This is a genomic window from Porphyromonas pasteri (genome assembly GCF_014647755.1).
Taxonomy (GTDB): Bacteria; Bacteroidota; Bacteroidia; order Bacteroidales; family Porphyromonadaceae; genus Porphyromonas; species Porphyromonas pasteri.
Window position 1 is genome coordinate 1 of record NZ_BMPU01000006.1, and the last position, 57,671, is coordinate 57,671.

Here is a 57,671-nt window from a genome sequence, read left to right on the forward strand (position 1 = left end):
TTCATTTCCCTAAACGTTTGTTACTACACTTCTGTTTGTCAATATCAATTATCTCAAAGATCTCTTAAAGTCAAACTTCCCGCGTCGCCGCAAGGCTGTTCGTTTCTTTTGCGAGTGCAAAGGTAAAGCAAAGTTTTCACTCCACCAAATCTTGAGCGAAACTTTTTCGTTACCACTCTCGATCTAAACCCTGTCATTCGCTGCTCGTCCGCCTGACTTGCGACTGCAAAGATACAGCAATTTCCGCCGAATATCCAAATCCAAGTGCAAGATTCTGCGCACTTTCTCAAGAGGAGGATCCTCTTCGCGCGCGTACATTATATATAGTAAGATGGAGGAAGTCACATCCCGAGGAGCATAAGTCTCGCTGATAAGGGGAGGGGACCTCTCACGAGAGGGGTGATATCAACCTATATAGATCGCTGGGCTAACCTATATTGAGACTGCAGGCGAGAGTCCTGTCCCTACTTATTATGCTAAGGCATCGCGCACTCAGCGCCCCGATATACCTCTCCGAAGCGATACGCAAGCTCTTCGCCTTATCGCGCGTATTTCTCTTATCCAGCGGAGGAAAAAGTGTCCTTCTCGTGAAGAAAAAAGCACCTTCACATAGTGGTTTTTCCGCATCTATGCACGTAGTCTTAAAGACCAGGCACGTCAATCCAAATATCCACGTACGTAGATTTATCGTCCACGCACGTAGCCCAAACTTATCTGCCACTCGTCCACAACTTTTATCCTTACGCGGAGCAACAGTTTCATATTGGTCGCAGCACGAACCTATATAGATTCGCACCACCCCACCATAGCGCTTGGATGAGGTCGCTTATATCAAGCTACATTTCAAGACGATACACTCACGCTCACCACAGGGAGGCATAAGGGTAGCATATCGGGGTGAGAATTGCAGTACCTTTGCTGGTAGAAGAATTGGTATAAGATTGCTTTGAAATAAGAACAGCAACTATGGCTACAATCAAATGTATAGGGGTACTGACCTCTGGCGGTGATGCGCCCGGCATGAATGCCGCCATCCGCTCGGTCACCCGCACAGCTATCTACCACGGCATCCGCGTCAAGGGGATCTACCGCGGCTACAAGGGACTGATCACTGGAGAGATCGAAGACTTCGAGACACAGCACGTGAGCAACATCGTCCAGCGCGGGGGTACGATCCTCAAGACTGCACGCTGCCCAGAGTTCTGCACGCCCGAAGGTCGCGCCTTGGCCTATGAGACGATGCGTACCCACGGGATCGATGCCCTCGTCGTCATCGGTGGCGACGGGTCGCTCTCCGGTGCACGTGAGTTCGCCGAAGAGTTCGATATCCCCATCGTTGGGCTTCCTGGCACGATTGACAACGACCTCTACGGCACCGACCTCACGATCGGCTACGACACGGCGCTGAACACCATCGTCTCCGCCGTGGACAAGATCCGCGACACCGCCTCCTCACATGATCGCCTCTTCTTCGTCGAAGTGATGGGGCGTGAAGCTGGCTTCCTTGCCCTCAACGGCGCTATCGCTTCGGGAGCAGAAGCTGCGATCATCCCCGAGTTTGCCTTCGAGAAAGACCAGCTCGCTGAGACGATCGAGAACGGCTTCCGCAAGACGAAGAATAGTAGCATCGTGCTCGTCTCCGAGAGCGAGAGCACGGGCGGGGCGATGAAGGTCGCCGAGCGCGTGGAGAAGGAGTACCCACAGTTCGACGTGCGTGTCGTGATCCTTGGGCACATCCAGCGCGGGGGCTCACCCAGCGCACAAGACCGCATCATAGCCAGCCGCATGGGTGTCGCCGCCATCGAAGCCCTCCTCGAGGGGCAGCGCAACGTGATGATCGGGATCGTCAATGATGCCCTCGTGTACGTGCCCTTCTCGAAGGCAATCAAGAAGAACAAGCCCATCGACACGGACCTCGTCGAGGCCCTGCGCATCCTCTCGATCTAAGGGAAGGCCTCCCCTACCCTCGCACGCTTCACCGAAGAAGCGGGAGAAACAAAAGCACGAGCGGTCGCAAAGCAATAGATGCTTTGCGACCGCTCGTGCTTTATGCGTAATGGGAGGGTGCGGGACTTACAGCTCGCGACGCAGACGCGCCACGGGGAGACGGAGCTGCTCACGGTACTTCGCCACGGTACGACGGGCGATAGGATAGCCCCGGGCAGCAAGGAGCTGGGTGAGCTGCTCATCGGAGAGTGGCTGACGCTTGTCCTCACCTGCGATGAGTTCGGCAAGGGCTTCGCGGACCTCACGGGTGGAGACGCTCTCACCTTCGTCATTCAGGATGCCTTCGCCGAAGAAGAACTTCAGCATATAGACTCCGTAGTCGGTCTGCACGGACTTGCTATTGCTCACACGTGAGATCGTACTGATATCGAGGCCTGTAGCCTCGGCGATATCTTTGAGGATCATCGGACGCAGGGCCGACACCTCTCCCGTGAGGAAGAAGGCACGCTGGTGCTCGACGATGGCGGTCATCGTCTTGCGCAGGGTCTCCTCACGCTGATGAATGGCATCAATGAACCAGCGGGCCTGCTCGACCTTGTGACGCAGGAAGGTCATCGCCTCACGGCTCTGACGCGAGCCATCACGCTGATCCTTGTGCTGCTCGAGCAGGGCAAGGTAGGTGGGACTTAGGCGCAAGGGGGGCAGATCTCGCTCACCGACAAGCGAAATCAAGAGCTCGCCATCACGCTCAGTGACGATGAAGTCGGGGGTGATGTGCATAAAGCGCCCTTCGCTATCATCGCCGTAGCCACCAGCTGGCTTGGGGCTGAGGTGCGAGATGAAGGCGTAGAGCTCGGAGAGGCGCTCCTCGCTCACACCGAGTGCCGCACATAGGCGGTCGAAGCGCTTATTGACGAAGTCGTCGTAGTGATGCTCGATCATACGCTGCGCCTCACGGTGCAGGGGGTCAGCTGGCAGGCGCTCGATCTGCAAGAGGAGTGACTCTCTGAGGTCGCGTGCACCGATACCAGCGGGATCCAGCGTCTTCACCAGACGGATGAGTTCGGCGATCTCTTCGGGCGTGACGGAGAGGCCTGCCTTGAAGAGCAGATCATCCTCGATCTCCTCGACAGAGCGTGTCAGATAGCCGTCGTCGTCAATATTCCCGATGATGTAGCGTGCGATCTCGCGGCGCGTCCCCTCCAGCGGAGTGACGAGCGCAAGCTGCTCCATCAGATACTCATCAAGCGAAGGGGCACCAGCTGCGAAGGGGATCTCTTCGCGGACCGACTGGCGCTCTTGTAGCTCACGGAGCTTGTAGTCGGGGATATCATCCTCGGTAGCGTATTCTCCGAGCTCCCAGTCTTGGTCGTCGCTATCGGAGGACGTCGGCTCTTCGTCGGAGCCATCTTGCTGGGGCACATCGTCGTTCTCTTCGAGTGCGGGGTTCTCCTCCAGTTCACGCTCGATACGTGCCTCCAGCTCCAGCCCTGTGAGCTCCAGCATCTTGATGGCTTGGATCTGTGCGGGCGTGAGCGAAAGCGATTGGTCGAGCTTCTGCTGCTGAGTGAGCTTATTCATCGGAGGTCGGGAGCGAAGAGGATGAGAGAAAAGGCAGGTAGAGATACGGGCTACAGGTCTTCGTGGTCGTAAGTCCAGACGATCTCCTCACCATTGATGCGGAAGACCTCCTTACGTGCCAGGGCGAAGAAGTAGTCACTCAGGCGATTGACGAAGCGCAGGACATTCACATCCAGCGGCGTCTCGCTATTGAGACGGTAGATGATGCGCTCGGCACGACGGCAGACGGTACGGCAGACGTGCGCAGCGGCCGTGATCGCTCCACCCGAGGGGAGGATGAAGGCCTTGATAGGTGGCACCATATCGTCAAGGCGGTCGATCTCACGCTCGACACGTGCCACGGCGCTCTCAGTGACGGAGGTCACGGTGTGCACATCGTCCTGCGTGGTGTCAGTAGCGAGGTAGCCACCGACGGAGAAGAGCTTGTGCTGTAGCCAGAAGAGGAACTTCTTATCCTCCTCCTCGAGCTCGTGTGCCAGCAACACGCCGACGAACGAATTCAGCTCATCGATCGTGCCATAGCTCTCCAGACGGATGTCGTACTTGGGCACGCGCTGCCCACCGACCAGGGAGGTGCGGCCCTTGTCGCCGCCCTTGGTATATAGCTTATACTTCTCTGTATCCATAGTGATAGGGGTAAGGCGGGGGTGATGTACCCGCTCTGTAGAGGTAACAGCGCTAAGGCTCTAAAAGATACATCGGCGAAGCAGTCGTGCGCTTCAGTGCCGTGAGCGAGAGGTCCTTGCCCACGCGAATGCCCTCGGCGAAGAGGCGCTGCTCGACGGTCTTCCAGCAGAGATCGGGGTGGTTGTTGTCCTTACTCAGGTGGCACAGCCAGACGTTCTTCATACCCGTGTGATAGACACGAGCGAGGAGTTCGGCCGCCTCATCATTGGAGAGGTGCCCCTGCGGCGAGGCGACACGCCCCTTGAGGAACTCAGGATAGCTCCCACTGCGTAGCATCTCGGGGTCGTAGTTCGCCTCGAGTACCACGTGGTCTGCACGGCCGATATAGTCGGCGATATCGTCAGTGACGTGGCCGACGTCGGTAGCGAGCGTGAAGCGGAAGTCGCCCTTCGTGATGTGGTAGCCCACGTTCTCCGCGCTGTCATGCGGCACGGGGAAGGGCTCGATAGTGAAGCCTGCTACGGTGAAGGGTTCGTAGATCTTGATCTCACGGCGCGAGGGGCCGATAGGGTCCTGCACGAAGCGGCTATTGGCTATGCTGTCGTGCACCAGCCGCGTGGCATAGACGGGCAGGTGATAGACGCCCCCGATGACCCCGACGGTACGGATATGGTCGGCGTGGTCATGCGTGACGATGACCCCGTGGATGGCTCCGCCGTCGAGGGGGATGCCTTCAGCCTTGAGGGTCTTGGTGATAGTGCGGATAGGGATCCCCGCATCGATGAGGAAGCCCCCCGCTTCGTCTCCTATGTAGTAGCAGTTCCCACTGCTCCCACTGGAGAGGCACATAAATCTTATCATTCGTGGATCTGGGTGTAGATACGTGTCGCCTCTATCGGCGATAGATGGAGATCTCGCGGGAGAAGCCCTCCATCTCCTGATCGAGGCTCATCTCTCCGCGCAGAGGGATGGCCATCAAGCGGCTGACCTCCTCGCTGCTGAAGCCCTGACCGAGGAGGTACATCAGCTTCGTCAGTGCGGCCTCGGTCGTGGCATCACGCCCGCTGACCAGCCCGATCTTCTCGAGGAGGACGCCCGTCTCGTAGCGCGTCATATCGACGTAGCCCGTGACGCACTGCGTGACATTCACGATGACGACACCGCGCGCCACAGCGGCACGGAGCGCATCGAGGAACCAAGGCATCATCGGCGCATTGCCACTGCCGAAGGTCTCCATCACCACCCCGCGCAGCGAAGGCACGGAGAGGACGGCTTCGACGACCTCGCGTGTGATACCAGGGAAGAGCTTCAAGACCGCCACATGAGGGTCGAAGTACGGGCGCACCGAAAGCGTACGCCCCACATGAGCGTTTGCGATGACGGCGTCGTGGTAGCGGATCTCGATACCGGCATAAGCCAGATGGGGATAGTTGTACGACTCGAAGGCGCTGAACTGATCGGCGCTGATCTTGCTCGTGCGGTTGCCACGCATCAGATAGTTCTCGAAGAAGAGCGATACCTCAGGCACACGTGGGCGGCCTGCTTCGTCACGCGCTGCAGCGATCTCGATAGCCGTGATGAGGTTCTCCTTCCCGTCCGTACGGAGCTTCCCCACGGGGAGCTGTGAGCCAGTGAAGACGATAGGCTTAGCGAGCCCCTCGAAGACGAAGCTCAGTGCCGAGGCGGTATAAGCCATCGTATCGGTGCCGTGGAGGATGACGAAGCCGTCGTACTTATCGTAGTTCTCCTCGATGACACGAGCCAGCTGCACCCAGTGCTCGGTAGTGATAGCCGAGGAGTCCAGCGGTGGCTGAAACTCCACGCTGGAGATATCGCAGCCCAAGAGGCGCAGCTCGGGGACGTTGTCCTGCAGGTAATTAAAGTCAAGGGGTTCGAGAGCACCCGTCTCAGGGTTCTCAAGCATCCCGATCGTCCCTCCGGTGTAGACCAAGAGGATAGATGCGCGTGGTGCAACCATGTTGTAGTGTAGTTGTAAGCACATTAGCGGGGCGAAGCAAAGCCTTTTCAAGCCCCGTCGCCCCTATGTTTATTCTCTACAGACAAAGATAACAATAATATACCGCCATTCGGCTTCTTAGCGGGGCTCTTCTTTGGGCTCGCAGGGGAGCGGAATATAGGATGGTGAAGAAAGCTATATAGCTTTGTGATCGATTCCTATATAGCTTTGTGAAGTGACCTCTATTAGGTTGTTGCTCCGTGTAGGGATAAAAGTTGTGGACGAGTGGCTGATAAGCTTGATCTACGTACGTGGATCTAATATCTACGTACGTGGATATTAGGACTGACGTGCCTGGTCTTTAAGACTACGTGCATAGACAGAGGAAAGCCACTACGTGAAGGCGCTTTTTTCTTCACGAGAAGGACACTTTTTCCTCCGCTGGATAAGAGGAATACGCGCGATAAGGCGAAGGGCTTGTGTATCACTTCGGAGAGGCGTATCGGGGAGCCGGGCGTGCAATACCACTCTAAATAGAGGGCAGGACTCGCGGCAACAGTCTCCGATGACGAGCCAATAGGAATAGGCCAGATACAGCATCCCCCGCTATGCACCCTACACGAGGGGCATAGCGGGGGACGGGGAGAGGAAGTGACAAGCAGCCTTAGAAGCGGTAAGTCGCTGAGAGGCTTAAGTTGCGTGGAGAGCCAGGGAAGGAGCGCAGACGGTCGTAGCCCGAGACGTAGTAGCGCTTATCCAGCAGGTTATTTGCGTTCAGCTGGAGCTGTACATCGCGCACCTTATAGTAGAGAGCTGCATCGAGGAGGACATAGCCAGGATAGGTGACTACATTGGCACGGCGGCCGACCTGCCCGAGGCGCTCACTCACACCATGCACACCGAAGCCGATACCAAGGCCTTCAAGTGCACCTTGAGGGATGACGAACTTCGTCCAGACGTTTGCCGAATGACGGGGCGTACCAGGACGCTGCAGGTTGAGGTCCTTCGTCCCATCAGCGGCCTTAGTGATCTCAGCGACATTGTAGCTGTAGCTGGCCATCACGCTCCAGTAGGGCAGGATCTTCCCAGTGACATCAAGCTCTACGCCTCGCGAGAGTTCTTCGCCGATGGGCACCATACGGTTGGGCTCACCCGTGATCCCCGCATTGTAGAGCGTATTGCGCTGGCGGAGGCTGAAGAGGCTGAGCGTCGCCGTGAGGCGGCTATTGAGGTAGTCGCCCTTCGCTCCGATCTCCCACAGCTCACTCTGGACGGGGTCAAAAGGACCACCCGAAGTGGGATCACTCTGTACAGAGACGGCCTGCGGCTCGAAGCCTCGTATCCATGTAGCGTAGACATTGGTAGAGGGCGTGATACCATAGACCAAGCCTACACGTGGAGTGAAGGCATGCTGGTGCGTGCGGGTCTTCACGCCCTTAGCATCCTGCACGACGTCGGTGAACCACTCTATGCGAGCACCGAGGAGGAGCTGCAGACGCTGCCATGAGAGCTGCTCCTGCAGATAGATCCCATTGGTGTACTGATCTGAGGGGCGTACGGCCTTCGACTCGTAGATGTACTTCGTGACGTCTTGATACTGATTGCCGACGGTGGAGTTGAGGTCGAAGGCAGGGACGTTCGTACGTGGGTTGCCGTCCTTATCCAGGAGGTACTTAGCGATATCCGCCTTCTTGAAGGTCTTCGCCGTACCACCGTTAGCTAAGAGGTAGCCGCCTGCCTCGATGTAGGACGAGCCTGGAGCCAGCTGCGTATTGAAGTGGTCATAGCCCAGGAGGAGCTTGTGCTGGACGGCTCCCGTAGCGACATTCCACGTCAAGTAGTTATTGAAGGCGTGATTGCGGAAGTTGCGGAAGCGCTTCGTGACACGCATCAGGACGAGGGCGGGGTCATCCGTGCCGTCCGCCTTTTTGACGAAGGCATTATCCTGCGAGTGCTCCATCATATCCTCACTATAGGAGGAGTAGAGGTAGGTGCTATTGAAGAGGAGCCCCTCGGCGATCTGATGCGAGAGAGCGAAGGTCAGGTTCAGCGTCTGCTCACGCAGATAGTCATTGGCTGCCGACTGCGTAGAAGAGATAGGGCGGGAGAAGAGATCCCCATCGCCAAAAATCGCGACACCACGGTCGAGCTTCCCCGCACTGCTGGTGTACACCAGGTCTACATTGAGGCGAGTACGATCTGAGGGCAGGTAGGTGATCGAGGGGGCTACGATCTGTGTCGTGAGCTTCTGCAGATCACGGAAGGTATCCGAATTCTCATAGCCGAGATTGAGGCGGTAGAGGAGTGTCTTGCGCTCATTGAGCGGGCCCGTGAAGTCGGCATAGGCGCGACTTGTATTGAAGCTCCCAGCCGTCAGCGATACCGAGCGACGGGCTATATTGAGGGGCTTCTTCGTCACACGATTGATGACACCACCTGGGGCAGCATTCCCGAAGAGGGCGGAGGCAGGGCCCTTGATAACCTCAACGCGCTCGATATTCGCCAGCGACGACTGGCGCCAGAGACTGGTCTGTGCGCGCATACCATTGAGGAGGTTGCCCGAATTGCGGTTCCCCGTAGCACGGAAGCCACGGATCGAGAAGTCATTGTAGAAGGAGTATTGGTTGATGCCGCTGATGTTCTTCACCACCTCGTTGACGGTGATGGCACCTTGGTCCAAGACAAGCTCCTTCGTGACGTAGCCAATGGACTGCGGGACGTCTCGCAGGAGCGTCGCTGTCTTGGTCCCAGCGAAAGAGAGCGCATTGCGATACGACTGCTCACGGCGACCGATGACGTCGACGGTAGGCAGTGCTTGCTCGCGCTCATCGAGGATGAAGTGTAGCTCTTCACCCGTCGTCCCAGCCTCTCCGAGGGAAAGGAAGCGGCGCTGTGTGATATAGCCCATCGCCTGGATGATGATCGGTTGGCGACCCGCAGGTAGGCCATCGAGGGCGAAGCGTCCCTCCTTATCGGCATGAGCAGTAAGGCGAAGCAGTGGATCCCCTACGGCGATGACCGCTCCTTCGACAGGAGCGCCATGGGAGTCGGTGACACGACCACGGAGCTGTGCTGCAGTAGGCGTCGCAGCCTTAGTAGAGAGGGTATCTGGGGTAGCTACGGGCAATAGCGTCTCGCCTCGAGCTGCAGTGCTCCACACGAGCAGCCCCAGGAGTATACATTTCTTCATTGACGGATATACAATTGGTGAAATTAGGGAACGGATGTAAATGCCATACAAAGGTATAGCGCACACGAAGTGAGCACAATACCTAAAAGTGAGTATTTCACGGCCCCCTATCTCCCCACTGCTGGGGTACTCCGTAGCACCGACATAAAGCACCGCCGCCCGGCCGTCTCCGTGAAGGGAGAGGGCCGGGCGGAGGTCTATTGGGGGGTATAGAGCGGAGGCGGAGCTTACTGCTTACCTTCGGTCTCTACTGCGGGAGCGATCTTCTTGACCAGCCCCTGAAGGACAGCACCAGGGCCTACTTCGACGAAGCGCGTAGCACCGTCAGCGACCATAGCCTGTACGCTCTCCGTCCAGCGTACGGGAGCCGTCAGCTGAGCGATGAGGTTCTTCTTGATGCCGTGCGTGCAGTTGACAGCGTGGGCTGGTACATTCTGATAGATGGGGCAGCGAGGTGAGTGGAACTCCGTAGCCTCGATAGCTTCGGCGAGCGCGACGCGAGCAGGCTCCATCAGAGGTGAGTGGAAGGCACCACCGACGTTGAGGCGCAGAGCACGCTTAGCACCAGCTTCCTTGAGGGCTTCGCAAGCGCGGTCGACAGCGTCGACATCACCCGAGATGACGAGCTGACCAGGGCAGTTGAAGTTGGCAGCGATGACTACCCCACCCTCGATGGTCTTGAGGATCTCGACGACCTTCTCATCGGGCAGACCGAGGATAGCAGCCATCGTACCAGGGTTAGCTTCGCAAGCCTCCTGCATAGCCAGAGCACGCTTGGAGACGAGACGCAGACCGTCTTCGAAGCTCAGCGCACCAGCAGCGACGAGTGCGGAGAACTCACCGAGAGAGTGACCAGCGACCATATCGGGCTGGAATTCGTCACCGAGGCAGAGCGCACGGATGACGGAGTGTAGGAAGACCGCGGGCTGCGTGACCTTCGTCTGCTTGAGCTCTTCATCCGTACCAGCGAACATAATGTCCGTGATGCGGAATCCGAGGATATCGTTGGCCTTCTCAAAGAGCTCCTTGGCTAAGGGATGATTCTCATAAAGCTCCTTCCCCATACCCACGAACTGGGCGCCTTGGCCAGGGAATACATAAGCTGTCTTACTCATTTACTAAATTCTTCTTGTGATGATATACTTAGGGTCTTGGTATGCGAATTAAATCAGCTCCAGCGCCTTGACGAGGACCTTCCAGGTGCGCTCGACAGAGGCGATGTGCACCTTCTCGTCAGGAGAGTGGGGCGAGCGAAGGTCAGGACCGATGGAGATCATATCCATATCAGGCATGACGCCCTGGATGATACCACACTCCAGCCCTGCATGGACGACAGTGATCTCGGGGGACTTACCCGTGACCTCTTCGTAAGCGCGGCGCATCGTCTTGAGGACGGCGGAGGCAGCATTGGGCGCCCAGCCGTTGTAGGCACCAGCGAACTCGACCTCAGCACCGGCCAGATTCATCGCACTCTCGATCTGAGAAGCGACGTATTCCTTGCGGCTCTCCGAGGAGCTACGCAGCATGAAGGTAGCGGTGAAGGTACCGTCGCCGACGAAGATCTTCGCCATATTCGTAGAGGACTCTACGATGCCAGGGAAGTCGGTGAGCATGCTCTGCACGCCATTGATGCACGCATCGAGGGCGCCGATGACGCCGTCCTGGATCTCTTCGGGGATGACCGTCTTCGGTAGATCCGTGCGCTCAAGGCTGAGGCTGATGCCGTCCTCGATATTCTTATACTCCGTCTGCAGAGTGTCGAGGAAGTCCGAAGCGAACTCCCACAGGCCGTCAGCCTCTGCTTCGGGGATGGTCACGAGCGCGAAGGCTTCGCGAGGGATCGCATTGCGAGCTGAGCCCCCTTCGAGGTGCACGAGGCGAGCGCCGTAGCTGGCGATAGCCTCCTTGAGGAAGCGTACGAGCTGCTTATTAGCGTTGGCACGGCCGAGGATGATATCCATACCCGAGTGACCTCCGCGCAGCCCCGTCAGGCTGATGCGCACAGCGATATCCCCTTCGGGCGTGGGCTCCTGATCCTTGTACTCGAGCTTGACGTTGACATCAAGGCCACCTGCACAGCCAGCGAAGAGAAGACCTTCGTCCTCGCTGTCGAGGTTGATGAGGATATCTCCCTTAGAGAAGCCAGGCTGTAGGCCGTTGGCACCGACCATACCGACCTCTTCGTCTACGGTGAAGAGGGCTTCGAGGGGGCCGTGCTTGAGGGTATCGTCGGAGAGAACGGCCATCATATAGGCTGCGCCGATACCATTGTCTGCGCCGAGCGTCGTATCACGCGCCGTCACCCACTCGCCATCGATGTAGGCATCGATGGGGTCCTTGGTGAAGTCATGCTCGATGTGGCTATTCTTCTGGGGCACCATGTCGATGTGGGCCTGCAGGGTCACCACGGGGCGTCCTTCGAGGCCAGGAGTAGCAGGCTTGCGGATGAGTATATTGCCCGTAGCATCATGCTGAGCCTCGAGGTTCAGACGCTTTGCCAGAGCAAGGAGGTACTCTTGGACCGCCTCAGTGTGGAACGTCGGGCGGGGGATCTGTGTGAGATCATAGAAGTAGCTCCACACGTGAGCAGGAGACAGGGTCTTGATTTCAGCAGCCATAGTCGATTCGTTCTTAAGATGAATAATGGATAGTTATGCTCAGCGCACGCTCGCAGCTGGTGCGGTGCGTCTGCGCGTGTAGTGTCTATTGATGATGGGAAGAGCGATGATCGCGATGAGGCCCACGAGCGTGATCCACAGCGTCTGCGCTGTGTGCACGATGAGGGCGAAGTCCTTCGCAGGCTGGGTAGCCATACCAAAGGTAGTGAAGGTAATGATGACCGCAGCATGCCACGCCCCCATACCCGCCTGGACGGGCACGATGACCGACATACTACTCATGGCGAAGGCGATGCTTGCCACGGAGAGGGGAAGGTCGCGCGTAGCCTCGAAGGCAAAGAGCGCGAAGTAGAAGTAGCAGAAGTACCCGATCCAGATGAGGAGCGTCAGGAGGAGGAAGCGCCCACGATGTGGCATATAGCGGATGCTCATCATCCCGTCCCAGATATGCAGGAAGAACTGTGCGATACGGCTCCCACGGCGGTAGCGCAGGAGCCAGATGAAGCCTCCGAGAGCGAGCAGCCCGAAGGCCACCAGCACCACCGACCACGGGGAGTAGATGAAGGCGCGGAGTGAGGCCTCCAGCTCGGGGTGGGAGGCGAAGTAACCGATGAAGAAGTCTGTCGAGCTGAGGATAATGCCGAGGAGGATCAGCCCCAGCATCGTCACGTCCGTCAGGCGGTCGACGATGAGTGTACCGAAGAGCCCAGCGAAGGGGATGTCCTCACGGCGCTCCATCTCTACGCAGCGCCATACCTCACCCGAGCGAGGTATCCCCATGTTCACCGTATAGGAGCCAAGCACCGTGCAGACGGCATTGATGCGCCGTGGAGGTGCTTCGCCAGCGGTGAGCGGGCGCACAAGGAGCTCCCAGCGCAAGCCTCGGCAGAGATTGCTCATGAGTCCAAAGAGGAGGCTGAAAAGGAGGATGGGATAGTTGACCCCCGTACGGAGGGTCTCCTGCAGCTCGTGCCAGTCGGTATCACGATAGAGGCCATAGAAGCCCAACCCACCGAGGAGCAGTGGGACTACAATCCAGAGGATGGACTTAAGGGTAGGATGGATCTTCATTCGACACACACCCACTCGAGAGGCGGGCAAAGCTCGAGGCTCGGCACCACGCAAGGGAGTGTACTCTAATAGCTCTTAATAAATTGTACTACTTTAGTATAGCAAATGTAATAAGTTTTTAGTTATCTCCCATGCAGCAAGTTAAAGCCAAGAAGGCGTTAGGCCAACATTTTCTCACCGATCTCTCTATCGCCGAGCGCATCGCCGACAGCATCTCCAGCCACCGCGATCTGCCTGTACTTGAGATCGGTCCTGGCATGGGAGTACTGACCCAATTCCTCCTGGAGAAGGGCTACGACACGCACGTCATCGAGATCGACACCGAGTCAGTAGCCTACCTCAAGGCGCATTTCCCCGCGCTCGAGGGGCGCATCATCGAGGGTGACTTCCTCAAGATCCCCATCGAAGACTACTTCCCTGGCGACACCCCCTTCGCCCTCATCGGCAACTACCCCTACAACATCTCCTCGCAGATCTTCTTCCGTATGCTCGACTACCGCGAGCGCATCCCTTGCTGCGCCGGTATGCTCCAGCGTGAGGTCGCCCAGCGTCTGGCGTCTCCTCCAGGCAACAAGGACTACGGCATCCTGAGCGTCCTCCTGCAGGCATGGTATGATGTAGAGTACCTCTTCACCGTCGATGAGCACGTCTTCAACCCGCCCCCCAAGGTCAAGAGTGGCGTCATCCGCCTCATCCGCAATGAGCGCACCGACCTCGGCTGCTCCGAAGCCCTCTTCAAGCAGGTCATCAAGACGGGCTTCAACCAGCGTCGTAAGACCCTGCGCAACTCACTCAAGGCGCTCTTCGGAGCCGACTACGCGGGCTACACGTCAGAGATCTTCTCCAAGCGCCCCGAGCAGCTCGGTGTCGAGGACTTCGTCACACTGACGCGCCTCCTCGAGGAGCATCAGGCGCAGGCCGCTGCTAAGGCGTAGCATTTACACGACACGATAAAGCGGGCTCAGATGATAGTCATCTGAGCCCGCTTTCGTATCTCTATTCGTCACGCTTGGGAGCCGCATTCTCCATCCTTATAGTGAAGGGTGGCACGAACCCATATTGGTCGGTAGGCGAACTACTACTGGTCAGCGATCGGACCAGTAGTGGTCACGATGCGAAGCAGTACTGGTCGATATTAGTTACCAGTACTGGTCACTTCGTCGACCAGTACTGGTTCACCCAAAGACCTCCCAAAGGGGGCATTCTGAGTTACGCCTTCTCGCGCACGGAGTATCGTGTGAGTGAGGCAAATAAACGATCGCTCCCCCACCCCGTGCAGCTGTGGCACGAGGCGGGGGAGCGGTATGACTTTTTAAGAGCAGTGCGCGGTCTATTCCGTCAGCTCGACGCGCTCCGCAGAGGGAGGAGGCGTAGTCGCACCCCAGCTCTTATTGGGGCGAGAGCCCATGGTGAAGACGAGCTTGCCACCGGCAGCCAGATCGCTGTGGCGAATCCAAGGGCGATCGAGGGGCTTGCCGTTGAGCGTAGCCTTCTGGATGTACTTGTTCTCCGAGGAAGCGCCTTCCGCCTCGATGACGAAGGTGCGCCCCGAAGCCAGACGCAGTGTCACCTTCGAGAAGAAGGGCGTACCGATGTTGTACACAGGTATCCCAGGGGTCACGGGGTAGATACCCATCATAGAGAAGACCACGAAGGCTGTCATACCACCACCGTCTTCGTCACCAGGCATACCCATCAGGTCGCCACGGAACCAGGTGTCGATAAGCTTACGCACCAGACGCTGCGTGCGCCAGGGAGCACCAGCGTAGTTGTAGAGATAGGGGATGTGGAGGCTGGGCTCGTTCGACATAGCGAACTGCCCGACGTTCCCCGTCTGGTCGGGGAGTTTGCTGTAGAACTCCCACTTCGACATGCTGAGTGGTGTGCGCAGGGTCTCGTCCAGACGCGCGATGAAGCGCTCGCGACCGCCCATCAGATAGATGAGGTCAGCGGGGTTGTGCTGTACGTCCCAGCGGTAGGTGTAGGCATTGTTCTCATCGTAGTAGTCACGTGCACCGAGGCCACCAGAGAGCTCATAGTTGAAGGGCTCGATGAAGCGACCCTTCTTATTCTTGGGGTGGAAGAAGCCCGTATCGTAATTGAAGAGCTTGCGGTAGTCGTAGGAGCGACGCAGGTAGTCCGCACTCTCCACGTCGTGGCCGGAGAACTTCGCCAGCTGCGAGAGGCACCAATAGTCGTAAGCAGCAGCGAGGCTGACGGCGACACTCTGACGCTTCTCCCACAGCGTCACCTCGGGGACGGTCTCCTTCTCCCCGATATCCAGACCTGGGAAGTAGCCTTCCTTATCCATAAACTCCGAGAGTACCCCCTTGGGGCGGCGTGTCCAGGGCAGGTAAGACTTCTCCGCCATCGTCTTCTTCGCTGCTTGGTAAGCAGCACTCAGGTTGAAGCCCGAGAGCCCCTTAGCATAGGCATCAGCGAAGGTGGCGATGGTATGCGAGCCGTTCATGCGGTGCGTGTCACCCGTGACTTCGGGGAAGGTAGGCAGCCATCCCTCGGGGCTCTGCTCGGCCATACGGAGGTAGCTCGTGAGCATCTGCTGCTCCTTCACAGGGTCGAGGAGGATGCGTAAGGGGTGCGCAGCGCGGTAGGTATCCCACAGCCAGTCGTCGGTGTAGAAGGGTACGCCCTCGTCATCGTGGACCTTCTTGTCGAAGCCACTCCAGTAGTGGCCGTCCTCCGAGAGGCAGATCATACGCTCATAGGTGCGGTAGAGGGAGGTGTAGAAGACACGGCGCTCCTCAGGAGTACCGCCCTCGATCTCGACCTTATCCAGGGCCTTAGACCACTCGTTGCGCCCGTACTTAGCGACGATATCGACCTCGAAGGACTGGATCTCCTGCTCGACGTTGCGCTTAGCCTGCTCAACGCTGATGTATGACACGCCGTAGCGGAGGGTCACGCCCTGCTTAGCGAAGGAGAGGCAGAGGGTATTGCCACGTGCCACGCCATCGACCGTCGCGAGGCGGCCCGTGAGCGTATCACGGACGAGGCGCTCCGTGGGCTCTGCATCCATCTCAGCATAGAGATAGACACGCGTAGAGTCCTCGAGCTGCTGGTAGCCGAAGAGGTTCTTCCCCGAAGCGACGAGCTCCCCATCGGGCGTAGAGAAGACAAGGTGATGGCCTGCCTTAGCCCGCTCGAAGTTGAACTGATAGATCGCACTGCGGTACGAGGGAGCATAGCGCACACGCACCTCGGGCTCCAGCAAGGTCACCTCATAGAGGTAGGGACGGACGCTCTCGCTATCGTAGCTATAGCGTGACACCTCGGGGAGGCTATCGGCGAGGGCACTCAGCGGACTGATAGCGAAGGCCGACACACCACGGTGCGACGTCAGGATCACCGGGAGGCCTGCGATCTGCTCAGAGGCATAGTCCGTACGCTGCGGATGCACACGCATCATCCCATTAGGCAGATGCACTGTGGGGAAGGTGGGCACAAGGAGATGGCTAATATTCCCTATGTAGGGGTCTACATAGTCGATCGGGTCAAGGCTCTTTGAGCGACCAAGACCCGCCGAGGAGCAGCCTACCAGTACGAGGCTGAGCAGGAGGCCCGCCAGGAGCGAGCGTGTCTGATGATGCATGGACGATAAATGAAACTTGGGAGGACAGCCCCCTATAGACGAGATGCCTTAGCACTCACCTGCAGGGCATATTCTCCTCAAAGATAACGAAAAAGCCCCATCTATCAGCGGGATAGATGGGGCTTCTTGCTATGTGGATAGCGTGCCGATGGGCTTACTTCTTCAGCTCAATGTCGACACGTCGAGCGCTGCTCTTGAGGTCGGTATTGCGATCGACACCACCAGCGATGCTGATGAGGCGATCAGGCGATATACCGCAAGCGATGAGGTAGTCAAGGACAGCCTGACTACGGCGCTGCGAGAGACGCTCGTTCACGAGGGCATTCCCTTCGGGGGAAGCGTAGCCCGTGAGGTAGAGCTTCATATCGGGATCGCCTGCGAGGACGCGATAGACTTCATTGAGTGCGAGGCGTGCTTCGGGGAGCAGATCGCTCTTACCTACGGCGAAGAAGACCTGACGCTTGAAGTAGGAGACGACGACCGTGTCCGTGCGGACCTCTGTCTTCGTCTGCACCTCGGGCTGCAGGGGCTGCTGAATGACCGTAGGAGCGGGCTGCTGGATCACCGTGGGAGCGGGCTGCTGGATGATCACCTGAGGCTGCTGTGCGGGCTGAGCCTGCTGAGCGGCACGCAGAGCTGCGAGCTCCTGCTGGAGCTCGCGCAGGAGCGAGTCGCTCGAGCTATTATCTACGACGGGCTGCCGGATGATCGTCTGCTTCTGGCCCTTAGAGCGAGCGGGCAGGACGATAGCATCGCGGTCCGAGTCACGGCGCTGCAGGAGGAGGAGCATCAGCTGCTCGAGGCGGTCGAGACGGCTATTGCTCACCTGAGGCTGTACCTGGGGCGCAGCTTGGGGTGCGTAGGTATAGTTCACGCTACCAGCAGGTGCGTAGGGCATGGGCTGCTGGACGGGTGCTACACCACCGAGACCGAGGGCACTGAGGAGCATCTGCAGCTTCACCAGACGGAGGTCTTCGGCCGTGAGGCCGTAGGTCGTCTGCTTGGTCTGCTGCTGGCTCTCCGATGCGATACGAGCTTCGGCGACAGCACGCACGGCACGCATCAGATCTTCCTCAGAGAGGGTGATGAGCGTGTCGGCCGCAGTGAGAGGCTGACTCACGCTCTGCCCTGCGCTCTGTGCCAGGGCGACAGAGCTAACAGAGAAGAGGGAGAGAGCAAGGAGGAGGGACTTCATAGGACGCATGTCTCTTAGAAGTTGAAGCGATAGCCTACAGCCAACTGGTTGTTGCGGAAGGCACCACGAGCGGTGTAGTCAACGAAGACATGACCACCGAGGACGTTGCCGAGGGACGTACCGACGACAAAGTTGGGGAGGAAGCGTGATACACCACCGATGCTATTGACACCCAGACCGACACCGAGGTAAGGCGTGATAGCCCCGTCGAGGACGGTAGGCAGGTTGTAGAGGATGTTAGCGTTCAGACCGAAGCCCGTCTTCTTACCGAAGGTTACATAAGCATCGGGAGCGAAGTCGAACTGCGAGTCGAGGATCTGCATGTAGCCGCGAGCGCCTACGTTGACACCGGACTGATCACCGAAGTTAGGACCTACGAAGAGGGCAGCACGGTTGAACTTCAGCGTTTCCTTAGCAGGCTTTACCTTGACTTCCTTAGCGTAGACTTCATCCTTCTCGTTCTGACCAGCGACGATGACGCGGTCGCGACGGTTCTGCTCATTCTGCAGATACTGCTCGATGAGGCGGATGTCATCGCTGGACTTACCCGACTGCTGAGCACCAGTGATCTGCTGAGCCTGCGTCGTGTTGATAGCATCGAGGCGGTCGATGACCTGGTCGAGGCGCTTGACGAGAGCGATGTTGGGGTCTACCTTAGAGGCGTCCTGGCTCTGCTGTACCTGAGGCTGAGCCTGTACGGGCTGGCCGAGGAAGTTAGGAGCAGCGTAGGGGCTACGATAGAGAGCGTTCAGCAGGAGGATCTTATCGAGGTCAGAGAGGTTGCTACCCGTGACATCAGATACAGATACCTGTGAGCCCTTCTCACGCTTGAGGTCGCTGACGACCTGGTTGACGAGAGCGTCGAACTGAGCCTTGGTCAGCGTGACCGTACGGCCCTGCTGAGCAGACTGCGTAGCGACCTGAGTCGTCTGGTTGTCGACGTGCGTGATGCGGTCAGCTACTTCGTTCTTCTCACGCAGTACGCGGGTCACCGTGACGGTGTCGCGGCGAGAGACTGCATCAGCCAGCTCTTCGTTGAGCTTCTTGATACGAGCATCGTAGTCAGCACGCTGAGCGTTGAGCTTCTTGATACGAGCGTCGTAGTCAGCACGCAGAGCGTTCATTTCCTCAAGGTTGGATTCCTGCAGGCGAGCGACTTCAGAGCGCGTCTGAGCATCGCTGTAGCTCTGGTAGAGCTCACGACCATCGCGGTTAGAGCGACCGAAGTTGAAGCGGACACCAGCCTGATAGAAGGCATTGACCTTCACGTCAGCAGGGTCGGTGACGCTCGTGATAGCAGGATTTTCCTGCTCGCTCAGCATAGCGTTGACGCTACCATAGAGAGCGACATACTTGAAGAGGGGGATCTCAAGACCACCACCACCGAAGAGGAAGAGGCCGCTCTTAGGCGTAGCACCCGTGACGGTAGGCGTGAACTTACCCGTGACTTCGCGATAACCAGCACCGAGGTTGAGGTAAGGCGTCAGACCGCGAGGCATGTTCAGACGAGCGATGAAGTTACCCCCGTACATGCGGAGCTCGTTGTTCAGGTTGAAGTCGAGCGTACCAGGAGTCTTCGTAGCTGAGTAGTAGAACCCACGGATACCGAAGATCGACGAGAGGTCAAACCCTGCAGAACCACCGAGGAACCACTGAGGCTCAAGACCCGAAGCAGAGGGATAGTCTACGTAAGCGACACCGGGCTCGAGGACGAACTTAACGCCACGGAAGCCATCGGAGTACATATTACGGTACGCGCGAGAGATCGCATCGCCAGAGTCGTAGTTCGTGCCACCGAAGTAGATGTCAAGCGAAGCCTGACCCGTCCAGTTGTGGAGCTGCTCACCGCCGTTAGCGGCAGAAGCGAGGTAGCGGTTGCTTGGGTTGACGTTGAAGATAAGGTCCTTACCTTCGAGCGAGAGGGATACGCGACGGCCCATGTTGAACTTCAGACCGACACCACCAGCGCCGTAGATCTGCTTTTCCTTGTAGCTCGTAGCTGCACCACCGACGGGCGTAGCCGTGTAGCCGAACTCCATGATACCACCACCTGCGGTGAGGTAAGGAGTAACGAAGGCGTTAGACCAAAGGTTGAGCTTCAGCTCACCACCGTAGCGCTTGATGTCTACGTTAGAGTCTTCGAGCTTGTCAGCCCAGTTGAGGAGCCATGAGGGCGTCGAGGAGTTGTTCTTGAGCTTGCCCTTGAGGTCAAAGCTGCGCTCATAGATCCCACGGATCTCAACGAGGGGGCCGAAGCCGAAGCCAGCGCGCACACCCCAGAAGGGTGAGTCACCGAGGTTAAGCTTGTTGTCCCAGTGGGTGTAGCCTACTACGGGTGCGACCGTGAAGCTAACATCCTGTACCTGAGCCATAGCCTTGCTACCAATGCCAGCAAGCATCGTAGCGCAAAGAACCAAAGAAAGTTTCTTCATATATACATTCTAATTAGGAGTTGTCATGTTACTTGTCTTGACGAGGGCTGAAGCAGTATGCTAAGGCTTCGTAAATAGCCCTCTGGGAGCAAGATGGCATTAGATTCAGTGGGTCGTAGACTCAATGGATCCTCCCTCTAAAGGGAAGCCACCTCACCTGTTTAAACATTACAAAGATATAAAATTATTAACAACCCAAGATGTAAGCAGTCTATTCCTATATAGACAATGGTTATTCCTTGAGAAATGTCTCAGCCCCTATGTAGGAATCTCTCATCTTCTTCGGGGGCTTCGCATTTTCATCACCCCAATTGCGACCTATATCTATACAATATATACAGCTCTTTTACGCAACGCAAACGCTTCCATCCACCCAAGCACCAGCACAGCGTGCGAGGCAGGAGTCACGCGATGCAATATACGTCCCCTCCACCGTTCAAATAGATATTCGTATTCAAAGCAGTAGTGGTTCACCACCCCAATAAGTAGTCGATTGCACCACCCTACTACACTGGCAGTACCACGAAACAAGTCGGGCAACCGCAGGACGGAAGAGACCGACCTACGATTGCCCGATTCCCCGCTCATAAGCGGGAGGCACTATCGCCGACTAATAGCGGTAGCTCAGCGAGAGTGTGACCATACGCCCATTGCCCTGCGTATACTCCGCATCGCGTGCTACGAGCTGAGACTGGATGGGGTAATAGGTAGTATTCAGCAGGTTCTCGACACCGAGCCCCACCGTGAAGGCACCGAGACGATAAGCCCCCTGGAGGGAGAGCAGCGAGATGGGCTTGACCACCCCTTCACCCTCGGCGTATTGGCTCTCATTCGTAGTAGGATTCGTCTTGGGAGCAAAGCGATCACGGCTACCCGTATGCAGAGCAAAGAGACGTAGCGACAGATCCTTGATGGGACGATAGCTGACGTGAGCCGTGAGCTTGAGCGGAGGAATAGACTGCCCCGACATATAGCCATTCCACGAGCCATCAGCGAGACGCTTACGCCCCTCCAGAGCGGAGAAGGTCGCACCCAGTGAGAGCTTCGGACTCAGCGTAGCTTCTGCACTCAGCTCCATACCATAGATACGCTGTGGAGAGCGGTCAACTACCCAGAAGCCATTCTGACTGATGAGATCACTCCCCAGAGCTGCATAAGTATAGTAGAAGGCCCCCTGCAGGTCTAAGCGCGTACCTTCCCCGAAGAGATCGGAAAGATGCGAATAGAAGCCTGCCTCATAATTGTGCGTACGCACTGGATCGGTCTCGATCTTTGAGAGTGCATCAGCCTTAGCCGAGCGAAGGGTACGCCCGAGGTCATAGATAGAGAAGCCCTCAGAGTAAGAGACAAAGGGCTGGAAGGCCTTGAGCCCGTTGTACGTCGCGCCCACATTGAGCGAGAGGTTGCGGTAGCCGAGCGTACCTCCAGCGACCTGCACGAGGGGATCCGTCTTCTTGGCACGCAGGACGGTATAGTCAGGGACGTGGACATCGATCCAGTCGTAGCGCGCTCCAGCCTTGACAGTCAGCAGGTCAGACAGCACCGCCTTACCCTGCACGAAGGGAGCATAGTTCACCGAAGTCATCTTAGGCACCCAGTAGCGACCATCGACCAGAGGCTGACTTGTCTGATCTAAGAGGAAGTCCGCCCCATAGAGCAGCTGAAGATTCAGCTGTGACGAAGGGGTGAGACGTGAAAGGAGCTGAGCACGCGCCCCCCCCTGCGACGCCTTGGTAACCGCCTGACCGCTGGTCTCTTCCCAGCGCGGACTCTTCGGATTGTGCTTGCGATAGTCAGCGACCGACTTGATGCTGCGCCCGAAGAGCGAGACTTCGAGGTCAGTCTGAGCGAAGACTTCGCGAGAGCTTAGCTTGAGATACGCATTATGGTTGTAGGGCAGACCCTCAGGCATCGCTTCAGCAGGCTGGGTCCCTGGGACGCCGATACGAGGCGAGACCAAGTACTTCCCGCCCGAAGCCACTAAAGGACCATCCTGCTCTGTGCGGAAGAAGTTGTACATCAGCTCCAGCTGCGTACGGTCGTTGAAGCGGTAGCCTAACTTCGCCAAAGTGTTGATCGTACGCGTATCTCCGAGCCCATAGCGAGGCGAGAGATAGACGCCATTGGCGGCAATAGCCGATCCCGTATGCTGGTAGACACCATCGACGAGGTAACTCAAGGAGCCAGCCTGCCCGTAGACTTGCTGCGAGAGACGATAGCCCGCCGTCTTCTCTGAGCTCTTGAAGAAATTGTGATCCGTATAGCTCAGCTGAGACTGCCCGCCGAAGGGACGTTTCTCTTTATTCTGCTTGGTGACAATGTTGATAATCCCCCCGTTGGCACCATTACCGAAGATGGCGGTAGCCCCCTTGATAACCTCGATACGCTCTACCGCAGCAGGGTCGATGGAGCGGAGGTCACGACTCGTGGCTCGCAGGGGCGTAGACTGGGGGATACCGTCAATAAGGACGAGGATGCTACGCCCACGCAGGGTGTTGTAGCGCTCGTTCACATTGTTGCCCGTAGGAGGCACTCCAGGGATGAAGTAGCCAACGATAGCCTGCATATCAGGCAAGATCTGGCTCATCTCCCGAATATCTCGCTCGGGAATAATCGTGATACTTGCAGCGGCGCGCTGCTTGATCTCCGGTATACGTGAGCCTACTACGACGACGTCCTGGAGCTCGTGATCGGGTTGCTGTGTCCCGTGCACACTGGGACTCTGTGCCATAGCCAAGAAGCTGTGACAGCCGAGGCCAAGCGTAAGGAGTAACTTACGATGAATCATTCTATTTACGATGAATCATTCTATTTATATGATAAGTAGGCCCCCCCTACTCAATCCACGAGCAGAGGAGCCACTTCTTGCCTCATCAAGAGGGCGATACAAAGGTACATCACGGCTGAGGCAAATGAGTCCTATTGATGAAAAATAGCTATATATAGGTAGTCATCGAGACGTGCGGCGATCCTTTTCTACTCTATTTTTATGAGTCGGCGCCCTCCTCTCCTGACGTCCACAAACGAACCTATATAGGTCAGCCCTCCAAGCTATATAGGTCACCGCGTCGACCTATATAGGTTCACCCACCGACCAATAGTGGTTTGAAGCACCCCCTTATAGGAGACTGTCGCCACGAGTCTTGTACTCTATTTGGAATGCTAAGGCATCGCACGCCCAGCTCTCCGATATACCTCTCCGAAGTGATACACAAACCCTTCGCCTTATCGCGAGTATTCCTCTTATTCAGCGGAAGGAAAAGCATCTTTCTCGTGAAGGAAAAAGCACCTTCCCGCAGTGGTATTCTTCTATCTATGCACGTAGTCTTAAAGACCAGGTACGTAAATCCAAATATCCACGCACGTAGATATTAGAGCCACGTACGTAGCTCAAACTTATCTGCCACTCGTCCACAACTTTTATCCCTACGAGGAGCAACATCCTCATATAGGTCACGTCACAAAGCTATATAGGAAGCAGTCCAAAGCTATATAGCTCTACCCCACACATCCATATACCTATATATTGGATCGACAGACAAAGGGGATGCAGGAACAATTATCCCCACGTGAGCGTTATGAAGGAACATTCGCTACGAAGCCATTTTATCCATACATATATACGTGTGCTCCTATGAGTAAAATCAAGCGCCGCCTTATGACACTCCTCATTACCCTCGGTATCATCGTCGCCGTCCTCTTCGGCATCGGCTACCTCGTCCTCCACAGCCCTTCCTTCGGAGCGCTCCCCTCGGGTGCACGACTGGAGCGCATCCAGCACTCGCCGAACTATCGTGACGGGCGCTTCCAAAATCGCTACCCTATGCCCCAAGCTATGCAGACCAGCTCTATGGGCGACCGCATCAAGATCCTCTGGAAGTTCCTCTTTGATCGCCCCGATGATATCCGCCCTGTCGACAGCATCCCCGTGGTGCGCCACGACCTGAAGAAGCTCGACCGCTCGGAGGACCTCATCGTATGGTTCGGCCACTCGGGCTACCTCCTGCAGATGGACGGCGTGCGCTACCTCATCGACCCCGTCTTCGTCGAGGGCGCACCCTTCGGCATCTCCAACGCCTTCTTCAAGGGCACGCAGGTCTTCGACGTCGCTGACCTCCCCGAGATCGACTACCTCGTCATCAGCCACGACCACTGGGATCATCTCGACTACCACGTAGCTAAGGAGCTGCAGAGCCGTGTGCGCAAGGTCTACACAGGACTTGGCGTCGGGGCGCACCTCGAGCGCTGGGGCTACCGTCCCGACCAGATCGTAGAGCTGGACTGGGGCGAAAGCACCCCGACGGCAGAGGGTGGGCGCGTACACTGCCTCCCCACGCAGCACTTCTCCGGCCGAGGTCTCACGCATGCCCAGTCGCTATGGGCCTCCTTCGTCCTGCAGGGCCCGAAGCACTCGGTCTACGTCGGTGGTGATGGCGGCTTCGGCCCACACTATGCCGAGATCGGGAAGCAGTTCCCCCAACTGGATCTGGCTATCCTCGAGAACGGGCAGTACAACAAGGAGAACTGGAGCGGCATCCACATGCTCCCCGAGCACCTCGGTGAGACGATGCAAGCCCTCGGCGCTAAGCGCTTCCTCACGGTGCATCATGCGAAGTTCGCCCTGGCGATGCACCCCTGGAAAGAGCCACTACAGAACGCTAAGCGCCTGCGCGATGAGAAGGGCTTCCCCATCCTGATGCCTCGCCTTGGCGACGTCGTCCACTACACCGACAGCACCTTCACCACCGACGACTGGTGGGAGAAACTAAACTAATCCCCACAAAACAGAAAGGCCTCGGGGCACCCCTCTCCACCGAAGTGGAGGGAGGTGCCCCGAGGCTTTTTCGCGTAGAGTAGTCGCCAGGACTACGTCACGATTAGAAGGTGTACTTCACACCGACCTGAGCTCTCCAGCGAGAGTTGATGTCGGAGTAATCCCAAGGCGTGCTGCGGTGGTGCGTGAAGCTGTAGACCGTATTGCCCGTAGCGCGGTCGGTAGAGATCGCAATGGGGGTAATGTTGTCGTACTGGATGTATGGGCTCATACCCCAGCCACGATTCAGCAGGTTGCCGAGGTTGATGATATCGGCATTGAGCTGGAGCGTGTGACGACGACCACCGATGTTGAGGAAGAAGTCCTGAGCGAAGTGGAGGTCGAACTTGTGGACGAACTCAGACATGAAGGCATTGCGAGGAGCGATGCGGCCACGCTGCTGAGCGAGGTCACCGCTGCTGGCGATGAACTGCTCGAAGCTTTCTGCCATCTCCTTGTTGGCCTGAGCCTGGCGGAGAGCACGGTCAGCAGGAGATTCGCCGGGCTTGTTAGCGATCGAAGCGGTGAAGTAGCCGTTAGCGACTTCGTCCTTCGTGGGGATGTAAGCGAGGTCATTGCGCAGACCAGGGATCGTACGAGCGTCGCCGTTAGCGTCACCGTAGTAGAGGATCGAGTAGCGACCACCCGACTGCCCGTTGTAGATGATACCGATGGTCGTAGCGAAGTGCTTAGCATACTCTACGCGGTAGTTGAGCTGACCGATGATGCGGTGACGCATATCGAAGTTGGAGTAAGACAGCTCCTCGCCGTTGATATCGTTCGAGTAGTTGTAGCCCCAGTTCGAAGCAGCCTGCGAGCTCGTACCGTCGTTGCCAGCCTTAGCCTCACCGAAGGTATAGGCGATCGAAGCATCGAGGCCGTGGCCGAAGTCCTTCGACAGCGTAGCGGTGAGGTTGTAGCTATAGCCGAGGTTGTTGCTCGAGAGGAGGATCAGATTCGTGTACTGCTGAGCGAGCGCAGCATCGATCTTGTAGACAGGACGGACCTGACCATTGCCATGGTCGAGCGTACCATCGGGACGGAGGAGGAGGTTGCGGTAGCGTACGCTATTGAGGTTGCGCGTGTACATCCCTTCGAGCGAAGCACGGAAACCACCGGGGAGCTTAGCATCGAAAGCGAGGTTCGAGCGCCATACCTGAGGATAGCGGAAGTTCGTACCGACCATATCGATCTCTGTCGTCTTACCAGGCTGCGTGAACTGATGGTTGACATCAGCGTTGAAGCGCATGGTGGGGACGTTCGCACCGAGGACAGCCGTACGGAGGTATTCCATACCGCTATTGGAGAAGCTATTGGCGATCCATACGAAGGGCACACGACCGGTGAAGATACCCGTACCCCCACGGATGACGTAGCGACTATCAGCGTCGACATCGTAGCGGAAGCCTACACGTGGCGAGAAGAGCGGACGGATAGGAGGCAGGTAGTTGTTCGTGACACCGTATTCCTTAGCTACAGCAGAGCTATTGAAGTCGGGGTTAGCGGTAGGACGGTCGAGGAAGAAGGGCATATCAACACGCAGACCGTAAGTCAGGCGGAGGTGATCGGTAGCCTTCCACTCATCCTGAGCGTAGAAGCCCAGCTGACCAGCGCGGAAGCGGGGAGCCCAGCGAGCGTCGCCCGTGCGAGAGACGTCAGCGGCAGAGTAGCCGTAAGACTTAGGAGCTACCTCATTAGCCGTACCGATAGCGAGGAAGTCATCGAGCGTGGAGTACTCATAGTTCCCGTAGTAGTTCGTGAGGTAGAGGTTACGCATGCGGAAGAGCTCGTTGTGCGTACCGAAGGTAAGCGTGTGGTTGCCGAGCGCGAGCGTCAGGTTATCCGTCAGAGAGAAGATGTCCTGATCGAGTTCGTTAGCAGGCGTATCCTTGTCGACCCCAGCGAGGACCTGATAGCGAGCCTTACCAGCCGTACCATTGATGAGGACGAAGGGGAAGGCACCACCGAGGTAGGTGCGCTTGTCGCGGATACCGCTGTAGCTGACACGAGCTTCGTTGGAGAGCTTGTCGGTGAGCTTAGAGTTCAGCTCAGCGACGATGGTATTGGTGACGCTGTGCTTGTGGTAACCGTTGTTGTAGAAGCGCAGGCGCGTAGGAGAGTTCGAGAAATTGTAGGGCTTATCGTTGATGTGGCTGTAGCGCAGCGTGAGGCGATGAGCGGAGTTGATGTTCCAGTCAAGGCGGACCAGCCCCTTGAAGGTTTCGCTGGGGATATCCTGCGTAGCGTAGCCGCCACCATTGTAGCCGAGGCTCGTGAGCTTGTCAGCGATCTTCTTAGCATCTTCCTCGGGGACGACTGAGCCGTTGCCTGGGGTGAAGGTCGAGGGACGGACACCCTTGACGTATTCGCCGTTAGCGAAGAAGAAGAGCTTGTCGCGGAGGATAGGACCACCGAGCGTGAAGCCGACGGTGTTCTCATACTGCTTGTCGAGAGCCTTGCGGGTCTTGACGTCCTTACCAGCAGTCGTGCCGAAGAAGTCCTGGTTGTAGTAGTAGTCGTAGACCGAGCCGTGGAAGGTGTTGGTACCCGACTTCGTGATAGCGTTCATACCGCCACCCGTGAAGCCCGACTGACGGACGTCAAAGGGAGCGATGACGACCTGCAGAGCGTCGATAGCTTCGAGGGAGATAGCATTCTTACCCGAGGTGCCGAGACCGAAGACGTCGTTATTGACAGCACCGTCGATCTGGAAGCTATTGAAGCGGCTGTTAGCCCCAGCGAAGGAGCCATTACCGTTAGCCTGAGGCGTGAGCTTAGCGATGTCCATGATGCTACGCGATACGGTAGGGACACGCTCGATGTTCTTACGAGAGAAGGCTGATCCAGCACCAGTCTTCTGAGAGTTGAACTTATTACCCTTAGCCCCCGTGACGACGACCGTGGTGAGCTGCTTGGTATCGTCCTTCATCTCGATGTTGAAGGTCTCCGTCTCACCGAGAGCGAGGTTGACGTTCTCGATCTTCGTAGATTGATAGCCGATATAGGAGATAGTGAGGGTGTAGGGACCACCTGGGCGCATACCTACGATGCTGAAGTTCCCCTTGGCGTTAGTGATAGCGCCGTAGGTCGTACCGGTAGGCAGGTGCTTGGCGACAACGCTGGCGCCGATAAGAGTCTCCTTGGTAGTAGGGTCGGTGATCGTACCGTTGATCGCCGAGGTCGTCACCTGGGCCCATACGGCTGGGGTGGCGAAGGCAAAGAGAGCCAGTACCAAGAGACGAAGTAAATACTTCTTCATACGCTTTGTTTGTACAGGTGGCTGTGACGGCCGTCACAGCCAGAGGACTAAGTGTGAGTGATGGATAAAGGTGGATAAGACGACAAAGAAGCGGACGCCCACCGCATCACCCCACATAAGTGAGGTAATGGGTAGGCGTCCGCTATTTCTTTATCGGAGACATCTCTTACGAGGATGCAGCGGTCGACTATTCTGCAGCAGCTTCTTCCTGAGCAGGAGCCTCTTCGGCTTCAGCGGGAGCTTCAGCAGCAGCCTTAGCTTCAGCTTCGGCGAGCTTCTTAGCAGCTACAGCAGCAGCCTTGGCCTTGTTGGCAGCCTGTTCGGCTTCCAGAGCAGCCTTAGCGGCGTTAGCCTTGTCTTTAGCCAGGGTCTCACGGATAGAGCCAAGGGCACCATCCTTCTTAGACTTCCATGCTTCGAACTTAGCGTCAGCGGCCTGCTGGTCGAATGCGCCCTTAGCGACACCACCGAGGAGGTGCTTCTTCAGGAGAACGCCTTCGTGAGAGAGGATGCTACGAGCCGTGTCGGTAGGCTGTGCACCAGTCGTGAGCCAATACAGAGCGCGCTCGAAGTCCAAATCTACTGTGGCAGGATTGGTGTTGGGGTTGTACGTACCAATCTTCTCAATAAACTTGCCATCTCGTGGCGCTCTACTGTCAGCGACGACGATCTTATAGAAGGCATAAGCCTTGCGACCGTGGCGCTGTAAACGGATTTTCGTTGCCATTTAAATCGGTAAAATTGTTAGAACCTTCTGCTTCGTTGCATTAGATCGGGTGCAAAGATACGGAATAAAACCATACCACCTATCTCCCGTAGTGATAAATAAATAGGCACGCCCCTCAGCTGGTGAGGGGCGTGCCTATTATATAGGTGTACGGGGACTTAGTTGGCAGGCGCAGCTGCGGGAGCAGGAGCTTCCGTGGCAGGAGCGGGAGCTGCTGCAGGAGCACCCTGCTGAGGAGCAGCACCACCACCGAGGGCGGGCAGAGCCGTAGGAGCAGCACCCTTAGCGGCATTCTGCTCGAGGACCTGCTGCGTCTTAGAATCAGCATCCGTACCCGTGCCGAGGAAGTGCGACGAGGCGATGCAGAGCACGGCTACGATACCGAAGAGCCACCAAGTAGCCTTCTCCAGTACGTCGGTTGTCTTACGGACCCCCATGATGTTATTCGTCGAAGCGAAGGGTGAAGCCAGGCCACCGCCCTTAGACTTCTGTACGATCACCAGCAGCACCAGAGCGATGGATGCTATCAGGATCAGTACCGTGAGTAGGTAGAACATGTCTTATACTAATTTGTGGTTTTATTATTCTCTATCAGGCGCTCCAGGAAGCGTATCTGGTCTGCAAAGAAACGATTTTTCTCTGGATAATTCAAACTGAGAGAGCGGATAATCCTCAGTGCCTTATCGTAATGCTGCTGCTGAATATAGATCTTAGAGAGGGTCTCCGAGAGGAGTTCTTCAGCAGCAGGCTCCTCTGCCGAAGGGGCTACGGAGGGGGCTACGGGAGCGGTGCGTGGCTCGAGAAGCTCGGAGAGTCCCTCCGCGGGAAGTGGCTCTGCCGTCTCGCCAGCGAAGTAGTCTTGACTCTCCCCCATCCCTTCGTAGTGGAGCACCTCGGGGAGATCTTCGCCTGAGGAGCGTGCGCCATCGAGGAAGTGATCGATGAGGTCAAAGGCATCAGCTTCGGCAGGCACATCGGGCGTCGCTGCGACGAAGGCGGGGCGATTCCCCTCGACGAGGCGGAAGAGTTGCTCCCGGTCGGGCAGGAGCACCGAGAGACGGCGAAGCTCCGAGGCATAGCGCACGTCTCCCGTCAGCGAGAGATTATATAGGTAGAGAAAGGCGAAGGGTGCGCAGTAGGGATAGGACTCATAGAGCGCACGGATCGGCTCGAGCGTCTCGGCGGTGAGGCGCTTGGGATCAGCCAAGTAGCTATAGAGTTCGTCGCGTGTCATCTACCAGTTCTCTACCGTAGCATTATAGATCTGCTTCAAGAGGTCGTCCATGATCTCACGCAGCAGGTCGTCCTGCACAGCGACGAAGGGCTGGCTACGTGGGAAGTCACGGTAGGCCTTGAAGCTACGCTCGAAGCTCTCCTTCTCATTCACGTGGTTGACATACTTCACCTGCACCGTCACGGTGAAGACCGTGCGCTCGGCGAAGTTATCCTGACTGACAGCCATAGGCGTCAGGTCGTAGCCCGTGATCGTGCAGTAAAGCTCGAGGTCACCCGCCTGCGGGACGAGGGAGAGGCGCGTACGGCTCTCGTAGTAGTCCTTGATCTTCTCGGTGAAGCTGGAGGCGAGGATGGGGTTGACGATGGGCGCCTTATTGATGACCTCACCGATGGTGATGGTCTTGAGCTGGGTATAGTCAAGCGCACCACCATTGGGGCCGTAGCTGATCTTGCAGCCTGCGATGACGAGGACGAGCGCCCCGATGAGGGCGAAGACACGGCGGTGGAGCTTATTCTTCCAGTCCATATTCCTTGATTTTGCGGTAGAGGGTACGCTCGGAGATCTTGAGATCCTGGGCGGCACGACGGCGACGACCATCGTGGCGAATGAGTGCGGCCTGTATCAGGCTACGCTCTGCCTCCTCGAGCGAAAGGGGCTGCTCCTCGAAGTCTGAGACCTCGGCATGATGGCCCGTAGCGTGCGGGGTAGCAGGGATCTCGACGACATCCTCCACGGGAGCGTAGCCCGAGGGACTCGAGAGGACGTTGCGGTAGTCATCACGGCCAGCGAGCGTCGTGGGGTGTGCGCTGGGAGTATGTACCTCGGTAGGTGTGTAGTCGCCGTGAGCCTTGGGCTGTGCGACCGGCACCTCACCACGCATGATCCCAGCGATGAGATTCTTCATCTCCGCCATATCCTTCTTCATATCGAAGAGCACCTGATAGAGGATCTCACGCTCGTTGGCGAAGGACGTAGCGTCCTCACCGAGCACGGCCTGCTGGCGAAGAGCAGGATGGTAGTCTACGCCCAGATCCCGTGGCAGGTAGCGCGCGACGGTCTCTGCCGTCACGGTACGCTCCTCCTCAAGGACGCTGATGCGGTCGGTGAAGTTGCGTAGCTCACGGATATTCCCTGGCCAGCGATAGCCCTCGAGGAGCTTAGCGGCCTCGGGTGTCAGACGCAGGGGAGGCATGTGGTAGCGCTCGGCGCTCATCGAAGCAAAGAGACGGAAGAGCAGGGGGATATCCTGCACACGGCTACGCAAGGGAGGCACCTCGATGGGTACGGTATTGAGACGGAAGAGGAGGTCTTCGCGGAAGCGGCCACGCTCGACAGCCTCCTGCAGGTTCACATTCGTCGCAGCGACGATGCGCACATCGGTCTTCTGGGCTTGGCTTGCCCCGACGGGGATGAATTCCCCCGTCTCGAGGACACGCAGGAGACGGGCCTGCGTCGAGAGGGGAAGTTCCCCTACTTCGTCGAGGAAGATCGTACCGCCCGAGGCTTCTTGGAAGTACCCCTTGCGGTCGGTGATAGCGCCCGTGAACGAGCCCTTCAGGTGACCGAAGAGCTCGGAGTCGATGGTCCCCTCAGGGATAGCCCCACAGTTTACAGCGATATAAGGGCCGTGCTTGCGGATACTATTCTGATGGATGATCTTCGGGAAGCTCTCCTTCCCGACACCACTCTCACCGATCACCAGCACCGACATATCGGTGGGTGCCACCTGCACTGCCGTGCGGATAGCGTGGTCGAGTAGAGGGCTTGTGCCGATGATACCGAAGCGGTGCTTGATCTGCTGAATATCTACGTTCATCTTCCGTCTGTCATTTTGTCGCACAAAGATACATAAGTTCGAGGACTATCAGGACTCCCAAGGCGGGCGCATAACGAGGCCTCCGCATCACACTCCGAGATACCTCTCCAAAGTGACACACAAGCCCTTCGCCTTATCGCGAGTATTCCTCTTATTCAGCGGAGGGAAAAGTGTCCTTCTCGTGAAGGAAAAAGCACCTTCACGTAGTGGTATTCTTCTATCTATGCACGTAGTCTTAAAGACTAGGCAGGTAAATCCAAATATCCACGTACGTAGATATTAGAGCCACGTACGTAGCCCAAACTTATCTGCCACTCGTTCGCAACTTTTATCTCTGCACGGAGCAACATCCTACATATAGGTCGCTTCACAAAGCTATATAGGTCAACCCAGCGACCAATATAGGTTCATATCCCATCCCTCTACGGGTATGTATTGCTCCCTTCGCACAAGAGCACACATACAAGCAAAGCAAAAAGCCACCCTTCCCACGAAAAGGCAGACAGCTTCACACGTTTATCCCTCACCGCACGCCCTTTCTCTACATTATTATAGCAAGAGCAAGCAAAGCGCCACACAACCCGCTGACAGCCTGCTATTCAAGGGCCTCACTACCCCCTTGCTGAGAACGAAAAAGCTGTAACTTTGCCCTAAAGTTTAATACACCTTATTAGTAACGACATCATACTATGGCTACTTCAGGCAAGGACTTTCGCCTTGAAAGTGACCTGATCGGCGAACGCCAGATCAGCAACGAGCACCTCTACGGTGTGCAGACCCTTCGTGGGATAGAAAACTTCAACATCAGCAACTTCCACCTCTGCGACTATCCCCTCTTCGTCCACGGGCTCGCATGGACCAAGGAAGCTGCCGCTATCGCTAACCACCGCCTTGGCCTGCTCACCGACCAGCAGAAGGATGCTATCGTCCAGGCTTGCCACGAGCTCCTCGAAGGCAAGCACCACCAGCACTTCCCCGTCGACATGATCCAGGGGGGCGCAGGTACGACGACGAACATGAACGCCAACGAGGTCATCTGCAACCGTGCACTCGAGATCATGGGCCACGAGAAGGGTGAGTTCAAGTACCTCTCTCCTAACGACCACGTGAACGGCTCGCAGTCGACCAACGACGCGTACCCCACGGCTATCCACCTCGGTCTCTACGCTTCGCACCTCAAGCTCCGTCCCCACTTCATCCAGCTCATCGAAGCTCTCGAGAAGAAGTCTAAGGAGTTCGCACACGTCGTCAAGATGGGTCGCACGCAGCTCCAGGACGCTGTGCCCATGACGCTCGGCCAGACCTTCGGTGGCTTCGCATCGATCCTCCGCCACGAGATCGCTAACCTCGACTACGCAGCTCACCAGTTCCTCGCTATCAATATGGGAGCTACGGCTATCGGTACGGGTATCTCTTCTGAACCCGAATACGCTGGCTACTGCACCGAAGCTATGGCGAAGATCACTGGCTGGGATATCACCCTCACCGAAGACCTCGTCGGCGCTACCAGCGACACGAGCGAAATGGTCGGCTACAGCTCTGCTCTGCGCCGCATCGCTATCAAGGTCAACAAGATCTGTAATGACCTGCGCCTCCTCTCCAGCGGTCCTCGCTGCGGTCTCGGCGAAATCAATCTCCCTGCTATGCAGCCAGGCTCCTCGATCATGCCAGGTAAGGTGAACCCCGTCATCCCCGAAGTTATGAGCCAGGTATGCTACAAGGTCATGGGTAACGACCTCTGCATCACCATGGCTGGCGACGCTTCGCAGATGGAGCTCAACGCTATGGAGCCCGTCATGGCACAGTGCTGCTTCGAGTCCATCGACCTGCTGATCAACGGCTTCGACACGCTCCGCACGCTCTGCATCGACGGCATCACTGCCAACGAAGACAAGTGCCGCGACAACGTCCGCAATAGCATCGGTATCGTCACCGCCCTCAACCCCATCATCGGCTATAAGAACTCTACGAAGATCGCTAAGGAAGCTCTCGAGACGGGTCGCGGTGTCTATGACCTCATCATCGAGCACGGCATCCTCTCTAAGGAAGACCTCGACACGGTACTCGCTCCTGAGAACATGATCAAGCCCGTTCGTCTCGGCATCAAGGCTAAGAAGTAATCCACGCCTGACCGACACGACTGAGCACGCTCAGCACTAAGCATAGTAGCCCCAACTCCCTTACCCGATGTGGGCAAGGAGTTGGGGCTACTTCGTTTTATCTCCACGACCTGAGGGAAGCTACCGTCTCCTCCCCTACTTCCCTCCTCCCTCACAGCACCGACATCCCTCTTATGCGCCAGCTCGCTCTCTCCCGATACGCCCTACTCTCGCTTGCCCTGCTCCTCATCGCAGTGCTTCCCATAAAGGCCCATCGCCGCGTCATTCAGCTCCCCTCCTTAGGCCCTCGCAAGGGGAAGCAAATCAATGCCACGCCCGTCTTCCGCAAGCTCCTTGAGGGCTTACACCCCGACCTCGAGAAGGGAGGCGACACGCTGGAGCTACGCTTTCACCCTGGGCGCTACCACTTCACCCGTGAGGGAGCCGTAGAGCGCGAGTACTTCATCTCCAATCACGACCACGCGGGTAGCCGTCCGATAGGCCTTCTCCTACGGGGCTGGCGCCACGTCATCGTGAAGGGTGAGGGAAGCGAACTACTCTTCGAAGACCGCATGCTCCCCATCGTCCTCGACAGCTGTCAAGGCGTCGAGCTCCGAGGCCTTACGATTGACTTCACCAATCCGCAGATCTCACAGCTGCATATCCTGCACTCCGACACCGCGCGCGGCATTGTCTTCACCCCCGCACCTTGGGTCAAGTGGCGCATCACGGACAAGGGACAGCTGGAAGCCTACGGCACGAGCTGGCGCTCTACCCCCGACCATGGCCTTGCCTTCGACCCGAAGACGCGTGAGCTCCTCTACCGCACCTCCGACATGCACCTCCCGAATAAGGACATTCGCCAGCTGACTGCGCGCGAGGCTACCGCCATGGGTGTCACGGTCAAGCACACGAGGCCGCTTCTCTATGCTCCCCACTGGAAGAACTCCCACCTCCCCGCAGGGACGGTCTTCGCCGCCCGCACGGGCTACCGCCCCCAGCCCGCTATCTTCATCACCGAGAGCCGTGATATCCGCCTTGAGAAGATGAACATCCACTTCGCAGAAGGGATGGGTGTCCTCACGCAGAACTCCCGCGACATCACGCTGGAGCGCTTCCACGTCCAGCTCCGCCCCCGTGGTGAACGCTACTTCACCACCCAGGCCGATGCCACGCACTTCGTCGCCTGTGAGGGGAAGATCTCCGTACAGCACTGCCGCTTTGAGAACATGATGGACGACGCGCTAAACGTCCACGGCGTCTACCTCAAGGTCACAGCACGCGAGGGTAAGCACACCCTCGTCGGGCGCTTCATGCACAAGCAGGCCTTTGGCTACACGTGGGCCATGCCTGGCGACTCGGTGCGTCTGGTCACCTCGCGCGATATCCAGGGGCTGGAAGGCTCCTTCCACGTACGCTCTATTAGCCCAGCTGATGGCGAGCAGCTCAAGGGCGCACGTGAGCTGCGCATCACCTTCGACGAGGAGCTACCCGCAGACTACACGCCCGAGCGACAGATCAGTATGGAGAACCTCACCCGCACGCCGAGCGTCGACTTCTCCCACAACCTTGTGCGGCACAACCGCGCCCGAGGCATCCTCATCAATACGCCCCGCCCCGTCCTCATCGAGGACAACACCTTCGACCACGTCAGCGGCTCGGCGATCCTCTTCAGCACGGACAACAATATGTGGTACGAGTCGGGACAGACGCGCGAGGTCACGATCCGCCGCAACCTCTTCCAAGACGTACTGACGAGCCTCTACCAGTTCACCAGCGCAGTCATCAGCATCCATCCCATCATCCCCGAGCTCGCCTCACAGCGCCACCCCTTCTACGGGCAGGGGCCGAAGAGCATCCGCATCGAGGACAACATCTTCCGCACCTTCGACACGCCGCTCCTGCACGCCATCAGTACCGACGGCATCCTGTGGCGTGGCAATAAGATCGAGCCGACGACGAGCTACCCGAAGTTCCACCCCAATCAGAAGCGCTTCCTTCTCGAGGGCTGTCGAAATGTCGACATCGAGGAGAGCGACCTCACCGAGTAGCTCATCATAAGGAGGGGCATTCGCCCGCCACATAGACAAAAAGCAAGAGCCACGGCCAGGGGATCCCTGATCGTGGCTCTTGCCAATAATTTGAGTTTAATGATAGTTCGCTAATTCGCTTGGCGTCGGATCTACGGCTACTACGACCCCGTGATCATCCACAAGGTAGGTGTGTAGTCCGTCGAGGAGTCCTGCACTTGCCATATAGCGGCTACGCTCCGTGGGGGCGATGTAGCGCTGGTCCTCTTGATCCACTTGGTCGAGGGAGATCGTCTGTGACCAGACAGCGTCGTCGGTATCAAGCGAGATCGCTTGGTAGTCGATAGCCGTCTGTGCCTTACCAGCGAAGTAATGATCCCATACCACATTCGCGGCGCGACTGGTAGCATCATAGGCTGCCCAGAAGTGGATGAGACGATAGCGCTGTGCTGACTCCGTGGTGGAGGCACGACCTTCCGCGTCCAGAGACTTCATTTTCGGTAGCACGTCACCCACACTGAGACCACTTGAAGAGGGCTGGGAGGGAAGGCTTGCAGAGGTCGCTCCTAAGAGTACCACGCCCGCCAGTGCGCCGAAAAGAATTCCTTTCAACGTCATAAAATTTGGTTTAGGTACAACATACCTTCAGCGACTCGCTCCATAGCTTGAGATAGGCTCCCGAGATCAGGATAAAGACGAAGAAGGTTCCCGGCTTTCGGGTCTGTAGGTCACCGTATGAGGCACCGCTTGTGCTCCCTCGGGTGACACGCAAAGGTAAGAAAAAGCCAAAATATGGAGCTTTCACGCCCGCGAAGTACTACTTATTTTACACTCTGCACCTCCTGAGAGCCCGCTGACGACGCACCTTTTCGCGCAGTCATAGCTCCTCTCCTCGGGGAGCTTCTCCGACGTCCCGACGAAGGGGGATGAGTGAACCTATATTGGTCCGCGGGTCGACCTATATAGGTCACGTCACCGACCAATATAGCTTCGCTCAGCGACCAATATAGGTGCGTGGGTAGAGCCATATAGCTTTGTGAAGTGACCTATATGAGGTTGTTGCTCCGCGTAGGGATAATAGCTGTGGACGAGTGGCAGATAAGTTTAGACTACGTACGCGACTCTAATATCTACGTACGTGGATATTTGGATTGACGTGCCTGGTCTTTAAGACTACGTGCATAGATAGAAGAATACCACTACGTGAAGGTGCTTTTTTCTTCATATGAATGGCACTTTTCCCTCCGCTGGATAAGAGGAGTATTCGCGATAAGGCGAAGGTCTTGCCAGATCTCTTCGGAGAGGCATATCGGGGAGCTGGGCATGCGATGCCTTAGCAGAATAAATAGAGGGCAGGACTCTCGGCAACAGTCTCAATATAGGTCGACCCGCGGACCAACATAGGCTCATACCCCTCCCTACCGAAGAACGAGGCCACGCTACCCTACCCCAGGGCCGAAGATATTGCGTACCTTTGCAACGGAAGGTACACACAGATGCACCTTCCTCTACACGAACGAATGGTAGGACCCTATCTATAGATGACAGTCACCTTCTCCATCGAGTACTGGGCGCAGCCCCACGAGCGGCTCACGCTCGTAGGCCGAGTTGCCGACAGCCCCGCCCACTCTGGAGCGCAGACCCTCCCCCTCGAGCATCTCGGGGAAGGGCATTGGCAAGCGACTCTACACCTCCCCTCCGCCACCTCCCCTATACATTATATATATAGCTACCGCCTCACCGATGAGACGGGTGCCGTACTGCGCGAGGAATGGCGGATCCCCCACGAACTTCATCTCCCCGCTGGCGACACGGCCGTCTTCACACAAGATCGCTGGATCGACAGCCCTGAAGATGCCCCCGCCTTCTCGGCGGCCTTCTGCGATATCCTCGGTCAGCAGGCCACAGCTCCAGAGGGAGCGCCACAGCCTGGCCTCACCTTCTCCGTCCACACTCCCGCCCTACGCCGAGGGGAGCGCCTTCTCGTGACGGGGAGCTGCGAGGCACTTGGGAGCTGGGATCCTAAAAAGGCTCTTCCCCTCACCTACCGCGGACAAGGACGCTGGGGCGCTACGCTCCCCGCCTCTGCCATAGGCTCCACCCCCGCTTCGCTTCGCTACAAATACCTCCTCAGCACAGACGCAGGCTATACCTACCTCTGGGAGGAGGGCGAAGACCGCTGGATAAATCTCCCCGACAGCACCGTCTATCCCTACTGCTATGTGCAGGATAGCTACCTCCATCTCCCCAGCCGCCCCGTGCGTACGGCAGGCCTTGTCGCACCGCTCTTCTCGCTGCGTAGCGACACCGACTGGGGCATAGGCGACTTCGGTGCGCTCAGAGAAGCTATTGACTTCGCTGCCGAAGCAGGTATGCACGCCGTCCAGCTCCTCCCCATCAACGATACCACCAGCACACGAGGCACCGCCGACTCCTATCCCTACAATGCGATATCCGTCGACGCCCTCCACCCCATATACATCGATCCCGAGGCACTGCCCGCCCTCCCTTCCGAGGAGCGTAAGGCATTCCTCCGCGAGGCGAAGGCACTACGCCAGCTCCCCGCCGTGGACTACCCACGCGTACTCGAGCTGAAGGAGCGCTTCCTCCGCCGTGCATTCGACTTGCAGGGTAAGGCCGACCTCACGAGCGAGGACTTCCGCCTCTTCTACGACGAGGCCGCCGCTTGGCTCCGTCCCTATGCCCTCTACTGCGTGCTACGTGACCAGTTTGGCTCGGGTGCACCCAGCGACTGGGCAGGATGGGAAGCGTATGACGAGGCAAAGGCAGCCGCCTATCTCGATGATGCAGCACACGCCGAGGAGGTGGGCTATTACTACTGGCTACAGTTCGTCCTCGACCGCCAGCTCCAGGCTGTGAGAAGCTATGCAGAGGAGCGAGGCGTCTTCCTCAAGGGTGACCTCCCTATCGGCGTAGCGCCCCACAGCGTAGACGTCTGGATGGCACCCCATCTCTTCCACACAGAGCAATCCGCAGGCGCCCCGCCCGATGACTTCGCTGCCGATGGGCAGAACTGGGGCTTCCCCACGTACAACTGGGAGCGTATGCAGGAGGAAGGCGACTTCCGCTGGTGGCGCCAGCGCTTCGAGCGTCAGGCCCGCTACTTCCACGCCTTCCGCATCGACCATATCCTCGGCTTCTTCCGCATCTGGGAGGTGCCACGCACGCAGCGCTCTGGCCTCTTGGGACACTTCCACCCCGCCCTCCCCTACAGTCTCGAGGAGTGGCAGGAGAAGCTCGCCCCGACCTTCCCCATCGAGCTACTCACCGCACCACTCGTCCACGAAGACGAGCTGACGGCACGCCTTGGGGATAGCTTTGATGACCTCCTCGACAGCGGCTATCTCCATAGCACTGCCCTTGCAGGGCTCTATCAGCTCACGTATGGCGAGCAAGCCGACTACGAGACGGAGGCCGCCCAGCGCGCTCTCGGAGCCGACGTCGCAGCCGTACTTGCTGAGCTATGCACGGAGACTGCCCTCATCGCCGACCCGTACAAGGCAGGGCACTACCACCCACGCATAGCGCTGGAGCGCAGTCGTCTCTTCGCTCGCCTCCCCGAAGAGCTGCAGGAGCGCTGGCGATCGGTCAGCGATGACTACTATTACGTCCGGCACAACGAACTCTTCCGCACCACCGCCCTGCTGCGTCTCGGTGCGCTGACGAGCCACACGCGCCTTCTGCTCTGCGCCGAGGACCTCGGGATGATCCCCGCCTCTGTACCCGCCGTCCTCGACGAGCTACAGGTCCTCTCTCTTGAGCTGGAGCGTATGCCGAAGGCCTTTACCCCCACGGGCTGGGCACGCCCTGACAGCTTCCCCGCCCGCTCGGTAGCCACGACCTCCACCCACGATATGCCTTCGCTGCGTGGCTGGTGGCACAGCCTCTCGGCGAGCGAGCAAGAGCGCTACTATCGCCAGGAGCTCCTTCTCACCGAGGAAGTCCCCAGCGAAGAAGCCCTCTACCGCCGCATCATCGAGGCACATCTCGCCTCCCCATCTGCAGCCGTCCTCCTGCCTCTTGCCGACTGGATGAGCCTCGACAGCCGTCTCTGGCTCACCACACCTGCCGAGGAGCAGATCAACCGCCCCGAGGATCCGCATCACTACTGGGGCTATCGCTTCCCCCGCAGCCTAAGCGACCTGCAAGCAGCCGCACCCGAATGGCGCACCCACATCAAGCATCTCATCACCCTATCCCAACGACTATAAGCCTATGATGGAGCGACTCTACGTCTTAGAGGAAGCCGACACGCAGGAGTTCGTCGGTGTCAACCGTGCGAACCTCGTCACGCTACAGAACCTCTTCCCTAAGACGAAGCTACGCATTCACCAGAACGTCATCAAGGTACTTGGCGAAGACCAAGCTGCCGAAGAGCTCCTGCACATCCTCGCTTCTCTGGAAGCCCTCTGCAGTCGCCACAACCAGCTGACCGAAGCACAGATCATCGAGGTCGTGCGTCGGCACCGCAGTAAGGCCGCCGACACCCTGCCCACCGCCGAGAGCGACGTACTCATCTACGGCGTCCACGGCAAGGCGATCCTCCCCCGCGGGGAGCGTCAGCGCCGCATGGCTCGCGAGTTCGCCGAGCGTGACCTGTGCTTCGCCACGGGTGCCGCCGGATCGGGGAAGACCTTCATCGCCATCTGTCTGGCGGTCAAAGCCCTCAAGGCAAAGCAGGTGCGCCGTATCATCCTCTCCCGCCCTGCCGTCGAAGCAGGCGAGAAACTCGGTTTCCTCCCTGGCGAGATGAAGGACAAGCTCGACCCCTACCTCCAGCCACTCTATGACGCCCTCGGCGAACTCATCCCTGCCCCCAAGCTCAAAGACCTCATAGATACGGGCGTCATCCAGATCGCCCCGCTGGCCTTCATGCGTGGTCGCACGCTGAGTGATGCCGTCGTCATCCTCGACGAAGCACAGAACACCACGCCGCAGCAGATGAAGATGTTCCTCACACGCCTCGGCATGGGCTCGAAGATGATCATCACGGGGGACTTCACGCAGATCGACCTTCCCCGTGGTGTGACCTCGGGTCTGAAGGATGCGCTTGACAAGCTCCACGGGCTAAAGAGTATCAGCTTCATCCACTTCGATAAGACCGACATCGTGCGCCACCCGCTCGTCTCCGAGATCGTGGCCGTCTACGATGCCAAGGACGAAAAGACGTCCGCCCCCTCCGACACATCACAAACTAATCACGCAAGATAGAATTATGGCACAGACACTCGTCCGCACGGACTTCCAGTTTCCCCATCAGGATCACGTCTATCATGGCAAGGTCCGCGACGTGTACTTCCTCGGCAGTGAGCAGGTAGCGATGATCGCCACCGACCGCATCTCCGCCTTCGACGTCGTACTCCCCAAAGGCATCCCCTACAAGGGACAAGTCCTCAACCAGATCGCGACCTACTTCCTCGAAGCTACGCGCGACATCGTCCCCAACTGGCTCATCTCTGCTCCCGACCCTATGGTATCGCTCGGCCTGCGCTGTGAGCCCTTCCGTGTAGAGATGGTCATCCGTGGCTACCTCACCGGCTCAGCTTGGCGTGCCTATAAGGCAGGCGAACGCACCCTCTGCGGTATCCAGCTCCCCGACGGCATGCGTGAGAACGAAGCCTTCCCCTCGCCCATCATCACCCCCACCACGAAGGAAGATGTCGGCCATGACGAGAATATCTCCCGCGAGGAAATCATCCGCACGGGTCTGGTCAGCGAAGAAGACTACAAGCAGCTCGAGGCCTACACCTACGCTCTCTTCAAGCGTGGTCAGGAGATGGCACGTGAGCGTGGTCTGATCCTCGTCGACACGAAGTACGAATTCGGGAAGAAGGACGGCAAGATCTACCTCATCGACGAGATCCACACGCCCGACTCCTCCCGCTACTTCTATGCCGAAGGCTACGAAGAGCGCTTCGAGCGTGGCGAAGAGCAGAAGCAGCTCTCCAAGGAATTCGTCCGCCAGTGGCTCATCAAGAACGGCTTCCAAGGCCGTGACGGCGAAGTCATCCCCGAGATGACCGAGGAGTACTGCAAGAGCGTCTCCGACCGCTACATCGAGCTGTATGAGACCGTCACGGGTCGTGCCTTCGTCGCCGAGCCCACCGACGACCTCACGGCACGCATCGAGCGCAACGTCCTCGCCGCCCTCAAGTAAGCTCCGCCTTACTCCCCCACAAGCGTCAGCGCCCCATGATCCGATGAGGATTATGGGGCGCTGCTGTATAGATACGTGAGGGGAAAGAGCGGAGGGAAAGGCACGAAGGAATAGAGGCACTCACTCGTTTTTCGCGCGGTATTTGGGGCGAAGTGCGGGAGATTTTCTCGGTCTACGTACGTGGATTTTAGGACTACGAGGGGAAATCCTTTGAGCTACGTGCGGGGATCTTAGGACCACGCACCAAGATAGAAGAATAGGTGTAGACCTTCGTGGTTTTGGCTGCGGTGGAGCGGAAGTTTTCTCGGGGGAGGGAGAAGGCCAAGGAGTAGTGCTACGGAGCACCAAGGCAGTGAGGAGCACGCATAAAATGGGGCTGTCCGCACGCTTCCACGAGGGAAGGGTGCGGACAGCCTTCATAGGATCGAGGTGTGAGCTTCGGTGAGGGAGCTCAGCTGAGGGGGGGGGTTAGCGGCCTTCGGTCAAGCGCGCATAGAGGTCGCGCATACCTGCCACAGCTCCCGCCTGGATATGGATGAGGTCGGGGCGGTAGCTACTACGCACGGGCTTCGGGTCGATGCAGTAGACGGGCGCCTTCGCTGGGACGTAGCCCAGCAGTCCCGCTGCAGGATAGACCTCCAGCGACGTACCGATGACGAGGAAGAGATCGGCCTCTTCGGTGGCTTCGATAGCAGGGATCATCTCCGGCACCTCTTCGCCAAACCAAACGATGAAGGGGCGGAGCTGCGTGCCATCAGGCGCTAAGTCCCCGACATGGAGCTCACGTGTCGCTCCTTCGGCGGGGTAGGTGGTGAAGGGATCCCGCACGGAGCGGTTCTTCATCAGCTCCCCATGGAGGTGGATGACACGGCTGCTACCCGCACGCTCGTGCAGGTCGTCGACATTCTGCGTGACGATCGTCACACGATAGTACTCCTCGAGGCGGGAGAGCAGACGGTGCCCTTCGTTGGGCTCTGCTCCGACGAACTCCCGACGGCGCTGGTTGTAGAAGTCCAGCACGCACTGGGGGTCGCGGTACCAGCCTTCGATGCTGGCGACCTCTTGGACGTCATGCCCCGCCCACAGACCATCGCTATCGCGGAAGGTCGACAGGCCGCTCTCGGCACTCATCCCCGCCCCCGAGAGGACGACGAGGTACGGACGCTGGGGGCTCTGGGTATTCATCGGCGTGAGACGAGCGACAGCTCCTGGATGAGGCGGGGGCACTCACCGAGCTGGTCAATGAGCAGGAGGACGTAGCGGATATCACAGATGATGCTACGCTGGTAGGGGGGCAGGTACTGGATGTCACCACCGACACCTTCCCAGTTGCGGTCGAAGTTGATACCGATCAGGTCACCGTACTTATTGAAGACGGGGCTACCGGAGTTACCACCCGTGGTGTGGGTCGTAGCAGCGAAGTTGACAGGCATCTCATACGTGCCGTCAGCCTTCTTAGCTGCCCAGCGCTTGCCTTCGCCGTAGAGCTGCTTCTGGTAGATCTCCTTGAGACGAGCGGGGACAGCGAACTCCCATGAGGTGGGGTCTTCCTTCTCCATCACACCACGCAGGGTCGTAGGCACCTGATACTCGACGCCGTCGACGGGCGAGTAGCCACGGACCTGACCGTAGGTGAAGCGTAGCGTGCTATTGGCATCGGGCCAGAGATTGTCCGTGCCACGCTGAGCCATGATACCGCCGACATAGGTGCGACGAGCCAGATCAATGGGGTTGTCGAAGGCACGGAGATCCTTCGTCAGCTGATCACGCTTGGTGCGGACAGAGGCAGCGAAGCGCGACATCAGGTCGGAGGAGAGGACAGCCTGCTGCTCCTTGGCACTCAGCTTCTTGAAGGCCTCGAAGCCCTCAGGCGTGGTGAAGGTCGACTGAGCGAACATCGCATCGACATAAGCATCTACCGAGCCGAACTTATCGATACCCTCAGCGATAGCCGTGGGCCAGTCCTTGCGGTCAATCTGACGCGTGTATTCGGCCAGCTCAGCCTTAGCGATCTTAGCGTCCAGCGAGGGGAGGTAGTCCTTGTTGTTGTAGGCGGTGAAGGCCTTGTCCGTAGCGGTCAGAGGATCATCAGCACCAGGGGCGCGCGTGGCTTCGATAGCCTGCCACAGCCCTTCGTCGAGGTACCAGAACTGGCGACGCAGGTCACGACGGCCCTCGATAGCACGGTCAATCGTGGAGACAGCATCAGCGTAAGACTTGTAGGACTTAGGCGCCTTCTCCTTAGCCCACGAGAGGAGGGACTCCATCTCCTGCTGCTTGGTGGCCTTGAAGTTATTCTTCTCGATACCGAAGTTCGCACCGATAGCACGCTTGTAAGCGTTCTGCGAGCGGGCATACTTAGCGGCGTACATGATGTTCACCTTGGGGTCGGCAAGCATATCCTTGAGCATGACCTCCTGACGGATGTTGCGCATGCGGATGCGGATATCATTGTCGATGGTCTTCCACTCCTCTACTTCAGAGGGGAGGAAGAAGTGGTTGGTGCGACCAGGGAAGCCCATGATCATCGCGAAGTCATCACGCTGTATGCCATCGGTAGAGATGTTGAACCAGCGCTTGGGCTTCAGAGGCACGTTGCTCTCCGAGTAGGGAGCGGGGTTGCCGTTGGCATCAGCGTAGATGCGGAAGAGGGAGATGTCACCAGCGTGACGGGGGTACTTCCAGTTGTCCGTGTCGGCACCGAACTTCCCGATAGCGCTGGGAGGTGCACCGACGAAGCGGATGTCAGAGTAGACCTTCTTGGTGAACATGAGGTACTTGTTCCCATTGTAGAAGGGACGGATCTCGACCTCCGTGCCTGGGTGATCCTTGAGGAAGTTGTCACCGACACGCTTGCGAGCTACCGAGCGAAGGAAGGCGGGCGAGAGGTACTCCATACCCGTGCCCTTACGCACCTTCTTGAGCTCTGCCTGCACGAAGGCCGTGACGTCCTCGATCTTATCGATGAAGGTCACGACGACGCCCTTAGCGGGGAGCTCTTCGGCGAAGCTCTGCGCCCAGAAGCCGTTCTCAAGGTAGTTGTGCTCGACACTGCTGAGCTTCTGGATCGCGTCATAGCCGCAGTGGTGGTTCGTCAGGACGAGACCCTGCGACGAGATGATCTCACCCGTACAGCCACCGTCGAAGCTGACGACAGCGTCCTTGAGCGAGGTACCGTTGGGGTTGTAGAGATCGTACTCCTTCATCGAGAGCCCGCGCTTGACGAGCTCAGGGTACTTCTTGGAGAGCTGCTCCAGGAGCCACATACCCTCGTCAGCACGTGCGACGGAGCTGACGCCGAGGGCGATGAGGAGCGCAAGTAGGGTTTTACGCATAGTCATTGATACGATATTGAGTGGTTAAGTAATATCAGTGTGATGGGCGGGCGGTAGGCTAAGCCTCTTGCCAGCCGAAGGTGAAGAGGTAGTCGGGGCGCAGTGTATAGTGCACCGTGAGCGAAGTGGCCTCACGAGCGTAGCCGAGGCGTAGCTCCTGCGAGGCAGGGTCTATACGCTCCAGCGTGAAGCTATGGAGCGAAGCATCGGGCGGACCGAAGATCTTGAAGGCGGTCTCCTTCGCCGACCACAGGAGGGTACGGAGCTGAAGCTCCGAGAGCGAGGGAGCGCTATGCTCAAGCAGACCCCATTCGCTCTCCGTCAGGTAGCGCGAGGCTACGGCACGGAGCTGCGGGCGGTAGGTCTCTATATCCACCCCGGGACGGAGCACGGAGGGCGTGAGAAGCACAGCTGCGTGGCCCTCGGTATGCGAGATACTCACGCTCTGCTCGGGCGCACTGGGGAGGAACGGCCGCCCCGTAGCATCATGCTCCCGCTGGGGCGGTGTAGCACTGCCGAAGAGGTCACAGAGGATAGTGCCCACAGCAGCCTCTTCGCTGCTACGGCGCTCCCGTCGCCCCACTACGGGGAAGTGACCAAGACAAAGGGCTACCCCAGAGGGTAACCCTTCTATGTGCTCCAGCGTCATACTGTACCCGATGTCGTGTCGTCCGCTGGAGGGGGAATGACTTGGACCTCGGTGATGCGGAACTTCTCCAAGCTCGTGACTCGGAAGCTCCACTCGCCAGCCGTGACCAGATCGCCCTTGCGGGGTAGGTCTTGCTTGAGCTCGAGGACGAGCCCACCGAGGGTATCGACTTGCTCCTCGGCCTTGCCAAAGGTACCTTGCTCGAGGTCGAGCGCACGCAGGACGTCCGTCAGCGGCGTACCCCCATCGAAGAGATAGCTCCCGTCGGGTAGGCGCTTGTAGGGTAGCTCCTCCTCGTCATATTCGTCCGAGATCTCCCCGACGATCTCCTCGAGGAGGTCCTCCATGGTGACGATACCGCTCGTACCGCCGTACTCGTCGACGACGACGGCGATGTGCTTCTTCGTACTGCGGAACTCCTCGAGGAGGTCATCCAGAGGCTTGTTCTCGGGGATGAAGAGCGCGTCACGGATGAGCTTCGTCCAGTCGAAGTCCGCCTCCTGCTCCTTGTAGGGAATGAGGTCCTTGAGGTAGAGGATACCGCGGATATTGTCCTCCGACCCCTCATAGACGGGAATACGTGAGTAGCCCGAGTCAAGGGCGAAGTGGAGCATACGATGGAAGTCCCACGCCACATCGATATCGACCATGTCCACACGGGGCACCATGATCTCCGAGGCGGTCTTGTTGTGGAAGTTGATGATGTCCTCGAAGAGCTCCTTCTCCTCGGGCTCGTGTCCCTCGAGAAGGTCGACGGCCTGCGAGAGGTCATCCACGGAGAGGTCATAGCGCTTGGGCTGCATACGCCTCGTCAGCATGCTCGTCGAGCGCATGAGGAAGGAGGAGAACGGATAGAGGATGCGCGAGATCAGCGCCATCTTCCCCGAGGAGAAGCGGCTGAATGCTAGGGGGCGTGCTTGGGCGTAGACCTTCGGGATGATCTCACCGAAGAGCAGCAAGAGGAGCGTCAGGATAACCGTCTGGAAGATGAAGCCCAGGGCGGGAGCATACGTGAAGTCGAAGATCTGCGCAAAGGCATAGCCGGTCAAGATGACGATAGCCACGTTGACCAGATTATTGCCGATGAGGATCGTCGCCAGTAGGCGCTCCGAATCCTTGAGCAGCTCTACGAGGCCCTGATCCGCAGGATGCTCCTCCTCCTTGATCGTGTCGATATCGGAGGGAGAGAGTGAGAAGAAGGCGACTTCGGAGGAGGACATGAAGCCCGAGACGACGAGCAGAAGGCCCGATATAGAGAGGGCGATCCAAGCCGAGACGGGGATCACCTCATTGATTACCTGACTGAATGATTCCAAATGCGTAGAGGATTGGGGGGAGGGATTAGCGCACGCCTTCGTGGCGGCGTACGGCATTGAGGAGGTCGCGGTGCTGCTTTGCCTTCTGCTGGACAGAGGCTTCGAGGAGCTGGAGCTCGCTATGCAGCTCACTGCGTACGGAGGCATCACCCTCTCTCCAGCGAGTACGGAGCTCGCTAAGGCGGGCTTCTTCGCGGGCGAGGGACTCGCGAAGAGCTTCGGCCTCGGCGAAGGTGCGACGGCCAGCGTCACTCTTGAAGTCCGCCCAGCGGTGGTAGACGACTGAGCCCTGCAGGTGGAAGGTCAGCTCGGCCTTCTCCTCACGCTGCGTCGTAGGCTGTACGGCTACAGCCTCGCCTTCGTAGAGGACACCCGAGAGGGTCGCACGGCGGTAGGCTTCTTCAGGCGCAAGCTCTGTCGTCTCACCACCCTGACGACCAGCGAGGAAGGCAGGACGACCAGTGAAGCGATAGACGTGGACCTGCCCCTCGGGAGCGAAGCGGTCACTGATGAGGATCCCCCAGCCTTCGCTCTCGTGATAGGCGAGCAGATAGTCGTTGTAGGGGGAGTTGTACGGCATGCCGAGGAGCGTAGGCTCGAAGAAGCTATTGCCCTGCTCGGTGAGGCGCGTCATATAGAGGTCATAGCCACCGAGGCCTGCGGGAGAGCGGCGAGCGAAGAAGAGCGTCATACCATCCTCGAGGAGGAAGGGAGAGCGGATAGGCGCATCGGCCTCCAGCGTCTTGGTCGCTACTCCCTGACGCTCCCAGCTACGGCCTGCCTTAGCGTACCAAGCGAGAGCATGAGCATCGGGGATGATGCTATTGCGCCCCAGAGCATCGACGAAGCCGAAGATGGGGAAGACGGGAGGTGCCGGGTGCAGGCTGTCGCCTACTACGGGCGTCTCCACGGGGAGGAGGGAGCGAATATCGGCGGGGAGCTGCTCAGCGATGAGGAAGCGCCCACTGCCCTGAGGGAGGAGCTCGGCTATGCGATCAATCCCGACGAGTGTGCTATCGACGACGCGCAGCTCATCGGCTGCACCATACATACGCTCGGCACGTGCTATCTGCCCCTGCAGCATCGTGATGCTGTCGGGCACCGCTTGACGGCGGCGCTGGAGGCTGGAGATGTACTTGGAGAGCGCTGTCGAGGCAGGGCCGAACTGATAGGCGTGATAGGCACGCTCCGCCTCACGGAGGAGCTGCTCGGGGCTCTGTGTGGGAGCCTTAGGCTTCACGACCTTCGCCTCACCCCATAGTGGGGCGAGGACGAGGGCGGAGAGAAGTAGGGTCGATCGTAAAGACATATCGAATGATTAGAATACGAACTGTGCGCGCAGCTGCAGGGTACGGTAGCTCAGACCATCGCCGTTGCTGGAGCGCAGACGGCCGAGTGCAACAGCATCCTTGCTGAAGGAAGTGAAGGTATAGCTGAGGCCGAGCATCATCGCGGTATTGGGGTACCAGTTCACCGCCCCAAGGGCTTCGTATGCCTGCCCCATATAGTTCTGGGTATCGATAGCGCTGGCACCGATCATGAGCTCGACATTGCCCCCAGGCTCTACCTCACTATTGACATTGGAGAAGGCTGCACCGCTATTGGAGTAGCTACGCTGCTTCCCACGGAGCATATAGGAGCCTACGAGATATCCGCCCCAGAAGGAGACACTCTTACTACCATAAATAATATTATCAATATTATACGTCTTCACCCCATTCGTAATAACCCCTGGGCTTTCCTTTGTGGCAAAGGTCGAGCACAGGGCCTCACCCTGGACAAAGAAGCGGTCATCACGGTAAGCAGCCTCCAGATCACAGATGGTGTAGTGGTCGATCCCTGAGAAGCCACCCGCGATAAACTTGCGGTTCTCTACGACAGAGCCCGAGCGACCGCCCAGGACGACGATGCCGTCATCCGACGTCACACGCTCGGGGGTACGAGCCACAGCCGAGAAGCCGAGGTGCACAGTCGTCTGATCCGTATTGATGGGGCGCCAGACGGCACGTGCCGAGACGCCATAGCCCTCGCCCATATGGTTCTCACGAGCATTGACGCGCTCGCTGCTACCAGCGAAGAGGCCTGCACCGAGCCAATACTTATCCCCCCAATGGGTACCAGCAAGCCCCCAGTGACGGGTATAGGGGATGAGGAAGTCGAGAGGTAGTGGGGTCGTGACCGAGCCGTGGCGCGTGGAGGTATTCATCCCGATACTCATCGGCTCAAGCTGGTGCCCGAGGACGAGGCGCGTCTGGGGGCTGAAGGCGTAGGCTGCGTAGATATCACAGAAGGTGATGCGCTGCCCCGTGTAGTTGACATCGATACGTCCCGTCCAGTTGCCATAGCCGCCGAAGAAGCCAAGGCGAGCCTGTGTGATGGAGGTCCCAGCCGCCATACGGAAGGGCTCTTCTTGGGTCGCCCCTGAAGGCAGGTAGGTGAAGTTGGACTTATCGACGGGCGCGAAGGCTGCCATATCGAGGGTCAAGCGACCGTCGACACCGAGGGTCACCTCGTCAGGCTGACCGAGACGCAGGGCGATACCCGTCTGGGCAGCTGCCTTTGTGGACGAGAGGAGGAGGCCACCAGCTACGATGACCGAAGCGATAAGAGCGTAGTTCTTACTTCTATTCGACGATGCCATTAGAGAATGCGTATTTGTTTACCTTAGACAAAGATAGCCTTTTCTGCAGTACAACGACGGAGAGGAAGCCCATACAGAGAGCGTCCCCACGGGGGAGGAGGATAGCTAAGCTTCCTAACCTCGCCCGTGGGGACGCTACATTTATATAGGAGGGATGGACTTACAGATCGACTACGAAGGACACGACTTCTCCCGTCTCGGGATAGAAGCCACGCAGCTGGAGGGCGGAACGACGTGAGCGGCTCTGGCTACCAGCCTTGTCAAGGGCGGAGACGACCTGATTGAGGTCGCTCTGTGAGCGCAGAGGCACGTTGTTAGCCGTCAAGAGGACGAAGCCTTCGCGGACCCCAGCCTTACGCAGGGCGCTATTCGACTGGAGGGACTGGACGACGAGGCCGTAGGAGAGGCCGTAGGCGCGGAGCTCATTAGCACCCAGCTCCTTGAGGGTAGCACCGAGGCGGTTGTTCGCCCCATTGGGCGACTGCTTGAGGAGCTTAGAGCCACCTTCCTGATTGCGCAGCGTGACCTTGTAGGTCTTCTCTGCGCCCTTGCGGTTCACCGTGACCTGCACAGCGTCGCCAGGACGGAAGCGGGAGAGCTGCTCCTGGAGCTGAGCGAAGGAGCTGATGCGGTGGCCGTCGATGGCGGTGATGACGTCACCCTTCTCGATACCAGCAGCCAGTGCGGCGCTGATCTCTGCGAAGTCAGCGACATAGAAGCCTTCGTTGACCTTCAGCCCTTCCTTCTGTACGAGTTCGCTGGTGACATCAGCCCCTGCGACCCCGAGCATACCACGCTGGACGGTACCGTACTTCTTGATATCGGAGACGACCTTAGCAGCGATGTTGATGGGCACTGCGAAGGAGTAGCCGGCATAGTTCCCCGTCTGAGAGTAGATCATCGTGTTGATACCGACGAGTTCGCCTGCAGCATTGACCAGAGCACCACCACTGTTACCAGGGTTGACGGCAGCATCGGTCTGGATGAAGGCTCCTACACCGAGCTGGTCGCCCGTAGCAGCGGCACGCGACTTAGCGCTGACGATACCTGCCGTGACGGTGCTGGTGAGGTTGAAGGGGTTCCCTACAGCCAGGACCCACTCGCCGAGACGGAGGTTCTCTGAGTTGCCGAAGGGGATCGTAGGCAGGTCCTTAGCCTCGACCTTGATCAGTGCGATATCGCTGGAGGGGTCGGAGCCGATGAGCTTAGCCTTGAAGGTACGGTTGTCATTGAGCGTCACAGAGAGCTCGTCACCACCTTCGATGACATGGTTATTCGTCATGATGTAGCCATCGTTGCTGATGATCACACCCGAGCCATAGCCCACGACGGGCTCACTACGACGCGAGCCTCCACGAGGATCGCCACCGAAGAAGAATTCGAAGGGGTCGATCATCTGTTGGGACTGCACCTGCTGGGTCTTCTTCACCTTGATGTGGACGACCGCCTTCACCGAGCTCTCGGCGGCAGGGGTGAGGTCAGGAGCATTACCTATCTGGCGCGAGCCTATGGCATAGGCTGTATTCTGGAATCCATATTCATTGGCTGAGGTCACACCCTCGGCGCCCGACTGAGCGGTATAGCTACTTGAGCTACCACCATTGCGGGTCATTACGTGGACCGTAGCAGCCGAAGCTGCAATACTTACCGCTACCAAGCCTAAGACAGCGGCTGATTTCTTCAATACCTTGTTCATAGTCGTTAAGTATAATTCTTTATCTGATTAAAAAAACACTCCGGAGCTCCTCACCGCGGGCTCGAGACGTGCCGTGCTTCGTAAGGAACGGCTACGCACTCGACCTCAGACATAGGTGGGTGGTGGGGAAGCCCCTTTACCTTATAAGAGTCAAAGAGGGTGCCAATGTTTAATCCACCCCTACAAAACTTCACATTCTGCCAAAAGCGCAGACTTTTTCCCGGCAATATGACAGCATTTCGCCGCCCCACATAGCACAGACGTAGCGGATGCCCCACGACGAAGTATCACCATCGGAAGGGCAGGAGTATGAACCTATATTGGTCGCTGGGTGAAGCAATGTAGGTTAGGGGCATCAACCAATAGTGGTTCGTATATGAATCACTATTGATTGTTGCTCCGCGTATGGATACAAAGTTGTAGACGAGTGGCAGATAACTTTGGGCTACGTACGTGGCTCTAATATCTACGTACGTGGCTATTTAGATTTACGCACCAGGTCTTTAAGACTACGTGCATAGACAGAGGAAAAGTACTACGGGAAGGCGCTTTTTCCCGCGCAAAAACAGCACTTTTTCCTCCGCTATATAAGAGGAATACGCGCGATAAGGCGAAGGTAGCGCCTTAGCGAGGATCAAGTCAAGCAAGAAGAAGGCGAGATGGAGAGGGGACAGCGATGACACCTCTGAGGGGTGCAGTAGTCGGCGTGAAGCTGAAGAAGGGCCTGCGACTCCTGAGCAGAGCGTGCGGTGAGACCGGCTTCGGCGAAGAGTCGGGTCACGTGATTCGTCTCCGCAGGGAGCTTGTCGAGGCGCAGCTCTTCGCCCACCGGCTCCCCTACCCGCTGGTAGTGGGCACGCCAGGCCTCACGATAGGGCACGAGGACGTTGATAGCGATATGTGCGACGGCTTCCTCGGAGAGCATCCCGCTCCCTCGCCACTTCCCACCGCAGTAGTGTGCAGGGAGGGGATGGCGCAAGAGGGTCATCAGCGCCTCCATGCTCGGCATCTCAGGGAAGACACTCCCCCAGAGCGGAGTATGCACGATGAGTGTGGCGAGCTGGAGGAGGCGATACTCGGGGAGGCCCGTGGGGCGAGTTCGTGCCCGACGGAAAGTGCCTTGCGGAAGAGGCGTCAAGCCATACTTATGGGCGAGGAAGGCGTATTCTCGCTGACGCTCCTCACGGAGCGCTTCGTCGGGGAGGTAGTCGATGAGGCCTGCCGAGCCGAGGAGGAGTGCCTCGACCTGCGGGAGCTGGTCGCGATGCTTGAGAAGGAGATGCAGGGGCAGGGCAAAGGCCAGGCGCTCCATCGCATCGCCATTTAGCCCAAAGCCCAGCGCACGGAGGAAGAGTGCATAGAGGGCCTGCGCCCAGTCGCCTTCGCTCCGCTCAAGGAGCTGACGCACGGCCGCGACCTTGCGGGAGAGGCGGCTGCGCGAGAGACAGGAGAGCCACATACGGCGCTCTTCTTCGGGGACGGATGCGAGGTGGTCTGCGCAGGGAAGCTTCGCCTCTGCAGAGAGCAAAGCAGCAGCCTCGGGGCGAAGCTCTTCGGGCACCATCAAGAGGCAGGTAGGTAGTGCCTCACCCGAGGGATAGCGGACGGGGCGATTATCCTGCTCTACGACGTGGAGGATGACGGATCGGTAGGCGGGGTCGGTATCGTGATGATGCTGGTGCCATTCGCTCGAGGCGTGGTGGATCTCCACCGCCCCCACCCAGAGGAGGTCATCGATCCGCACCTTGGCGGCGAAGAAGTCGGGGCCAGCATGCACATTGAGTACCCCAGGGTCAAGGACCTCAATGCGGGCACCAGCAAGAGCGCCCTGAGGGATCAGCTCCGTATAGCGGCGGTGCGCCCATATATAATGTAGGAAGGCTTCCATGGTGTGTCGGTATTAGGCGGTAGGGGAAGCTCCGTCACTCTAAGCTGTCATAGGAGGGGAATTCGGAGAGGAAGGTATAGCTCATCGTGTCGTAGTCAATACGGCAGACGAGATGGTCGAGGCCGTTGCTCAGGACGAGGTATGGCACGCGCAGGACATAGTTGTAGCGGACGATCTGCTGCAGCACGGTCTCTGTCAGTGCGACGTGGGGAGCCTTGTACTCGAGGATCATCTGCGGGCGGAGCACCTTGTCGTAGAGGAGGGTGTCGCATCGCTTCGAGGTCTCTCCGAGGCGCAGTGCCACTTCATTCTGCATCAAGGGCTGGGGATAGCCTAAGACATCGATAAGATAATGGACGAAGTGCTGGCGTACCCACTCCTCGGGCGTGAGGCGGACGAACTTACGCCGCAGCTCATCATAGACATAGGGCTTGCCCTCACGCTGCTCCAGACGCAGGCGACACTTCGGCAGGTTTAGCTCGATCATGCTTATCTTTGTAGAGAGTACTTCATTGGGCTCATACCCACGAAAGTACATAAATATAGTATAGATGCCCACGTACGACGAGATCATCCGTTCGCTCAAGCAACGCAAACCCCAGCGGGTCTACCTGCTCGCTGGAGACGAACCCCTCTTCATAGACCAGATAGCCTCCTTTGCGGCCAAGGAACTGATTCCCGCCGAGGAGCAGGACTTCAATCAGAGTATCCTCTATGGTGCTGAGGTCAATGCCCGCACGATACTCCTCGAAGCCCTGCGCTTCCCTATGATGGGCTCGCAGGTCCTCGTCTTGGTGCGCGAAGCCCAGCAGGTGCGCGACCTCGACACCCTCGCTGCCCACCTCGATGAGCTCCCCGAGAGTACGTGCCTCATCCTCTGCTACAAGAAGAAGGCCGACAAGCGCAAGGCGCTCTATAAGGCCATCAGCGAGCGAGGGGGCTTCTTCGAGTCCACGAAGATGTACGACTCGAAGATCCCCGACTTCATCATCAAGAGCTTCGCCGCACGCCAGCTTGATATCGACCCACGCACGGCCCATCTGATGGCCGACAGCACGGGGAATGATCTGGAGAAGATCCTCAACGAAGTCGAGAAGATCGCCCTTGCCCTCTCCGAGAAGGGCACCCGCACCGTCACCCCCGAGGTCATCGAATACTACATCGGCGTGAGCAAGGAGTACAACAACTTCGAGCTACTCACGGCACTCATCCGCCGTGACGCTGCCCGTGCCTACCGCATCGCCTTGTACTTCGCCTCCGACGAGCGCAACCATCCCATCCAGATGACGCTCTCCACGCTCTTCGGCTTCTTCTCGAACCTCATGGCGGTCTACTACATCGCCCAGCCCAACGAGCGGAGCATCGCCTCCCTCCTCGGCGTGCAGCCCTTCGTCGCCCGCGACTACGATCTGGCACGTCGAGGCTACTCGGCCGCACAGACCTTCGCCATCATCCACCAGATACGCCTCATCGACGCTTACTCGAAGGGGGTAGATGCCAACATCCCTACGAGCCAGCTCTACTCTGAGCTCGTGTCACGTATCTTGGCCGCCTAAGCATGCAGCGCAAAGAGTACCTTCAGGCCTTCATCGCCCATACCAACCGCAACATCTTCCTCACGGGGAAGGCCGGCACGGGGAAGACGACCCTACTACATTATATCAAGGAGCACACCTACAAGAGCTGCGTCATCGCCGCTCCCACGGGTATCGCCGCCCTCAATGCAGGTGGTACGACCCTCCACTCCCTTCTACAGCTCCCTATCGGCACCTTCATCCCCGACTCCATGGCCCAGCTCCCGTCGACGCCCAATCAGCTACTGGTCACGCCACGGGACTTCCGCCGACACATCCATCTGCAGGAGCGTAAGATCCGCCTCCTCCGAGCCCTCGAGCTGCTGGTCATCGACGAGGTGAGTATGCTCCGTGCCGACACACTCGACCTCATCGACCTCCTCCTGCGTAGCGTCCGTAGAAGCCCGCTACCCTTCGGCGGTGTGCAGGTGCTCTTCATCGGCGACCTGATGCAGCTCCCACCCGTGGTCAAGCCACAGGAGTGGGACGTACTGCGCCAGTACTACCCCAGCCTCTTCTTCTTCCACGCACACGTCCTGCAGAAGTATCCCCCGCTCTATATCGAGCTCACTCACGTCTACCGCCAGCAGGATGCCGGCTTCATCGACCTCCTGAACCACCTGCGCTACAGCGCCCTCACCCCCGAGGATATGCAGTGGCTCCGTGGACGTATCAACCTCGCCTTCGATCCCATCAAGAGCGAGGGCTACGTGACGCTGACGACGCACAATGCCCGTGCTGACGAGATCAACCGCAAGGCTCTCGAGGCCCTCCCTGGGGCATACCAAGACTATCACGCCAGCATCGCAGGGGACTTCCCCGACCACCTCTACCCCATCGAGCCTATGCTCCGCCTGAAGGTCGGCGCGCGCGTCATGCTCATCAAGAACGACCTCCAGCAGCCCCGCCGCTTCTACAATGGCATGCTCGCTACCGTCGAGGAGATGACCGAAAAGAAGCTCATCGTGCGGCTGGAGAATGGCGAACTCCTCGACGTACCCGCCTACAGCTGGGAGAATGCCCGCTACCGCCTCAACGAGGACACGGGCGATACCGAACCCGACATCCAGGGCGTCTTCAAGCACTTCCCTATCCGTCTGGCGTGGGCGATCACGATACATAAGAGTCAGGGGCTGACCTTCGACCGTGCAGCCATCGACCTCGAGGCCGTCTTCGCTTCGGGGCAAGCCTACGTAGCGCTCTCCCGTCTGAGAAGCCCCGAAGGCCTTGTCCTCCTCTCGCCCTTAGGCTCCGACACGCTCTCCGTACCGCCCGAGATCACGGGCTACGAAGCCACCCGAGCCAGCGACGAGGAGCTACGTCAGTGCCTCATCGCCGATAAGCTCAGCTATTGGCTCCAGCAGGCTGTCCAAGCCTTCAGCTGGAGCGACGTCGCCGACCTCTACCGCCAGCACGCCTACAGCTACCGCATGGAGAGCGAGCGTAGTCAGAAGAGCCGCTTCGGGGACTGGGCGCATGAGCAGGCCTTCAAGGTCGATGAGCTGCGTCAGGTAGCCGACCGCTTCGTCCAGCAGCTCCACGGCCTCTTCGCCGAAGGGGAATCTGCCCTTCCCACCATCGCTGAGCGCACCCGTAAGGCCTTCGCCTACTTCCTCCCCCGCTGGACAGAAGTCTTCGTGAGCCTGCTCGAGACCCAGCGTGATGCCCGTGGTATGAAGAAGGTGAAGGAGTTCATCGCCGAGCTCGACCTCCTCTATGCCGAGACCGTACGCCTGATGCGCGGCCTCATACGCATCGAGAGCTGTACACAGGCACTCGCTACGGGCGAGCCACTCCATCGTGACGACCTCCAGATAGATGAGCGCCTCGGCAAGTGGCTCCAAGCCGCAAAGGCCGAGGTCAAGACGCCCTACATCGTACCCGACAGCGGTGCGCCTTCCACCAAAACCAAGAGCAAGAAGAAGACCGCCGAGCGAGAGCCCCGTGTGAGTACACAGGAGCAGACGTGCCACCTCATCCGCGAAGGGAAGACCGTACTCGAGGTAGCCAGCATCCGTAAGCTCAACGTCGGCACCATCTACGGGCATATCACGCAGCTTCTCGAGAAGGGCCTCCTCACAGAGCAAGAAGCAGGTATCGACAGCCGTCAGCTCGACGAGCTCGCGCCACTCTTCGCCAAGATGGGTGATGAGGCGGGGCTGAAGGACATCCACGAAGCCCTCAA

Annotated in this window: 38 protein-coding genes (1 of these 38 running past the window's edge); 10 read left to right on the forward strand and 28 right to left on the reverse strand. The window is 58.2% G+C overall.

Going from position 1 to position 57,671, the window contains the following annotated elements; translation table 11 throughout:
- Positions 1-966 precede the first annotated feature (966 nt).
- Positions 967-1,947 (forward strand): 6-phosphofructokinase, encoded by a 981-nt coding sequence (gene pfkA / locus IEX77_RS08015; RefSeq protein ID WP_188808464.1) that lies wholly within the window; start codon positions 967-969, stop codon positions 1,945-1,947.
- 126 nt (positions 1,948-2,073) lie between these two features.
- Here the strand turns inward: pfkA and rpoN are convergent, their stop codons facing one another.
- The 8 genes from rpoN to IEX77_RS08055 form a co-directional block, all read right to left on the reverse strand.
- Positions 2,074-3,528: an RNA polymerase factor sigma-54 gene (gene rpoN, locus IEX77_RS08020; protein WP_188808465.1), complete on the reverse strand. Its 1,455-nt coding sequence runs from the start codon at positions 3,526-3,528 to the stop codon at positions 2,074-2,076.
- A 50-nt stretch (positions 3,529-3,578) separates the two neighbouring features.
- Entirely contained in the window at positions 3,579-4,154 is a 576-nt protein-coding gene (locus IEX77_RS08025; RefSeq protein WP_044115833.1) for a cob(I)yrinic acid a,c-diamide adenosyltransferase, read from the reverse strand.
- 52 nt (positions 4,155-4,206) lie between these two features.
- Positions 4,207-5,016 carry an MBL fold metallo-hydrolase gene (locus tag IEX77_RS08030; protein WP_044115832.1) on the reverse strand — a complete coding sequence of 270 codons (810 nt, stop codon included), beginning with the start codon at positions 5,014-5,016 and terminating at the stop codon, positions 4,207-4,209.
- Positions 5,017-5,047: 31 nt separating this feature from the next.
- The gene (locus tag IEX77_RS08035) at positions 5,048-6,133 is read right to left on the reverse strand and encodes an asparaginase (protein WP_009432866.1); all 1,086 of its coding nucleotides are present in this window, start codon (positions 6,131-6,133) and stop codon (positions 5,048-5,050) included.
- Positions 6,134-6,776: 643 nt separating this feature from the next.
- Complete coding sequence (locus tag IEX77_RS08040) at positions 6,777-9,302, reverse strand: TonB-dependent receptor (RefSeq protein WP_188808466.1); 2,526 nt, start codon at positions 9,300-9,302, stop codon at positions 6,777-6,779.
- Between the two features lie 227 nt (positions 9,303-9,529).
- On the reverse strand, positions 9,530-10,417 hold the full coding sequence (fabD, locus tag IEX77_RS08045) for an ACP S-malonyltransferase (RefSeq protein WP_009432871.1): 888 nt from the start codon (positions 10,415-10,417) through the stop codon (positions 9,530-9,532).
- Positions 10,418-10,465: 48 nt separating this feature from the next.
- Entirely contained in the window at positions 10,466-11,920 is a 1,455-nt protein-coding gene (locus IEX77_RS08050) for an aminoacyl-histidine dipeptidase (RefSeq protein ID WP_188808467.1), read from the reverse strand.
- 39 nt (positions 11,921-11,959) lie between these two features.
- Complete coding sequence (locus IEX77_RS08055) at positions 11,960-12,991, reverse strand: lysylphosphatidylglycerol synthase transmembrane domain-containing protein (protein ID WP_188808468.1); 1,032 nt, start codon at positions 12,989-12,991, stop codon at positions 11,960-11,962.
- Between the two features lie 131 nt (positions 12,992-13,122).
- On the opposite strand from IEX77_RS08055, the gene rsmA reads away from it, so the two are divergent.
- Positions 13,123-13,926: a 16S rRNA (adenine(1518)-N(6)/adenine(1519)-N(6))-dimethyltransferase RsmA gene (gene rsmA, locus IEX77_RS08060; RefSeq protein WP_188808469.1), complete on the forward strand. Its 804-nt coding sequence runs from the start codon at positions 13,123-13,125 to the stop codon at positions 13,924-13,926.
- A gap of 395 nt (positions 13,927-14,321) precedes the next feature.
- Here the strand turns inward: rsmA and IEX77_RS08065 are convergent, their stop codons facing one another.
- From IEX77_RS08065 to IEX77_RS08080, 4 genes are all read right to left on the reverse strand, one after another.
- A complete protein-coding gene (locus tag IEX77_RS08065; RefSeq protein WP_188808470.1) occupies positions 14,322-16,601 on the reverse strand; it encodes a GH92 family glycosyl hydrolase in 2,280 nt (759 codons plus the stop codon).
- A gap of 154 nt (positions 16,602-16,755) precedes the next feature.
- Positions 16,756-17,796 (reverse strand): OmpA family protein, encoded by a 1,041-nt coding sequence (locus tag IEX77_RS08070; RefSeq protein WP_188808471.1) that lies wholly within the window; start codon positions 17,794-17,796, stop codon positions 16,756-16,758.
- 14 nt (positions 17,797-17,810) lie between these two features.
- Positions 17,811-20,228, reverse strand: coding sequence for a hypothetical protein (locus IEX77_RS08075; protein WP_188808472.1), 2,418 nt, complete (start codon positions 20,226-20,228; stop codon positions 17,811-17,813).
- Positions 20,229-20,838: 610 nt separating this feature from the next.
- On the reverse strand, positions 20,839-23,016 hold the full coding sequence (locus IEX77_RS08080) for a TonB-dependent receptor (RefSeq protein ID WP_060935016.1): 2,178 nt from the start codon (positions 23,014-23,016) through the stop codon (positions 20,839-20,841).
- An 846-nt stretch (positions 23,017-23,862) separates the two neighbouring features.
- Here IEX77_RS08080 and IEX77_RS08085 point away from each other — a divergent pair.
- The gene (locus IEX77_RS08085; protein ID WP_188808473.1) at positions 23,863-25,002 is read left to right on the forward strand and encodes an MBL fold metallo-hydrolase; all 1,140 of its coding nucleotides are present in this window, start codon (positions 23,863-23,865) and stop codon (positions 25,000-25,002) included.
- Between the two features lie 103 nt (positions 25,003-25,105).
- Here IEX77_RS08085 and IEX77_RS08090 read toward each other — a convergent pair whose 3' ends face one another.
- From IEX77_RS08090 to IEX77_RS08115, 6 genes are all read right to left on the reverse strand, one after another.
- A complete protein-coding gene (locus IEX77_RS08090; RefSeq protein ID WP_188808474.1) occupies positions 25,106-28,300 on the reverse strand; it encodes a TonB-dependent receptor in 3,195 nt (1,064 codons plus the stop codon).
- 187 nt (positions 28,301-28,487) lie between these two features.
- Positions 28,488-29,027 (reverse strand): 30S ribosomal protein S16, encoded by a 540-nt coding sequence (locus IEX77_RS08095; protein ID WP_009433396.1) that lies wholly within the window; start codon positions 29,025-29,027, stop codon positions 28,488-28,490.
- 158 nt (positions 29,028-29,185) lie between these two features.
- Positions 29,186-29,584, reverse strand: coding sequence for a preprotein translocase subunit SecG (secG, locus tag IEX77_RS08100; protein ID WP_188808475.1), 399 nt, complete (start codon positions 29,582-29,584; stop codon positions 29,186-29,188).
- Positions 29,585-29,592: 8 nt separating this feature from the next.
- Positions 29,593-30,261: a DUF8458 domain-containing protein gene (locus tag IEX77_RS08105; RefSeq protein ID WP_188808476.1), complete on the reverse strand. Its 669-nt coding sequence runs from the start codon at positions 30,259-30,261 to the stop codon at positions 29,593-29,595.
- Positions 30,262-30,789 (reverse strand): LPS assembly lipoprotein LptE, encoded by a 528-nt coding sequence (gene lptE / locus IEX77_RS08110; protein ID WP_188808477.1) that lies wholly within the window; start codon positions 30,787-30,789, stop codon positions 30,262-30,264.
- On the reverse strand, positions 30,773-32,080 hold the full coding sequence (locus IEX77_RS08115; protein ID WP_188808478.1) for a sigma-54-dependent transcriptional regulator: 1,308 nt from the start codon (positions 32,078-32,080) through the stop codon (positions 30,773-30,775). Before IEX77_RS08115 ends, lptE begins: the two co-directional genes overlap by 17 nt.
- 689 nt (positions 32,081-32,769) lie before the next feature.
- Here IEX77_RS08115 and IEX77_RS08120 point away from each other — a divergent pair.
- On the forward strand, positions 32,770-34,200 hold the full coding sequence (locus IEX77_RS08120) for an aspartate ammonia-lyase (RefSeq protein ID WP_188808479.1): 1,431 nt from the start codon (positions 32,770-32,772) through the stop codon (positions 34,198-34,200).
- Between the two features lie 173 nt (positions 34,201-34,373).
- Positions 34,374-36,230 (forward strand): alpha-1,3-galactosidase B, encoded by a 1,857-nt coding sequence (locus tag IEX77_RS08125; RefSeq protein WP_188808480.1) that lies wholly within the window; start codon positions 34,374-34,376, stop codon positions 36,228-36,230.
- Positions 36,231-36,326: 96 nt separating this feature from the next.
- On the opposite strand, the gene IEX77_RS08130 is transcribed toward IEX77_RS08125, so the two are convergent.
- On the reverse strand, positions 36,327-36,704 hold the full coding sequence (locus tag IEX77_RS08130) for a hypothetical protein (protein WP_052353666.1): 378 nt from the start codon (positions 36,702-36,704) through the stop codon (positions 36,327-36,329).
- 1,046 nt (positions 36,705-37,750) lie between these two features.
- Here IEX77_RS08130 and IEX77_RS08135 point away from each other — a divergent pair.
- From IEX77_RS08135 to IEX77_RS08145, 3 genes are read left to right on the forward strand one after another with little or no spacing between them, the layout of a single operon-like run.
- On the forward strand, positions 37,751-40,441 hold the full coding sequence (locus IEX77_RS08135; RefSeq protein ID WP_188808481.1) for a 4-alpha-glucanotransferase: 2,691 nt from the start codon (positions 37,751-37,753) through the stop codon (positions 40,439-40,441).
- Between the two features lie 4 nt (positions 40,442-40,445).
- Positions 40,446-41,441: a PhoH family protein gene (locus tag IEX77_RS08140; RefSeq protein ID WP_188808482.1), complete on the forward strand. Its 996-nt coding sequence runs from the start codon at positions 40,446-40,448 to the stop codon at positions 41,439-41,441.
- A gap of 4 nt (positions 41,442-41,445) precedes the next feature.
- Entirely contained in the window at positions 41,446-42,387 is a 942-nt protein-coding gene (locus tag IEX77_RS08145; protein ID WP_009433410.1) for a phosphoribosylaminoimidazolesuccinocarboxamide synthase, read from the forward strand.
- Between the two features lie 468 nt (positions 42,388-42,855).
- Here the strand turns inward: IEX77_RS08145 and IEX77_RS08150 are convergent, their stop codons facing one another.
- From IEX77_RS08150 to IEX77_RS08190, 9 genes are all read right to left on the reverse strand, one after another.
- Positions 42,856-43,572 carry an SIR2 family NAD-dependent protein deacylase gene (locus tag IEX77_RS08150; protein WP_188808483.1) on the reverse strand — a complete coding sequence of 239 codons (717 nt, stop codon included), beginning with the start codon at positions 43,570-43,572 and terminating at the stop codon, positions 42,856-42,858.
- Positions 43,569-45,728 (reverse strand): S46 family peptidase, encoded by a 2,160-nt coding sequence (locus IEX77_RS08155; protein WP_373287909.1) that lies wholly within the window; start codon positions 45,726-45,728, stop codon positions 43,569-43,571. Before IEX77_RS08155 ends, IEX77_RS08150 begins: the two co-directional genes overlap by 4 nt.
- Before the next feature lie 52 nt (positions 45,729-45,780).
- Complete coding sequence (locus tag IEX77_RS08160) at positions 45,781-46,371, reverse strand: 4'-phosphopantetheinyl transferase family protein (RefSeq protein ID WP_188808485.1); 591 nt, start codon at positions 46,369-46,371, stop codon at positions 45,781-45,783.
- Positions 46,368-47,657 carry a hemolysin family protein gene (locus tag IEX77_RS08165; RefSeq protein WP_444543981.1) on the reverse strand — a complete coding sequence of 430 codons (1,290 nt, stop codon included), beginning with the start codon at positions 47,655-47,657 and terminating at the stop codon, positions 46,368-46,370. Before IEX77_RS08165 ends, IEX77_RS08160 begins: the two co-directional genes overlap by 4 nt.
- Positions 47,658-47,712: 55 nt before the next feature.
- Complete coding sequence (locus tag IEX77_RS08170; RefSeq protein WP_188808487.1) at positions 47,713-48,996, reverse strand: hypothetical protein; 1,284 nt, start codon at positions 48,994-48,996, stop codon at positions 47,713-47,715.
- 9 nt (positions 48,997-49,005) lie between these two features.
- On the reverse strand, positions 49,006-50,328 hold the full coding sequence (locus IEX77_RS08175) for a porin (protein WP_188808488.1): 1,323 nt from the start codon (positions 50,326-50,328) through the stop codon (positions 49,006-49,008).
- Between the two features lie 160 nt (positions 50,329-50,488).
- Positions 50,489-52,024 carry a Do family serine endopeptidase gene (locus IEX77_RS08180; protein ID WP_188808489.1) on the reverse strand — a complete coding sequence of 512 codons (1,536 nt, stop codon included), beginning with the start codon at positions 52,022-52,024 and terminating at the stop codon, positions 50,489-50,491.
- A 634-nt stretch (positions 52,025-52,658) separates the two neighbouring features.
- Complete coding sequence (locus IEX77_RS08185) at positions 52,659-53,912, reverse strand: DUF2851 family protein (RefSeq protein WP_188808490.1); 1,254 nt, start codon at positions 53,910-53,912, stop codon at positions 52,659-52,661.
- Between the two features lie 34 nt (positions 53,913-53,946).
- A complete protein-coding gene (locus IEX77_RS08190) occupies positions 53,947-54,399 on the reverse strand; it encodes a type I restriction enzyme HsdR N-terminal domain-containing protein (protein ID WP_188808491.1) in 453 nt (150 codons plus the stop codon).
- 64 nt (positions 54,400-54,463) lie between these two features.
- Between IEX77_RS08190 and holA the strand changes: the two genes are divergently transcribed.
- Positions 54,464-55,468, forward strand: coding sequence for a DNA polymerase III subunit delta (gene holA, locus IEX77_RS08195; protein WP_188808492.1), 1,005 nt, complete (start codon positions 54,464-54,466; stop codon positions 55,466-55,468).
- A 2-nt stretch (positions 55,469-55,470) separates the two neighbouring features.
- On the forward strand, positions 55,471-57,671 hold the 5' portion of the coding sequence (locus tag IEX77_RS08200; protein WP_188808493.1) for a helix-turn-helix domain-containing protein. 70 nt of this gene lie beyond the right edge of the window; only the first 2,201 of its 2,271 coding nucleotides appear in the window; its start codon is at positions 55,471-55,473; its stop codon lies beyond the right edge, outside the window.

What these genes read in the sequence shown, in the direction of transcription:
- pfkA (WP_188808464.1), top strand. Translation starts at nt 967, where the DNA reads ATGGCTACAATCAAATGTATAGGGGTACTGACCTCTGGCGGTGATGCG.
- rpoN (WP_188808465.1), bottom strand. Translation starts at nt 3,528, where the DNA reads ATGAATAAGCTCACTCAGCAGCAGAAGCTCGACCAATCGCTTTCGCTC.
- IEX77_RS08025 (WP_044115833.1), bottom strand. Translation starts at nt 4,154, where the DNA reads ATGGATACAGAGAAGTATAAGCTATATACCAAGGGCGGCGACAAGGGC.
- IEX77_RS08030 (WP_044115832.1), bottom strand. Translation starts at nt 5,016, where the DNA reads ATGATAAGATTTATGTGCCTCTCCAGTGGGAGCAGTGGGAACTGCTAC.
- IEX77_RS08035 (WP_009432866.1), bottom strand. Translation starts at nt 6,133, where the DNA reads ATGGTTGCACCACGCGCATCTATCCTCTTGGTCTACACCGGAGGGACG.
- IEX77_RS08040 (WP_188808466.1), bottom strand. Translation starts at nt 9,302, where the DNA reads ATGAAGAAATGTATACTCCTGGGGCTGCTCGTGTGGAGCACTGCAGCT.
- fabD (WP_009432871.1), bottom strand. Translation starts at nt 10,417, where the DNA reads ATGAGTAAGACAGCTTATGTATTCCCTGGCCAAGGCGCCCAGTTCGTG.
- IEX77_RS08050 (WP_188808467.1), bottom strand. Translation starts at nt 11,920, where the DNA reads ATGGCTGCTGAAATCAAGACCCTGTCTCCTGCTCACGTGTGGAGCTAC.
- IEX77_RS08055 (WP_188808468.1), bottom strand. Translation starts at nt 12,991, where the DNA reads ATGAAGATCCATCCTACCCTTAAGTCCATCCTCTGGATTGTAGTCCCA.
- rsmA (WP_188808469.1), top strand. Translation starts at nt 13,123, where the DNA reads ATGCAGCAAGTTAAAGCCAAGAAGGCGTTAGGCCAACATTTTCTCACC.
- IEX77_RS08065 (WP_188808470.1), bottom strand. Translation starts at nt 16,601, where the DNA reads ATGCATCATCAGACACGCTCGCTCCTGGCGGGCCTCCTGCTCAGCCTC.
- IEX77_RS08070 (WP_188808471.1), bottom strand. Translation starts at nt 17,796, where the DNA reads ATGAAGTCCCTCCTCCTTGCTCTCTCCCTCTTCTCTGTTAGCTCTGTC.
- IEX77_RS08075 (WP_188808472.1), bottom strand. Translation starts at nt 20,228, where the DNA reads ATGAAGAAACTTTCTTTGGTTCTTTGCGCTACGATGCTTGCTGGCATT.
- IEX77_RS08080 (WP_060935016.1), bottom strand. Translation starts at nt 23,016, where the DNA reads ATGATTCATCGTAAGTTACTCCTTACGCTTGGCCTCGGCTGTCACAGC.
- IEX77_RS08085 (WP_188808473.1), top strand. Translation starts at nt 23,863, where the DNA reads ATGAGTAAAATCAAGCGCCGCCTTATGACACTCCTCATTACCCTCGGT.
- IEX77_RS08090 (WP_188808474.1), bottom strand. Translation starts at nt 28,300, where the DNA reads ATGAAGAAGTATTTACTTCGTCTCTTGGTACTGGCTCTCTTTGCCTTC.
- IEX77_RS08095 (WP_009433396.1), bottom strand. Translation starts at nt 29,027, where the DNA reads ATGGCAACGAAAATCCGTTTACAGCGCCACGGTCGCAAGGCTTATGCC.
- secG (WP_188808475.1), bottom strand. Translation starts at nt 29,584, where the DNA reads ATGTTCTACCTACTCACGGTACTGATCCTGATAGCATCCATCGCTCTG.
- IEX77_RS08105 (WP_188808476.1), bottom strand. Translation starts at nt 30,261, where the DNA reads ATGACACGCGACGAACTCTATAGCTACTTGGCTGATCCCAAGCGCCTC.
- lptE (WP_188808477.1), bottom strand. Translation starts at nt 30,789, where the DNA reads ATGGACTGGAAGAATAAGCTCCACCGCCGTGTCTTCGCCCTCATCGGG.
- IEX77_RS08115 (WP_188808478.1), bottom strand. Translation starts at nt 32,080, where the DNA reads ATGAACGTAGATATTCAGCAGATCAAGCACCGCTTCGGTATCATCGGC.
- IEX77_RS08120 (WP_188808479.1), top strand. Translation starts at nt 32,770, where the DNA reads ATGGCTACTTCAGGCAAGGACTTTCGCCTTGAAAGTGACCTGATCGGC.
- IEX77_RS08125 (WP_188808480.1), top strand. Translation starts at nt 34,374, where the DNA reads ATGCGCCAGCTCGCTCTCTCCCGATACGCCCTACTCTCGCTTGCCCTG.
- IEX77_RS08130 (WP_052353666.1), bottom strand. Translation starts at nt 36,704, where the DNA reads ATGAAGTCTCTGGACGCGGAAGGTCGTGCCTCCACCACGGAGTCAGCA.
- IEX77_RS08135 (WP_188808481.1), top strand. Translation starts at nt 37,751, where the DNA reads ATGACAGTCACCTTCTCCATCGAGTACTGGGCGCAGCCCCACGAGCGG.
- IEX77_RS08140 (WP_188808482.1), top strand. Translation starts at nt 40,446, where the DNA reads ATGATGGAGCGACTCTACGTCTTAGAGGAAGCCGACACGCAGGAGTTC.
- IEX77_RS08145 (WP_009433410.1), top strand. Translation starts at nt 41,446, where the DNA reads ATGGCACAGACACTCGTCCGCACGGACTTCCAGTTTCCCCATCAGGAT.
- IEX77_RS08150 (WP_188808483.1), bottom strand. Translation starts at nt 43,572, where the DNA reads ATGAATACCCAGAGCCCCCAGCGTCCGTACCTCGTCGTCCTCTCGGGG.
- IEX77_RS08155 (WP_373287909.1), bottom strand. Translation starts at nt 45,728, where the DNA reads ATGACTATGCGTAAAACCCTACTTGCGCTCCTCATCGCCCTCGGCGTC.
- IEX77_RS08160 (WP_188808485.1), bottom strand. Translation starts at nt 46,371, where the DNA reads ATGACGCTGGAGCACATAGAAGGGTTACCCTCTGGGGTAGCCCTTTGT.
- IEX77_RS08170 (WP_188808487.1), bottom strand. Translation starts at nt 48,996, where the DNA reads ATGTCTTTACGATCGACCCTACTTCTCTCCGCCCTCGTCCTCGCCCCA.
- IEX77_RS08175 (WP_188808488.1), bottom strand. Translation starts at nt 50,328, where the DNA reads ATGGCATCGTCGAATAGAAGTAAGAACTACGCTCTTATCGCTTCGGTC.
- IEX77_RS08180 (WP_188808489.1), bottom strand. Translation starts at nt 52,024, where the DNA reads ATGAACAAGGTATTGAAGAAATCAGCCGCTGTCTTAGGCTTGGTAGCG.
- IEX77_RS08185 (WP_188808490.1), bottom strand. Translation starts at nt 53,912, where the DNA reads ATGGAAGCCTTCCTACATTATATATGGGCGCACCGCCGCTATACGGAG.
- IEX77_RS08190 (WP_188808491.1), bottom strand. Translation starts at nt 54,399, where the DNA reads ATGATCGAGCTAAACCTGCCGAAGTGTCGCCTGCGTCTGGAGCAGCGT.
- holA (WP_188808492.1), top strand. Translation starts at nt 54,464, where the DNA reads ATGCCCACGTACGACGAGATCATCCGTTCGCTCAAGCAACGCAAACCC.